53 protein-coding genes and 1 pseudogene (1 of these 54 running past the window's edge) are annotated in these 56,387 nt (G+C 74.6%); 30 read left to right on the forward strand and 24 right to left on the reverse strand.

Annotation, left to right across the window (positions count from 1 at the left end; all coding sequences use genetic code 11):
- Window positions 1-358: pseudogene (locus AB0G08_RS07870) on the reverse strand (hypothetical protein); the annotation flags it as partial.
- A gap of 140 nt (window positions 359-498) precedes the next feature.
- Entirely contained in the window at window positions 499-1,281 is a 783-nt protein-coding gene (lexA, locus tag AB0G08_RS07875) for a transcriptional repressor LexA (RefSeq protein ID WP_132232962.1), read from the reverse strand.
- 566 nt (window positions 1,282-1,847) lie between these two features.
- On the opposite strand from lexA, the gene nrdR reads away from it, so the two are divergent.
- The 3 genes from nrdR to AB0G08_RS07890 all read left to right on the forward strand — a co-directional run bounded on the left by nrdR (window position 1,848) and on the right by AB0G08_RS07890 (window position 6,389).
- Complete coding sequence (nrdR, locus tag AB0G08_RS07880) at window positions 1,848-2,348, forward strand: transcriptional regulator NrdR (RefSeq protein WP_358084714.1); 501 nt, start codon at window positions 1,848-1,850, stop codon at window positions 2,346-2,348.
- A 66-nt stretch (window positions 2,349-2,414) separates the two neighbouring features.
- Window positions 2,415-5,288: a vitamin B12-dependent ribonucleotide reductase gene (locus tag AB0G08_RS07885; RefSeq protein ID WP_358084717.1), complete on the forward strand. Its 2,874-nt coding sequence runs from the start codon at window positions 2,415-2,417 to the stop codon at window positions 5,286-5,288.
- Between the two features lie 165 nt (window positions 5,289-5,453).
- Window positions 5,454-6,389, forward strand: coding sequence for a DUF2332 domain-containing protein (locus AB0G08_RS07890; protein ID WP_358084720.1), 936 nt, complete (start codon window positions 5,454-5,456; stop codon window positions 6,387-6,389).
- Between the two features lie 47 nt (window positions 6,390-6,436).
- Here the strand turns inward: AB0G08_RS07890 and AB0G08_RS07895 are convergent, their stop codons facing one another.
- Both AB0G08_RS07895 and AB0G08_RS07900 read right to left on the reverse strand, forming a co-directional pair.
- On the reverse strand, window positions 6,437-6,754 hold the full coding sequence (locus AB0G08_RS07895) for a TraR/DksA C4-type zinc finger protein (protein ID WP_358084723.1): 318 nt from the start codon (window positions 6,752-6,754) through the stop codon (window positions 6,437-6,439).
- Between the two features lie 349 nt (window positions 6,755-7,103).
- Entirely contained in the window at window positions 7,104-8,375 is a 1,272-nt protein-coding gene (locus AB0G08_RS07900; protein WP_358084726.1) for an MFS transporter, read from the reverse strand.
- Window positions 8,376-8,583: 208 nt separating this feature from the next.
- Here AB0G08_RS07900 and AB0G08_RS07905 point away from each other — a divergent pair, with 208 nt between their 5' ends.
- Both AB0G08_RS07905 and AB0G08_RS07910 read left to right on the forward strand, forming a co-directional pair.
- Window positions 8,584-8,826 (forward strand): DUF5522 domain-containing protein, encoded by a 243-nt coding sequence (locus AB0G08_RS07905; protein ID WP_358084729.1) that lies wholly within the window; start codon window positions 8,584-8,586, stop codon window positions 8,824-8,826.
- An 88-nt stretch (window positions 8,827-8,914) separates the two neighbouring features.
- Complete coding sequence (locus AB0G08_RS07910) at window positions 8,915-9,463, forward strand: hypothetical protein (RefSeq protein WP_358084732.1); 549 nt, start codon at window positions 8,915-8,917, stop codon at window positions 9,461-9,463.
- A 22-nt stretch (window positions 9,464-9,485) separates the two neighbouring features.
- Here AB0G08_RS07910 and AB0G08_RS07915 read toward each other — a convergent pair whose 3' ends face one another.
- Window positions 9,486-10,172, reverse strand: coding sequence for a metal-dependent transcriptional regulator (locus tag AB0G08_RS07915; protein WP_358084734.1), 687 nt, complete (start codon window positions 10,170-10,172; stop codon window positions 9,486-9,488).
- A 97-nt stretch (window positions 10,173-10,269) separates the two neighbouring features.
- Here AB0G08_RS07915 and AB0G08_RS07920 point away from each other — a divergent pair, with 97 nt between their 5' ends.
- The 3 genes from AB0G08_RS07920 (at window position 10,270) to AB0G08_RS07930 (ending at window position 15,007) form a co-directional block, all read left to right on the forward strand.
- Window positions 10,270-11,127 (forward strand): sulfurtransferase, encoded by an 858-nt coding sequence (locus AB0G08_RS07920; protein ID WP_358084737.1) that lies wholly within the window; start codon window positions 10,270-10,272, stop codon window positions 11,125-11,127.
- A 120-nt stretch (window positions 11,128-11,247) separates the two neighbouring features.
- A complete protein-coding gene (locus AB0G08_RS07925) occupies window positions 11,248-12,429 on the forward strand; it encodes an acetoin utilization protein AcuC (protein ID WP_358084740.1) in 1,182 nt (393 codons plus the stop codon).
- A gap of 25 nt (window positions 12,430-12,454) precedes the next feature.
- Window positions 12,455-15,007, forward strand: coding sequence for a GNAT family N-acetyltransferase (locus tag AB0G08_RS07930; RefSeq protein ID WP_358084743.1), 2,553 nt, complete (start codon window positions 12,455-12,457; stop codon window positions 15,005-15,007).
- Window positions 15,008-15,011: 4 nt separating this feature from the next.
- On the opposite strand, the gene AB0G08_RS07935 is transcribed toward AB0G08_RS07930, so the two are convergent.
- The 4 genes from AB0G08_RS07935 to sigB all read right to left on the reverse strand — a co-directional run bounded on the left by AB0G08_RS07935 (window position 15,012) and on the right by sigB (window position 17,442).
- Window positions 15,012-15,419 carry a VOC family protein gene (locus AB0G08_RS07935; protein ID WP_358084746.1) on the reverse strand — a complete coding sequence of 136 codons (408 nt, stop codon included), beginning with the start codon at window positions 15,417-15,419 and terminating at the stop codon, window positions 15,012-15,014.
- Complete coding sequence (locus tag AB0G08_RS07940; RefSeq protein ID WP_358084749.1) at window positions 15,416-15,922, reverse strand: SRPBCC family protein; 507 nt, start codon at window positions 15,920-15,922, stop codon at window positions 15,416-15,418. Before AB0G08_RS07940 ends, AB0G08_RS07935 begins: the two co-directional genes overlap by 4 nt.
- Window positions 15,919-16,305, reverse strand: a complete 387-nt coding sequence (locus AB0G08_RS07945; protein WP_358084751.1) for a metalloregulator ArsR/SmtB family transcription factor — start codon at window positions 16,303-16,305, stop codon at window positions 15,919-15,921. The genes AB0G08_RS07940 and AB0G08_RS07945 overlap by 4 nt, the downstream gene beginning before the upstream one ends.
- Window positions 16,306-16,437: 132 nt before the next feature.
- Entirely contained in the window at window positions 16,438-17,442 is a 1,005-nt protein-coding gene (gene sigB / locus AB0G08_RS07950; protein ID WP_358085118.1) for an RNA polymerase sigma factor SigB, read from the reverse strand.
- Window positions 17,443-17,713: 271 nt separating this feature from the next.
- Here sigB and AB0G08_RS07955 point away from each other — a divergent pair, with 271 nt between their 5' ends.
- Window positions 17,714-18,502, forward strand: a complete 789-nt coding sequence (locus tag AB0G08_RS07955) for a sporulation protein (RefSeq protein WP_358084753.1) — start codon at window positions 17,714-17,716, stop codon at window positions 18,500-18,502.
- Window positions 18,503-18,599: 97 nt separating this feature from the next.
- On the opposite strand, the gene dtd is transcribed toward AB0G08_RS07955, so the two are convergent.
- Together dtd and AB0G08_RS07965 are read right to left on the reverse strand one after the other, a co-directional pair.
- Window positions 18,600-19,022, reverse strand: a complete 423-nt coding sequence (gene dtd, locus AB0G08_RS07960; RefSeq protein WP_357871444.1) for a D-aminoacyl-tRNA deacylase — start codon at window positions 19,020-19,022, stop codon at window positions 18,600-18,602.
- Complete coding sequence (locus AB0G08_RS07965; protein ID WP_358084755.1) at window positions 19,022-20,506, reverse strand: methyltransferase; 1,485 nt, start codon at window positions 20,504-20,506, stop codon at window positions 19,022-19,024. Before AB0G08_RS07965 ends, dtd begins: the two co-directional genes overlap by 1 nt.
- Window positions 20,507-20,650: 144 nt before the next feature.
- Between AB0G08_RS07965 and AB0G08_RS07970 the strand changes: the two genes are divergently transcribed.
- Window positions 20,651-21,232 (forward strand): HhH-GPD-type base excision DNA repair protein, encoded by a 582-nt coding sequence (locus AB0G08_RS07970; protein WP_358084758.1) that lies wholly within the window; start codon window positions 20,651-20,653, stop codon window positions 21,230-21,232.
- A gap of 55 nt (window positions 21,233-21,287) precedes the next feature.
- On the forward strand, window positions 21,288-22,526 hold the full coding sequence (locus AB0G08_RS07975; protein ID WP_358084760.1) for a low temperature requirement protein A: 1,239 nt from the start codon (window positions 21,288-21,290) through the stop codon (window positions 22,524-22,526).
- Window positions 22,527-22,536: 10 nt separating this feature from the next.
- Here the strand turns inward: AB0G08_RS07975 and AB0G08_RS07980 are convergent, their stop codons facing one another.
- Both AB0G08_RS07980 and AB0G08_RS07985 read right to left on the reverse strand, forming a co-directional pair.
- The gene (locus AB0G08_RS07980; protein WP_311413457.1) at window positions 22,537-22,848 is read right to left on the reverse strand and encodes a hypothetical protein; all 312 of its coding nucleotides are present in this window, start codon (window positions 22,846-22,848) and stop codon (window positions 22,537-22,539) included.
- 13 nt (window positions 22,849-22,861) lie between these two features.
- On the reverse strand, window positions 22,862-23,149 hold the full coding sequence (locus AB0G08_RS07985; RefSeq protein WP_225851882.1) for a hypothetical protein: 288 nt from the start codon (window positions 23,147-23,149) through the stop codon (window positions 22,862-22,864).
- A gap of 106 nt (window positions 23,150-23,255) precedes the next feature.
- Here AB0G08_RS07985 and AB0G08_RS07990 point away from each other — a divergent pair, with 106 nt between their 5' ends.
- Complete coding sequence (locus AB0G08_RS07990) at window positions 23,256-23,612, forward strand: DUF3099 domain-containing protein (protein WP_357871467.1); 357 nt, start codon at window positions 23,256-23,258, stop codon at window positions 23,610-23,612.
- A gap of 16 nt (window positions 23,613-23,628) precedes the next feature.
- Here AB0G08_RS07990 and AB0G08_RS07995 read toward each other — a convergent pair whose 3' ends face one another.
- Both AB0G08_RS07995 and AB0G08_RS08000 read right to left on the reverse strand, forming a co-directional pair.
- Window positions 23,629-24,519, reverse strand: coding sequence for a PfkB family carbohydrate kinase (locus AB0G08_RS07995; RefSeq protein WP_358084763.1), 891 nt, complete (start codon window positions 24,517-24,519; stop codon window positions 23,629-23,631).
- Window positions 24,516-25,445, reverse strand: coding sequence for a pseudouridine-5'-phosphate glycosidase (locus tag AB0G08_RS08000; protein ID WP_358084766.1), 930 nt, complete (start codon window positions 25,443-25,445; stop codon window positions 24,516-24,518). Before AB0G08_RS08000 ends, AB0G08_RS07995 begins: the two co-directional genes overlap by 4 nt.
- Before the next feature lie 87 nt (window positions 25,446-25,532).
- Here AB0G08_RS08000 and AB0G08_RS08005 point away from each other — a divergent pair, with 87 nt between their 5' ends.
- The 3 genes from AB0G08_RS08005 to AB0G08_RS08015 all read left to right on the forward strand — a co-directional run bounded on the left by AB0G08_RS08005 (window position 25,533) and on the right by AB0G08_RS08015 (window position 28,341).
- Window positions 25,533-25,751 (forward strand): DUF3039 domain-containing protein, encoded by a 219-nt coding sequence (locus AB0G08_RS08005; RefSeq protein ID WP_089001394.1) that lies wholly within the window; start codon window positions 25,533-25,535, stop codon window positions 25,749-25,751.
- Window positions 25,752-25,791: 40 nt separating this feature from the next.
- Entirely contained in the window at window positions 25,792-26,442 is a 651-nt protein-coding gene (locus AB0G08_RS08010) for a TRIC cation channel family protein (protein ID WP_358084768.1), read from the forward strand.
- Window positions 26,443-26,610: 168 nt separating this feature from the next.
- Complete coding sequence (locus AB0G08_RS08015; RefSeq protein ID WP_358084771.1) at window positions 26,611-28,341, forward strand: DEAD/DEAH box helicase; 1,731 nt, start codon at window positions 26,611-26,613, stop codon at window positions 28,339-28,341.
- 220 nt (window positions 28,342-28,561) lie between these two features.
- Here AB0G08_RS08015 and AB0G08_RS08020 read toward each other — a convergent pair whose 3' ends face one another.
- Complete coding sequence (locus AB0G08_RS08020) at window positions 28,562-28,795, reverse strand: hypothetical protein (protein ID WP_074474066.1); 234 nt, start codon at window positions 28,793-28,795, stop codon at window positions 28,562-28,564.
- A gap of 244 nt (window positions 28,796-29,039) precedes the next feature.
- Complete coding sequence (locus AB0G08_RS08025) at window positions 29,040-30,650, reverse strand: RNA polymerase sigma factor (protein WP_358084774.1); 1,611 nt, start codon at window positions 30,648-30,650, stop codon at window positions 29,040-29,042.
- Window positions 30,651-30,937: 287 nt separating this feature from the next.
- Between AB0G08_RS08025 and AB0G08_RS08030 the strand changes: the two genes are divergently transcribed.
- The gene (locus tag AB0G08_RS08030) at window positions 30,938-31,753 is read left to right on the forward strand and encodes an inositol monophosphatase family protein (RefSeq protein WP_358084777.1); all 816 of its coding nucleotides are present in this window, start codon (window positions 30,938-30,940) and stop codon (window positions 31,751-31,753) included.
- A 49-nt stretch (window positions 31,754-31,802) separates the two neighbouring features.
- On the opposite strand, the gene AB0G08_RS08035 is transcribed toward AB0G08_RS08030, so the two are convergent.
- Entirely contained in the window at window positions 31,803-32,318 is a 516-nt protein-coding gene (locus tag AB0G08_RS08035; RefSeq protein WP_358084779.1) for a LytR C-terminal domain-containing protein, read from the reverse strand.
- Between the two features lie 435 nt (window positions 32,319-32,753).
- On the opposite strand from AB0G08_RS08035, the gene AB0G08_RS08040 reads away from it, so the two are divergent.
- Window positions 32,754-33,050, forward strand: a complete 297-nt coding sequence (locus AB0G08_RS08040; protein ID WP_007075406.1) for a DUF4193 domain-containing protein — start codon at window positions 32,754-32,756, stop codon at window positions 33,048-33,050.
- A gap of 139 nt (window positions 33,051-33,189) precedes the next feature.
- On the forward strand, window positions 33,190-34,059 hold the full coding sequence (locus tag AB0G08_RS08045) for a hypothetical protein (protein WP_358084782.1): 870 nt from the start codon (window positions 33,190-33,192) through the stop codon (window positions 34,057-34,059).
- Window positions 34,060-34,123: 64 nt separating this feature from the next.
- Here the strand turns inward: AB0G08_RS08045 and AB0G08_RS08050 are convergent, their stop codons facing one another.
- Window positions 34,124-34,624 (reverse strand): DUF3093 domain-containing protein, encoded by a 501-nt coding sequence (locus AB0G08_RS08050; RefSeq protein ID WP_358085121.1) that lies wholly within the window; start codon window positions 34,622-34,624, stop codon window positions 34,124-34,126.
- A gap of 91 nt (window positions 34,625-34,715) precedes the next feature.
- Between AB0G08_RS08050 and dut the strand changes: the two genes are divergently transcribed.
- The 4 genes from dut to AB0G08_RS08070 all read left to right on the forward strand — a co-directional run bounded on the left by dut (window position 34,716) and on the right by AB0G08_RS08070 (window position 37,218).
- Window positions 34,716-35,306: a dUTP diphosphatase gene (dut, locus tag AB0G08_RS08055; protein WP_358084785.1), complete on the forward strand. Its 591-nt coding sequence runs from the start codon at window positions 34,716-34,718 to the stop codon at window positions 35,304-35,306.
- Window positions 35,307-35,331: 25 nt separating this feature from the next.
- Window positions 35,332-36,000, forward strand: a complete 669-nt coding sequence (locus AB0G08_RS08060; protein WP_358084788.1) for a DUF3710 domain-containing protein — start codon at window positions 35,332-35,334, stop codon at window positions 35,998-36,000.
- Window positions 36,001-36,122: 122 nt separating this feature from the next.
- A complete protein-coding gene (locus AB0G08_RS08065; protein ID WP_089001387.1) occupies window positions 36,123-36,503 on the forward strand; it encodes an OB-fold nucleic acid binding domain-containing protein in 381 nt (126 codons plus the stop codon).
- Between the two features lie 31 nt (window positions 36,504-36,534).
- Window positions 36,535-37,218 (forward strand): DUF3159 domain-containing protein, encoded by a 684-nt coding sequence (locus tag AB0G08_RS08070; RefSeq protein WP_358084791.1) that lies wholly within the window; start codon window positions 36,535-36,537, stop codon window positions 37,216-37,218.
- 10 nt (window positions 37,219-37,228) lie between these two features.
- Here the strand turns inward: AB0G08_RS08070 and AB0G08_RS08075 are convergent, their stop codons facing one another.
- Together AB0G08_RS08075 and AB0G08_RS08080 are read right to left on the reverse strand one after the other, a co-directional pair.
- A complete protein-coding gene (locus tag AB0G08_RS08075) occupies window positions 37,229-37,918 on the reverse strand; it encodes a TrkA family potassium uptake protein (protein ID WP_358084794.1) in 690 nt (229 codons plus the stop codon).
- Window positions 37,919-37,920: 2 nt separating this feature from the next.
- A complete protein-coding gene (locus tag AB0G08_RS08080; protein WP_358084797.1) occupies window positions 37,921-38,586 on the reverse strand; it encodes a TrkA family potassium uptake protein in 666 nt (221 codons plus the stop codon).
- A gap of 162 nt (window positions 38,587-38,748) precedes the next feature.
- Between AB0G08_RS08080 and AB0G08_RS08085 the strand changes: the two genes are divergently transcribed.
- The 4 genes from AB0G08_RS08085 to dxs all read left to right on the forward strand — a co-directional run bounded on the left by AB0G08_RS08085 (window position 38,749) and on the right by dxs (window position 45,329).
- Window positions 38,749-40,824 carry an APC family permease gene (locus tag AB0G08_RS08085; RefSeq protein WP_358084799.1) on the forward strand — a complete coding sequence of 692 codons (2,076 nt, stop codon included), beginning with the start codon at window positions 38,749-38,751 and terminating at the stop codon, window positions 40,822-40,824.
- The gene (locus AB0G08_RS08090; protein ID WP_358084802.1) at window positions 40,821-42,074 is read left to right on the forward strand and encodes a TRAM domain-containing protein; all 1,254 of its coding nucleotides are present in this window, start codon (window positions 40,821-40,823) and stop codon (window positions 42,072-42,074) included. The genes AB0G08_RS08085 and AB0G08_RS08090 overlap by 4 nt, the downstream gene beginning before the upstream one ends.
- A 9-nt stretch (window positions 42,075-42,083) precedes the next feature.
- Window positions 42,084-43,253 carry an anhydro-N-acetylmuramic acid kinase gene (locus AB0G08_RS08095; protein ID WP_358084805.1) on the forward strand — a complete coding sequence of 390 codons (1,170 nt, stop codon included), beginning with the start codon at window positions 42,084-42,086 and terminating at the stop codon, window positions 43,251-43,253.
- 126 nt (window positions 43,254-43,379) lie between these two features.
- Entirely contained in the window at window positions 43,380-45,329 is a 1,950-nt protein-coding gene (gene dxs, locus AB0G08_RS08100; protein ID WP_358084807.1) for a 1-deoxy-D-xylulose-5-phosphate synthase, read from the forward strand.
- A gap of 63 nt (window positions 45,330-45,392) precedes the next feature.
- Here the strand turns inward: dxs and AB0G08_RS08105 are convergent, their stop codons facing one another.
- On the reverse strand, window positions 45,393-46,586 hold the full coding sequence (locus tag AB0G08_RS08105; RefSeq protein ID WP_358084810.1) for a hypothetical protein: 1,194 nt from the start codon (window positions 46,584-46,586) through the stop codon (window positions 45,393-45,395).
- 186 nt (window positions 46,587-46,772) lie between these two features.
- Between AB0G08_RS08105 and AB0G08_RS08110 the strand changes: the two genes are divergently transcribed.
- Window positions 46,773-48,767 carry a hypothetical protein gene (locus AB0G08_RS08110; protein ID WP_358084814.1) on the forward strand — a complete coding sequence of 665 codons (1,995 nt, stop codon included), beginning with the start codon at window positions 46,773-46,775 and terminating at the stop codon, window positions 48,765-48,767.
- The gene (locus tag AB0G08_RS08115) at window positions 48,767-50,557 is read left to right on the forward strand and encodes a hypothetical protein (RefSeq protein WP_358084817.1); all 1,791 of its coding nucleotides are present in this window, start codon (window positions 48,767-48,769) and stop codon (window positions 50,555-50,557) included. Before AB0G08_RS08110 ends, AB0G08_RS08115 begins: the two co-directional genes overlap by 1 nt.
- Window positions 50,558-50,674: 117 nt before the next feature.
- On the opposite strand, the gene AB0G08_RS08120 is transcribed toward AB0G08_RS08115, so the two are convergent.
- Window positions 50,675-52,501 carry a hypothetical protein gene (locus tag AB0G08_RS08120; RefSeq protein WP_358085125.1) on the reverse strand — a complete coding sequence of 609 codons (1,827 nt, stop codon included), beginning with the start codon at window positions 52,499-52,501 and terminating at the stop codon, window positions 50,675-50,677.
- A gap of 136 nt (window positions 52,502-52,637) precedes the next feature.
- On the opposite strand from AB0G08_RS08120, the gene AB0G08_RS08125 reads away from it, so the two are divergent.
- Together AB0G08_RS08125 and AB0G08_RS08130 are read left to right on the forward strand one after the other, a co-directional pair.
- Window positions 52,638-53,936 carry a PQQ-binding-like beta-propeller repeat protein gene (locus AB0G08_RS08125; RefSeq protein WP_358084820.1) on the forward strand — a complete coding sequence of 433 codons (1,299 nt, stop codon included), beginning with the start codon at window positions 52,638-52,640 and terminating at the stop codon, window positions 53,934-53,936.
- Window positions 53,933-55,225 carry a PQQ-binding-like beta-propeller repeat protein gene (locus AB0G08_RS08130; protein WP_358084823.1) on the forward strand — a complete coding sequence of 431 codons (1,293 nt, stop codon included), beginning with the start codon at window positions 53,933-53,935 and terminating at the stop codon, window positions 55,223-55,225. Before AB0G08_RS08125 ends, AB0G08_RS08130 begins: the two co-directional genes overlap by 4 nt.
- Before the next feature lie 40 nt (window positions 55,226-55,265).
- On the opposite strand, the gene AB0G08_RS08135 is transcribed toward AB0G08_RS08130, so the two are convergent.
- Window positions 55,266-56,387 carry the 3' portion of a C39 family peptidase gene (locus AB0G08_RS08135; protein WP_358084826.1) on the reverse strand. 171 nt of this gene lie beyond the right edge of the window, so only the last 1,122 of its 1,293 coding nucleotides appear in the window; its start codon lies off the right edge, out of view; the stop codon is at window positions 55,266-55,268.

Raw genomic sequence — 56,387 nt, forward strand, 5'->3', positions numbered from 1 at the left:
CGCCCGCCCGGCTGCCGGCGGCGGCGGTGTCTACGGCGGCGGTCGCCCGCCCGTCGACGGGCCGCCCGGCCTGGGTGGGCCGCCGCCCGGTGGACGCCAGGGTGGCGGTGGCCGCCAGGGCGGCGGGCGTCAGGGCGGCGGTGCGGGTGGCCGTCAGGGCGGCGGTGGCGGCGGCGGACGCCAGGGTGGCGGTCGCCCCGGGGGCGGCGTCTACGGCGGTGGGGGGCAGCCGGGCGGCGGCGTCTACGGCGGTGGCCGGGCCGAGCCGCCGCGCCGGGGCGACGAACCGGACCCCCGGGGCCAGCGGCCGGTGCGCCGGCGTGACGACGGCCCCGAGGACGGTCGCGGCTACGGTCACGTGCCCGGTGGCGGCCGGGGCTACCGGGGTGACCGTTACTGACGGGGTGACCGTTACTGATCTCCGTGCCGGGCCGTCACTGCTCCTGCGGAGCGTGCCCGAGGTGACCGCCGACGGCGGCCACCCGGCGCGGTGGCGGATCAGATGCGGCGCAGCACCGCCACGACCCGGCCCATGATCGTGGCGTCGTCGCCGGGGATCGGGTCGAAGGCCGGGTTCTGCGGCATGAGCCAGACGTGCCCGTCGCGGCGGCGGTAGGTCTTCACGGTCGCCTCGCCGTCGAGCATGGCGGCGACGATGTCGCCGGCCTCGGCGGTCGGCTGCTGCCGGACCACGACCCAGTCGCCGTCGCAGATCGCCGCGTCGAGCATCGAGTCGCCCTTGACCTGGAGCATGAAGACCTCGCCCTCACCCACCAGCTCGCGGGGAAGGGGGAAGATGTCCTCCACCGCCTGCTCGGCCAGGATCGGGCCACCGGCCGCGATCCGGCCCAGCATCGGCACGTAGGCCGGGGCGGGGCGCTGCGAGCGGGCCAGCTCGTCGTCGACCTCGGCGGGTGCCCGGACGTCCACGGCGCGCGGCCGGTTGGGGTCGCGGCGCAGGAAGCCCTTCTTCTCCAGCTCCTTGAGCTGGTAGGCGACGCTGGACGGGGAGACCAGGCCGACGGCCTCGCCGATCTCCCGCACGCTCGGCGGGTAGCCGTGCCGCTCGACCCAGGTGCGGATGAACTCCAGGATGCGGCGCTGCCGGGCGGTGAGATCCACCGTCGCGGGGTCGGGGAAGGCGCTGACCACCGGGGTGACCGGGCGCACGGCCGGCTGCCCGGTCCGGCTGCGCGCGGCGCCCCGGCGTCGGGTGGCCGGCGGGCCCGCCTCGGTGATCTGCTGCGGGCTCTTCGGCCGGCTGGCCCGATCCTCGGTCACGTCCGTCCTCCCTGGTCGGCGCTGGGTGCCTTGGCGGCTCGTGGTGCGTGCGGTGGTGCGCGGTGACCGGGGAACGGAGGATTCCGCGCCCGGTTGTTCACGACCGTATAGGTGAGATCGGTCATTTTCAAACATCTGTACGACCTTGCTCGGCGTGTCGGGGTGAAAACCGCCTCGCTCGTACTCACGTTCTGATAAATGGTACGTCGGGTCGAACGGGTGTTCGACTTTCGTCCGATCGTCGGCCGTTTCGCCCCGGCCGGACCGGTAACCCGCGGGGGCGTCGGACGGTTGGTCCTCCGGCGGGCGGCGGTGCCGGCCGACCCCGGAGTCGGGTGACGCGCCGGACACGCCGGCCAACTTGACCTCGGATCCGCAGCGGCCTACGGTCGACCCCTAGATGTAGTAGTCACACGGGCGTAAGTCGCCTACAGGTTGGGTTCGACTACCGACCGCACTCCGGCACCGTCGACACGGCGAAGACCATCGACAGATGGCTCCGTCGCGCTGACGCGTGCCCGGGAAGCGGTCGGCGGGCCCGCGATCGACGAAGGAGGTCGGGTGCGATGCGGTGTCCGTACTGCCGACACGCCGACTCCCGGGTCGTCGACTCGCGGGAGGCCGACGACGGCCAGTTGATCCGGCGGCGGCGCTCCTGCCCGGAGTGCGGCAAGCGGTTCACCACCGTGGAGGAGGCGGTCCTCGCGGTCGTCAAGCGCAGCGGGGTCACCGAGCCGTTCAGCCGCATCAAGATCATCGGCGGGGTGCGCAAGGCGTGCCAGGGCCGGCCCGTGGACGACGACTCGATCGCGCTGCTCGCGCAGAAGGTCGAGGAGACCGTCCGGGCCAAGGGGGCCGCCGAGATCCCCAGCCACGAGGTGGGGCTGGCCATCCTGGGCCCGCTGCGGGACCTGGACGAGGTCGCCTACATGCGGTTCGCCAGCGTCTACCGGTCGTTCGACTCGCTCGCCGACTTCGAGCGCGAGATCGAGACGCTGCGGGCCGCCGCGCGCGCCCGGGAGGGCGCCGGGGCCGACGCGGCCGAGGCCGCCGGCCGTACCAGTTGATTTTTTTCAAGGTGATGACAGTCGGATCGGGCGGCGGGTGGCCGTGCGGACGAGGGGGCGGATGAGATGTCGGGGGACGGTGTGACAACCAGCAGGGCACGCAACAAGGCCGGCGCGGGGCTCAAGATCGAGCGGGTCTGGACGACCGAGGGGGTGCACCCCTACGACGAGGTCGCCTGGGAGCGCCGCGACATCGTTATGACGAACTGGCGCGACGGCTCGGTGAACTTCGAGCAGCGCGGCGTCGAGTTCCCGGAGTCGTGGAGCGTCAACGCGGCGAACATCGTGACCACCAAGTACTTCCGGGGCGCCGTGGGCACCCCGGAGCGGGAGTGGTCGCTGCGGCAGCTGATCGACCGGGTGGTCACCACCTACCGCACCGCGGGTGAGGAGTACGGCTACTTCGCCGGCCCGGCCGACGCCGAGATCTTCGCCCACGAGCTGACCTGGATGCTGCTGCACCAGGTGTTCAGCTTCAACTCGCCGGTCTGGTTCAACGTCGGCACGCCGTCGCCCCAGCAGGTCAGCGCCTGCTTCATCCTGGCCGTCGACGACTCGATGGACTCCATCCTGGACTGGTACAAGGAGGAGGGGCTGATCTTCAAGGGCGGCTCCGGCTCCGGCGTGAACCTGTCCCGGATCCGTTCCTCCCGCGAGCTGCTCTCCTCCGGCGGCAACGCCTCCGGCCCGGTCAGCTTCATGCGCGGCGCGGACGCCTCCGCCGGCACCATCAAGTCCGGCGGCGCCACCCGGCGCGCGGCCAAGATGGTCATCCTCGACGTGGACCACCCGGACATCCAGGAGTTCGTGGTCACCAAGGCGCGCGAGGAGGACAAGATCCGCGCGCTGCGCGACGCCGGGTTCGACATGGACCTCGGCGGCGCCGACATCGTCAGCGTTCAGTACCAGAACGCCAACAACTCCGTCCGGGTCTCCGACGAGTTCATGACGGCGGTGGAGAACGGCGGCGGCTTCGACCTGCGCGGCCGGCTCGACGGCGCGGTGATCGAGACCATCGACGCCAAGAACCTGTTCCGCGCCATCTCCCAGGCCGCCTGGGAGTGCGCCGACCCCGGCCTGCAGTACGACGACACCATCAACGACTGGCACACCTGCCCGGAGACCGGGCGGATCACCGCGTCGAACCCGTGCTCGGAGTACCTGCACCTGGACAACTCCTCGTGCAACCTGGCCTCGCTCAACCTGATGAAGTTCCTCCGCGCCGACGGCGGCTTCGAGGTGGAGAAGTTCGTCCGCTCCGTCGAGTTCGTCATCACCGCGATGGACATCTCGATCTGCTTCGCCGACTTCCCGACCGAGAAGATCGGCGAGACGTCCCGCGCCTACCGGCAGCTGGGCATCGGCTACGCCAACCTCGGCGCCCTGCTGATGGCCTCCGGCCTGCCCTACGACTCGGAGCAGGGCCGCTCGGTCGCCGCGGCGATCACCTCGCTGATGACCGGCACCGCCTACCGCCGCTCGGCCGAGCTGGCCGGCGTCGTCGGCCCGTACGACGGCTACGCCCGCAACGCCGAGCCGCACAAGCGGGTCATGCGCAAGCACGCCGCCGCCAACGACGAGATCAAGCCCTCGGGCACCGTGGCCACCGCGATCGTCCGCGAGGCGACGAAGCAGTGGACCCAGGGCAACAAGCTCGGTGACAAGTTCGGCTGGCGCAACGCGCAGGCGAGCGTCCTCGCGCCGACCGGCACCATCGGCTTCATGATGGACTGCGACACGACCGGCGTGGAGCCTGACCTGGCCCTGGTCAAGTTCAAGAAGCTGGTCGGCGGCGGCTCGATGCAGATCGTCAACCAGACCGTGCCGCGCGCCCTGCGCAGCCTCGGCTACCCCGAGGAGCAGGTCGAGGCGATCGTCGAGCACATCGCCGACCAGGGCCACGTGGTCGACGCCCCGGGCCTGAAGCCGGAGCACTACCCGGTCTTCGACTGCGCGATGGGCGAGCGGTCCATCGCCCCGATGGGCCACGTGCGGATGATGGCGGCCGTCCAGCCGTTCGTCTCCGGCGCCATCTCCAAGACGGTCAACATGCCGGAGCAGGCGACCGTCGAGGACGTCGAGAAGATCTACTTCGAGGGCTGGAAGCTGGGCCTCAAGGCGCTGGCGATCTACCGCGACAACTGCAAGGTCGGCCAGCCGCTGTCGGTGGCGAAGTCCAACAAGGCCATCGAGGCCGCCCCCGCCGAGGTGGAGAAGGTCGTCGAGAAGGTCGTCGAGTACCGCCCGGTGCGCAAGCGGCTGCCGAAGAAGCGCCCGTCGGAGACGGTCAGCTTCTCCGTCGGCGGCGCCGAGGGCTACCTCACCGCCTCGTCCTACCCGGACGACGGCCTCGGCGAGGTCTTCCTCAAGATGTCGAAGCAGGGCTCGACCCTGGCCGGCGTGATGGACGCCTTCTCGGTGGCCATCTCCATCGGTCTCCAGTACGGCGTCCCGCTGGAGACGTACGTCAGCAAGTTCACCAACATGCGCTTCGAGCCGGCCGGCATGACCGACGACCCGGACGTGCGGATGGCCGCCTCGGTGATGGACTACATCTTCCGTCGCCTGGCGCTGGACTTCCTGCCGTACGAGCGCCGCGCGGAGCTGGGCATCTTCACCGCCAGCGAGCGGGCCGCCCAGCTCCGGGCCGAGGCGGAGGCGGAGGCGAGCGGTGCGGACCTCACCGCGATGGCCGCCTCCGCCCCGGTCGAAGCGCCGGTCGAGCCGAAGACCGGCCCGATCGCCCAGCCGGCGCGGGAGACCGCCGACGTCGCCGCCGCGAAGCCGGCGCCGTCCGTGGGTTCCAGCACCGAGCTGCTGGAGGCCGTGATCGGCAAGGCCGCCGACGCGCCGCTCTGCTTCACCTGCGGCACGAAGATGCGCCCGGCCGGCAGCTGCTACGTCTGCGAGGGCTGCGGCTCCACCAGCGGCTGCAGCTGACGTACGACCGCGATGAGCCCCGGGCGTTCCGACGCCCGGGGCTCGTCGCGTTTCCGTCACGGGACGCGGGCCGACGCCGGTCCGGGGCGCAGGACGCCATTCCCGGCGCGCACGAAGCCGCGTCGCGGGCAGACATCGTGAGCGGTCGACTGCGATCATCGGAGGATGACGACCGCCGAGAGGTACGCCGAGTTCGGCACCCGTGAGGCGCGCGCCGTGTCGCCGGCGTACGAGCGCCTGTCCCTCGCCGTCTCCCGCGACGACGAGCTGCTCGCCCTGCTCGACCCGCTCCCGCCGGCCCGGCGGCAACCGAACCTGCTGTTCGGCGTCGTACGGCTGCTCGGCGGGCCGGTCGACGATCCGGCGGCCTTCCGCGACTTCGCGCTGGCGAACTGGCCGGCGATCGAGGCGGAACTGCGCACCCGCGCGACCCAGACGAACGAGCCCGGGCGGTGCGCTGTGCTGCTGCCGGTGCTCGCCGCGCTGCCGCAGCCGCTGGCGCTGCTGGAGGTCGGCGCGTCCGCCGGGCTCTGCCTCCACCCCGACCGGTACGCCTACCGCTACGGCGACCACACGCTCGGCACGGGCGAACCGGTCCTCGAATGCGCGGCCACCGGCCTGGCCCCGCCAAAGCGGCTACCGGAGGTGGTGTGGCGGGCCGGCCTCGATCTGAATCCGCTGCGGGTGACCGATCCGGCGGACGTCGCCTGGCTCGACGCTCTCATCTGGCCGGAGCACGCGCACCGCCGTGCGCGGCTGCGGGCCGCCGTGGCCGTCGCCGCCTCCGACCCGCCGCTGCTCGCGCGCGGCGATCTGGTGGACGACCTGCCCGCGCTGGCCGCGCGGGCGCCGGCCGGCGCGACGTTGGTGGTGTTCCACACCTCCGTGCTCTACCAGGTGCCGGCGCCGCGCCGGGAGGCGTTCGCCGACGTGGTACGCCGGCTGCCCGGCCACTGGATCTCCAACGAGTCCCCGGACGTGCTGCCCCACGACGCGCTGCCGGAGCCGCCGGACGAGGCGCTGCACAACGTGCTCGCGCTGGACGGGCGGCCCCTGGCCTGGACCCGCCCGCACGGCCAGGCGATGAGCTGGTTCGGCTGACCCGACGGGCTGCCGCGCCGGAGGACGGCACGGCAGCCCGCGTACGGTCAGTGCTGCTTCTGCTGGCAGGGCACGCAGAAGCGGGCGTGCGGCAGCACCTCCAGGCGCTCCCGGGGGATCGGGGCGGAGCACCGCTCGCAGATGCCGTACCGGCCCTCGGCGAGGCGGCGCAGCGCTCCGCTGATCTGGTCGATGCTCTGCCGGGTGGCGGCGATCAGCGCGCTCTGGGTGTGCGCCTCGCCCGGGTCGCCGGTGTCGGCCGTGAGCTGGGTCAGCCGGACGGTCTGCGCCTCGAAGTCGTTCGTCAGGGTCGTCCGCAGGTCGTCGAACCACTTCTGCTCGCTGGACTGGGTGGGCGTGGTCATGGCGTAGCTCCTCTGGGGAAAAAGAAAAAGGGCCGAAGCTGGATAGCTTCGCCCTGGTGGCCGTTCGCAAGAGTTGCAACCGGTCCACGGAGGGCTACGTCCGGCGGGGCTCGGCAGTCGGGAGGCGACCGAGCCGGCGCACGACGGTGCGACCGCGGATCGCACCACCCGGGTCGCCACGGTCACCCGCAGGGCACACCGGCAGGCAGCAGCGGACGCCGCCGTCACCATGACGGCGGTGCTGCTGCGCTGACCGGTCGAACACATGCAGCCACCATAGGCCGGGCGGATCGGAAAGCCAACGTGCTTCCGTGCGCACGAGGGCCGGCCGGTGCCCGGGGTCACCCGGTCACGCCGCCGGCATGTCCCGCATCCGCCGCAGCGGGGAGAAGACGACGAAGAGCGCGGCGCTCCAGGTGCCGAGCACGCAGATCCACAGCGCCGGCCGCAGCCCGAGCTGGCTGGCGAGCGTGCCGCCGGTGAGCGCGCCGAGGGGGATCACCCCGAAGCAGACCCAGAGGAACGCCGCGTTCACCCGGCCCAGCAGGGCGGGCGGGGTGATCCGCTGCCGGTACGTCAGGGTGGCCACGTTGTAGAGCACCACGTTGGCGGAGAACGCGGCCAGGCCGACGCCGTAGAGCAGCACCCCCCAGCCGGGCCGGGCCAGGGGCATGAGTAGGTAGAGCGGGCCGGGGGCGGCCATCGCCACCCAGATCACCCGGGCCGAGCCGAGCCACGTGGTCAACCGGTCGGCGAACGCGCCGACCACGAGGCCGCCCACGGCGCTCACCGAGAAGACCAGCCCGACCAGCGCGGGCGTGGCGTGCAACTCCTCGAGGAGGAAGACCACCTCGATGGAGCCGGACGCCATGACGAAGAAGTTCGAGGTGGTGGTGCAGGCCAGGATGCGGCGCAGGATCGGCTGGCGCCAGATGAAGCCCAGCCCCTCGGTCATCTCCACCCGCAGCGGCACCCGGTCGCGGCGGGGCGCGGGCGCGGCCGGCGCCTCCCGGATCAGCAGCAGGGTCAATCCGCTCACGGCGAAGGCGAGGCCGGTGACGACGAAGGTCCGCGCGGCGCCGACGAGCCCGACCAGCACGCCGCCGATCGTCGGGCCGACGAGCTCGGCGGAGTCCTGGCTGACGGTGAGCTTCGCGTTGGCGTCCACGAGCCGGTCCGGCGGCACCAGCCTCGGCATCATGCTCTTGTGGGCCACGGTGAACAGGACGGTGAGCACGCCGGAGAGCCCGACCACCGCGTACAGGAAACCGAGGGTGAGCCGGCCGGCCAGGGCGACCACCGGCACCGACAGCAGCAGCGCCGCCCGGCCCAGGTCGCAGGCGACCATCAACCGCCGCTGGTCGACCCGGTCGGCGAGGATCCCGGCGGGCAGGGAGAAGATCAGGTACGGCAGCCAGGCGAGCGCGGTCAGCAGCGCGACCTGGAAGACGCTGGCGTCGAGCGTGCCGACGGCGAGCAGCGGCACCGCCACGCCGGAGACCCGGGTGCCCAGCTCGCTGACCGTCTGCCCGGCCAGGAGCAGCCCGAAGTTGCGGCTGCGCAGCAGCGAGGGCCGTTTCGGGGCCACACCTCCGGTGGGCCTGGCCGCCTGCTGCGTCACGTCGGGTCCCCGGCCCGCGCCGGTGAGCGCCGTGCGGAGGCCGCCGACACCCGGAGGGCCGACGCGCGTCGCGGGCGCCCGGCCCGTCCATGGTCCATCGGGTCAGCCTGCCGGCCCCGCCCGGATCGACGCCACTGGTTATTCCCCACCCCGCAGATCGGCGCGCGCCCCGGGCGGGACACGACGGACGCGTCTCTAGACTGCGCCGGTGACCGGAGAGCGACGACCGCTGGCGGACCGGCCGCTGACCGAGCCGCACCCGTCCCGGCTGCCGCCGGAGCACCCGGAGCGGGAGCGGATCCTGGCCGCGCACGCCGCCGCCCTGACCGCCGGTGAGGCCGGCTACCTCGACCCGGGCACCGGTCTCTTCGTGCTCAGCGCGGGCTTCCTTGCCCGGCGCGGCACCTGCTGCGGGCGCGGCTGCCGGCACTGCCCGTACGTCGACGACTGAGCGACCCGCCGACGGAGGGCTACCGCGCGGGCGGGCGACATCGTACGGTTTCCGGCGGCACGTCGGGGCGGACAGCGGAGGAGTGATCGTGCGCGGGCGGATGGTGGGTGCCGGGGTGACCGTGCTGCTGGTGACGGGCTGCGGCGCGCAGGCGGAACCGGTGGCCGTACCGCCGCCGGCGCCGGTCGCGGTCGAGGTGGCCGCCGCCTCCTCCGGCGGGGCGTGCCGGCTGCTGGACTTCGGCGTGATCGAGCAGCACGCGGGCGTCCGCTTCGATGTCGCCGCGGCCAGCGCGACGGGCGACAGCCACACCTGCGTGGTGCGCGCCGGGCGGGCCACCCTGCCGGAGCTGACGCTGACCGTCACCGAGACGTCGATCGACGCGGCGACCTTCGCCTCGGACGTGGTGCCGGAGAAGGCGGCCAAGGTCTCCGGGCTCGGCCAGCGGGCGTACCGGCGGACCACCTCGGCCAAGGGCGCCCTCGGGCCGGTCGTGGAGGTGGGCTGGCTGGCCGCCGAGGGCCGCCTCGCCACCCTGCGCTACGCCACCCCGGGCGACGCCGGCAAGGCCGAGGCCGAGAAGCTGACGACCGCCCTCGTCGCCCTGGCCGGACAGCTGGACACCCGCGCCATCTGACCCCGAGGGGCGACGGGGCGGGTCAGTGGGCGGCGACGAAGACGCGGGAGGCGATCTCGCGGGGCAGCCTGATCCGCTCGCCCGAACGGTCGATCGAGACCCCGTCGCGCTCCTGCGCCACCAGCACGGTCGCGCCCGGGTCGACGCCGGCGGCGTGCAGCTGCCGGAGGACGTCCGAGTCGGTCTGCACGCTCTCGCAGATGCGTCGCACCACGACCTGCCCCGACAGCCCGGGGAACGCCAGGTTGCGCTCACCCTCGATGGGGGCGGCGGCCGTCTGCTCCGGCTTGCCCAGCTCCTCCAGCCCCGGGATCGGGTTGCCGTAGGGGGAGCGGGTCGGCCGGTTGAGCAGGTCGTAGACCCGCTTCTCGACGGCGTCGCTCATCACGTGCTCCCACCGGCAGGCCTCCTCGTGGGCCTCCTCGTAGGGCATCCCGATGACGTTGACCAGCAGCAACTCGGCGAGCCGGTGCTTGCGCATCACGGAGACCGCGTTGCTGCGGCCGTGCGCGGTGAGCGCCAGGTGGCGGTCGCCCTCGACGGTCAACAGGCCGTCGCGCTCCATCCGGGCGACGGTCTGGCTGACGGTCGGCCCGCTCTGCCCCAACCGCTCGGCGATGCGGGCACGCAGGGGCGGCACCCCCTCCTCCTCCAGCTCGAGGATGGTCTTGAGGTACATCTCGGTCGTGTCGACCAGATCATGCTTCACGTCAGCGGACCTCCGGCCAACGATGCTACCTCGGCGTTCACCGAACGCCCCACGGCGAACCGCCAGGTCGGTGCCGGGATGGTGTTGACTGGACGCCATGTCCGCAACCGAGGATCTGTTGGTGGAGGCCGACCGGCTCGCGGTCGAACTCGGCCAGGCCGACCCGCCGACGCTGCTCGACGTCCGCTGGCGGCTCGCCGGGCCGCCCGGCCGGGACGACTACGCCACCGGCCACCTGCCCGGCGCGGTCTTCGTCGACCTGGACACCGCGCTCTGCGGGCCGCCCGGCCCCGCCGGCCGACACCCGCTGCCCGACCCCGCCGCGCTCCAGGCCGCGCTGCGGGCCGCCGGCGTGCGCGCCGGTCGTCCCGTCGTGGTGTACGACGGCGGCGACGGCATGGCCGCCGCCCGCGCCTGGTGGACCCTGCGCTGGGCGGGCCACCGGCCGGTACGGCTGCTGCACGGCGGCTTCCCGGCGTGGCTGGCCGCCGGGCTGCCCACCAGCACGGCGGCGCCGGACCCGCAACCGGGCGACGTCGAGGTGCGCCCCGGCGCGCTGCCGGTGCTCGACGCGGGGGAGGCGGCCCGGCTGGCCGCGGCCGGCGAGGGGGTCCTGCTCGACGTGCGGGCCGCGCCGCGCTACCGGGGCGAGACCGAGCCGATCGACCCGGTCGCCGGGCACGTCCCCGGCGCGGTGAACCTGCCCGCCGGCGAGTACGTCGCCGAGGGCCGGTTCCCCGCCGCCGAGGCGCTGCGCGAGCGGTTCGCCGCCGCCGGGGTGGGCGACGACCGGCCGGTCGGGGCGTACTGCGGGTCGGGGGTGACCGCCGCGCAGGCCGTGTTCGCGCTGCACCTGGCCGGCCGGCCGGACGCGGCGCTCTACGTCGGGTCGTGGAGCAACTGGGTCGCCGACCCGGCCCGCCCGGTCGCCACCGGGCCGACCCCGGGCGGCTGAGCGGCACCGCGCGCCGGGCCGACCCGGGCGGCCGGGCGGAACGGCGCGAACCGGGGCGACACCGGGCGGCTGAGCAGCGCGTGCGCTGGCGCGCCGGGGTGCGCGTGCGACGATGAGGCCATGTCCGACGACACGGTGGTGGTGTGGGACGAGTCGCTGCTCGCCTACGACATGGGGGACCATCCCCTCGACCCGGTACGGGTGGAGCTGACCTTCGCCCTGGCCCGGGAGTTGGGTGTCCTCGCGCGCCCCGGGGTGCGGCTGGTGAAGCCGGAGCCGGCCGACGACGCGCTGCTGAGCCGGGTGCACGACCCGCGCTACCTGGCCGCCGTGAAGGTCGCCCCCCGCGACCCGCTCTTCGCCGGCTTCGGCCTCGGCACTTCGGACAATCCGGTCTTCGAGGGGATGCACGAGTCCAGCGCGCTGGTCGCCGGCGCCACGGTGGCGGCGGCCGAGGCGGTCTGGCGGGGCGAGGCCCGGCGGGCGGTCAACGTGGCCGGGGGCCTGCACCACGCCATGCCGGCCCGGGCCGCCGGGTTCTGCGTCTACAACGACCCGGCGGTGGCCATCGCCCGCCTGCTCGACCTGGGCGCCGAGCGGGTCGCCTACGTCGACGTGGACGTGCACCACGGCGACGGGGTGCAGCAGGTCTTCTGGAACGACCCGCGGGTGCTCACGGTCAGCGTGCACGAGACGCCGCTGGCGCTCTTCCCGGGCACCGGCTTCCCCGACGAGACGGGTGGGCCGGGCGCCGAGGGCAGCGCCGTCAACCTCCCGCTGCCGCCCGGCGTGGACGACGCCGGCTGGCAGCGCGCCTTCCACGCGGTCGTGCCGTCGGTGCTGCGCGCGTTCCGGCCGCAGGTGCTGGTGACCCAGTGCGGCGCCGACGGGCACCGGCTCGACCCGCTCGCCGACCTGAACCTCTCCGTGGACGGGCAGCGCGCCACCTACCTGGCCCTGCGCGCGCTCGCCGACGAGCTCTGCGAGGGCCGCTGGGTGGCCACCGGCGGCGGCGGGTACGCGCTGGTCGAGGTGGTGCCCCGGGCCTGGACGCACCTGCTCGCGGTGGCCACCGGAGAGCCGATCGACCCGGCGACGCTGACCCCGCCGCCGTGGCGGGAGCTGGCCGCCGCGCGCCGGCCGGGCCGGCAGATCCCGCTGCGGATGACCGACGACGTCGACCCGGCGTACGAGCCGTGGCAGCCGACCGGCGAGCCGACCGCGGTGGACCGGGCGATCGCGGCGGCCCGCAAGACCGCCTTCCCGCTGTTCGGGCTCGACCCGCACGACCCACGCGACTGATCCGCTGCCGGAGGGGACCGCACAGGTGACCACGGTGGAACCGGTGGACGTGCTGCTCAGCGACGGCACCACGGTGCAGCTGCGGCCGATCCGCCCGTCGGACGGGCCGGGCATCGTGGCGATGCACTCGCGCTTCTCCGAGCGCACCCGCTACCTGCGCTACTTCTCGCCGTACCCGCGCATCCCCGAGCGGGACCTGCACCGCTTCGTCAACGTCGACCACCGCGACCGGGAGGCGTTCGTGGTGCTGGTCGGCGACCGGATCGTCGCCGTCGGCCGCTACGAGCGGCTCGGCCCGGAGGCGCCCGAGGCCGAGGTGGCGTTCGTGGTGGAGGACGCCTACCAGGGCCGGGGCATCGGTTCGGTGCTGCTGGAGCACCTGGCCGACGCGGCCCGCCGCAACGACATCGCCAACTTCGTGGCGGAGGTGCTGCCGGCCAACGGCGCGATGCTGCGGGTCTTCTCCGACTTCGGCTACCAGGTCCAGCGGCAGTTCGCCGACGGCGTGGTGCACCTGACCTTCCCGATCGCCCCCACCGACGCGACGCTGGAGGTGCAGCGCGGGCGGGAGCACCGCACCGAGGCCCGCTCCGTCGCCCGGCTGCTCGCCCCGCGCGGCGTCGCCGTCTACGGTGCCAGCGCCACCGGGCGGGGCGTCGGCGCGGCGGTGCTCGGGCACCTGCACGACGGCGGCTACCCGGGCGCGGTGGTGCCGGTGCACCCGAGCGCGGCGACGGTCGCCGGGCTGCCCGCGTACCCCTCGGCGGCCGATGCCGGCGTGCCGGTCGACCTGGCCGTGGTGGCGGTCCCGCCGGAGGCGGCGACGCGGGTGGTCGCCGACGCGGCCGCCGCGGGCGCGCACGGCCTGGTGGTCATCTCGGCGGGCTTCGCCGAGGCCGGCGGCGAGGGCGCGGCCGCGCAGCGCGCGCTGGTCCGCGCGGCGCACGCGGCGGGCATGCGCGTGGTCGGCCCGAACTGCCTGGGGGTGGCCAACACCGACCCGGCGGTACGCCTCAACGCCACCCTCGCCCCGCGGCTGCCGGTGCCCGGCCGGGTGGGCATCTTCAGCCAGTCCGGCGCGTTCGGGGTGGCGCTGCTGGCCGAGGCGGACCGGCGCGGGCTGGGCCTGTCCAGCTTCGTCTCGGCCGGCAACCGGGCCGACGTCTCCGGCAACGACCTGCTCCAGTACTGGCAGGACGACCCCGGCACCGACGTGATCATGTTGTACCTGGAGACGTTCGGCAACCCGCGCAAGTTCGCCCGGCTGGCCCGGCGGATCGGCCGGGACAAGCCCGTCGTGGCGCTCGCCTCGCCGGCCCGGCCGCCCGGGGTGGGCGACTCCGCCGGCCCGGACGAGGTGGCGGTCGCCGCGCTGTTCGCCCACTCCGGCGTGATCCGGGTGGACACCGTCGCCGAGCTGCTCGACGTCGGGGTGCTGCTGGCCCACCAGCCGCTGCCCGCCGGGTCGCGCGTCGGCGTGGTCGGCAACTCCTCGGCGCTGACGGGGCTGGCGGCCACCGCCTGCGCCGGGCAGGGCCTCACCGTCGCCCGGGGCTACCCGCGCGACGTCGGCCCGCGCGCCGGCGTGGCCGAGTTCGCCGCCGCGCTCGCCGGGACGGGCGCCGACGACGAGGTGGACGCGCTGGTGGTGGTGTTCGCCCCGCCGCTGCCCGGCCAGCTCACCGACACGGAGGCGGACTTCACGGCCGCGCTGCCGAGCGCGTCCGCCGCCGGCAAGCCGACCGTGGCGACGTTCCTGGCCGGCCGGGCGCCCGCCGGGGTGCCCGCCTACCCGAGCGTGGAGGAGGCCGTCCGCGCCCTCGCCCGGGTCACCGCGTACGCCGACTGGCTGCGCCGGCCCGCCGGGGTGCCGCCGGAGCTGCCCCGGGTGGACCGGGCGGCGGCGCACGCCGCCCTGCACCCGGAGGCCCTCGACCCGGTGGGACTGCTCGCGGCGTACGGCATCGACGTGGTCGGGTCCGTGCCGGCGCGCTCCGCCGAGGCGGCCGTCGACGCGGCGGCCCGCCTGGGTTTCCCGGTGGCCCTCAAGGCCGCCGCCCCCGGCCTGCGGCACCGGCTCGACCTCGGCGCGGTCCGGCTCGACCTGCCCGACGCGGCCACGGTCCACCGCGCGTACGCGGAGATGTCGGCGGTCTTCGGCGCGGACGTCCTGGTCCAGCCGATGGTCCCACCCGGCGTGGCCTGCGTGGTCGAGCTGGTGGAGGACCCGGCGTTCGGCCCGGTGGTCGGCTTCGGGCTCGGCGGCGTCGCCACCGAACTGCTCGGCGACCGGGCCTGGCGGGCGGTGCCGCTGACCGACCTGGACGCGGCCGAGCTGGTCGACGAGCCCCGGGCGGCGCCGCTGCTGCGCGGGCACCGGGGCGCGGCGCCGGTCGACCGGGCGGCCCTGGCGGACCTGCTGCTGCGGGTCGGCCGGCTCGCCGACGAGCAGCCCCGGGTGCGCGCGCTGACCCTCAATCCGGTGCTCGCCCGCTCCGACGGCATCTCGGTGCTGCACGCCACCGTCCGGGTCGGTTCCGCCGTGGCCCGCCCCGACACCGGGCCCCGCCGGCTGTAGGGCGTCAGGCCCGTTCGGAGATCTGCTGCACGGCCCAGGCGTTACCGTCCGGGTCGGTGAAGTAGACGAAGCCGACGTTGTCCAGCGGATCCGGCACCGGGCGCGGGTTCTCGCCCACCACCTGGATCTCGCTGACCTGCACGCCCCGCTCGGCCAGCTCGGCGCGGGCCCTGGGCAGGTCCGGCACGACCAGTTGGAGGCCCTTGAGGGAACCGGGCGGCATGTCCGGCACGACGCCCTTGCCGATCACGATCGAGCAGCCCGAGCCGGGCGGGGTGAGCTGCACGATCCGCGCGTCGTCGTCGATCACGGTGTCGTGGTCCACGACGAAGCCGAGCTGGTCGGCGTAGAACGCCTTGGCCCGGTCCACGTCGGAGACCGGGACGATCACCACTTCCAGGGTCCAGTTCACGGTGCCTCTCCTCGTGTCGTCGATGTCGGGGACAGCAGGGCGGCCAGGCGGGTGAAGCTCTCCCCGACGCCGCGGGCCATCGGGTAGCGCAGCACGGTCTCCCGGCCCTCGGCGGTGGCGTAGCGCAGCGTGGTGGTGACCGTGGTCCGCCCGACGAGCTCGGTGAACTCGTGGGCGACCAGGGTCTCGCCCGGGTAGGACTGGTCGTCGAAGAGCTCGGTGCAGACCAGCCGCCTGGGCGGCTCGACCTGCCGGTACACCCCGCCCTGGCCCATCCGCTCGCCGCCCGGCCCCGCCGAGACGAAGCGCCACCGCCCGCCGACCCGGAGGTCCACCTCGCATTCGACCAGCCGCCAGCCGCGTGCGCCGTACCAACGGACGAGCAGCTCCGGCCGGGTGAAGGCGGCGAAGACCAGGTGCGCGGGGCCGTCGAACATCCGGCTCAGCACGATTTCGCGGTCGCCCGGGGCGTGCACCACCAGCGGATCGTCGGGGCCGGTCATCGCCCGGCGCCCGGGGCCCCGCCCTGCCCGGCCGCGTCGGGGGCGGTGGCGGTCCGGTCGGCGGCCCGGAGCTCGTCGAGCAGGGCGTCGAGGCGCTGGTAGCTCTCGGCCCAGTAGCCGCGGTAGTCGGCCAGCCAGGCGGTGGCCTCCCGCAGGGGGCGAGCCTCCAGGCGGCACGGTCGCCGCTGCGCGTCGCGTCCCCGGCTGACCAGCCCGGCCCGTTCCAGCACCCGCAGGTGCTTGGAGACGGCCGGCTGGCTCATCGCGAACGGCGCGGCCAGCTCGGTGACCGTCGCCTCGCCGGCCGCCAGCCGGGCCAGGATGGCCCGCCGGGTCGGGTCGGCCAACGCCGCGAAGGTGGCGTCCAATCCGTCGCTGTCCACAGCAGATAACCTCCTGGTTTTATAACCAGGAGGTTTCTATCGCGTACGCGGGCCCCGGTCAAGCACCCCCTCGGCGCGCCGACGGACGTGAGGCCCCGGCGAACCGCCGGGGCCTCACGTGGTCGAGGGGGGTCAGCAGGCGTACGCCTCCAGGCGCTGCGCCCGCTCCGGGTCGCGCAACTTCAGCAGGGTCACCTTCTCGATCTGCCGGATCCGCTCCCGGGACAGGCCGAACTCCCGGCCGACCTCGTCGAGGGTGCGCTGCCGGCCGTCGTCGAGGCCGAACCGGAGCCGGATCACGGCCTGCTCGCGCTGGGAGAGGGTGGAGAGCACGATGCTGACCTCGTTGCGCAGCTCGCCCTGCGCGGCGGCGTCGCCCGGCTCGGCGCTCGGGTCGACGGCGGCGACGAAGTCGCCGAGCGCGCTCTCGCCGTCCTCACCGACGGCCTGGTCGAGGCTCACCGGCTCCCGGTCGTACGAGATCAGCTCGATCACCTGGAACTCCGGGATGTCCATGGCCCGGGCCACCTCGGCGACGGTGGGCTCGCGGCCCAGCGAGACGGAGAGCTCGCGGCGGGCGCGGACCATGCGGTTGACCTGCTCGACCATGTGCACCGGGATGCGGATGGTGCGGGCCTGGTCGGCCATCGCCCGGGTGATCGCCTGCCGGATCCACCAGGTGGCGTACGTGGAGAACTTGTAGCCCTTGGCGTAGTCGAACTTCTCGACCGCGCGGATCAGGCCGAGGTTGCCCTCCTGGATCAGGTCGAGGAAGGCCATGCCGCGACCCGTGTAGCGCTTGGCGATGCTGACCACGAGGCGCAGGTTCGCCTCCAGCAGGTGGTCCTTCGCGGCCCGGCCCTGCGCGACGATCAGCTCCAGGTCGGCCCGCAGCTCCGGCGAGACGGGGGTGCAGGTCGCCAGCTTCTCCTCGGCGAACAGGCCGGCCTCGATCCGCTTGGCGAGGTCGACCTCCTGGGCGGCGGTCAGCAGCTTCGTCCGACCGATCCCGTTCAGGTACGCCCGGACCAGGTCCGTGGAGACGCCGCGCTCGTCGGTGGCGTCGAGGTCGGTCAGGGTGTCGGTGGCGCTCGCGGCCTCGGTGGTGCCGGCCGGGCGCGTCCGGTGCTCCGTCATCTGCAGGGCCATCTCAGTTTCTCCCCGTGTCCACGTCTGTGCCGTTGGATCCGGCCCAGTGGTGCCGGTGTGACACACAGCTTGGCGGGCGGGGCGTGAAACGGGAGTGAGGCGATCGGGGACCCGACACGAATTGTGTCGATGGCCTGCTCAGCGTGGGCGCTTCGTCGCCGAGCGCTTGTTGCCGCAGGCGGTTACCGTGCCATCGGTCGGCCGGCATGGCCGGCGCCGCCGGCGACGTCGGCGCACCGAACAGGTTATGGAGGGTGTCGTGGTCTTCAAGCGGCTCATGCAGGCGATGGGTGTGGGTGGCCCGTCCGTGGAAACCGTGCTGACGAACCCGAACTGCCGCCCTGGCGGCCAGCTGGAGGGCGTCGTCCACGTGGCCGGCGGCGACCACCTCGTCGACGTGTCGTACGTCGCCCTGGGCCTGGTCACCCGGGTCGAGGTCGAGAGCGGCGACAACGACTACGAGACCACGCAGGAGTTCCACCGGCAGGCCGTCACCGGCGCGTTCCGGCTCGGCCCGGGGCAGCGCCATGACATCCCGTTCCGCTTCGCCGTGCCGTGGGAGACGCCGCTCACCGAGCTGTACGGGCAGCACCTGCACGGGATGACGATGGGGCTGCGTACGGAGCTGGAGGTGGCCCGCTCGGTCGACAAGGGCGACCTGGACGCGGTGGCGGTGCACCCGCTGCCGTCGCAGCAGAAGATCCTTGAGGCGTTCCTGCGGCTGGGCTTCCGGTTCGCCCGGGCCGACGTGGAGCGGGGCCACATCTACGGCGTGCGGCAGACCCTGCCCTTCTACCAGGAGATCGAGTTCTACCCGGCGCCGCAGTACGCCGGGGCGATCAACCAGCTGGAGGTCACCCTCGTCACCGACCCCCAGCAGATCCAGGTGGTGCTGGAGCTGGACAAGCGCGGCGGCCTGTTCACCGAGGGCCGGGACGCCTTCGGCCGCTTCACCGTCGACCACGCCACCGCCGAGCGCACCGACTTCACCCCCCAGCTCGACGGCTGGATCCGCCAGTCGCTCCAGCGCCGCGGCCTCTTCTCCTGACGCCTCCTCCCGGCCTCTCCTGCCGCGCCCGGGGGTGACGGGACGGGATACCCCGTCATCCCCCGTGACCGGCGAGGAGAGGCGGGAGTGGGGACGTTCAGAGTTCGAGCAGCACCGTGCGGGGGCCGACGTTGACGCTCTCGACCAGCATGTGGGCGCGGAAGCGGCCGGTCTCCACCTTCGCGCCCCGGGCGCGCAGCGCCTCCACGACCGCCGTCACCAGGGGCTCCGCCACCTCGGCCGGGGCGGCCGCCGTCCAGCTCGGGCGGCGGCCCTTGCGGGCGTCGCCGTAGAGGGTGAACTGGCTGACCACCAGGATCGGCGCGCCGGTGTCCGCCGCGGACCGTTCGTCGTCGAGGATCCGCAGCTCGTGCACCTTGCGGGCCATCGTGCCGGCGGTCTCGACGGTGTCGGTGTGGGTGACGCCGAGCAGCACCAGCAGCCCGTCGTCGATCGCGCCGACCACCTCGCCGTCGACCGTCACGCCGGCCCGGCCGACGGTCTGCACCACGGCCCGCATCAGTCGGCCGCCGGCTCGATGAAGCCGCGCTCGACGAGGTGCGCGACGATCGGCCCCGCCGCCTCGGCCAGCTCCTCGGGGGCGACGTCGTGCGCGGCGGCGAGCAGGGCGAGCTGGTCGCGCAGCGGCAGCCGCCCGTCGGCCCCGCCGACCAGGGCCAGGACGAGAGGGTCGATCTCCTCGGTCCAGCGCAGGCCGTGCGGCATGGCCAGCACCTGCCGGTCCACCGCCCAGCCCTCGTCGCCCATGGTGGCCTCCTGCCGCAGCTGGAGGCCCTCGGCGGCCCGGAAACGGGCGTCGAGCAGCCCGTCGGTGTCGCGGGCGCGGAGCCAGTCCTGGCGGTCGAACCACGCGCCGACGCGGTCGCCGAGCGGCGCCTCGACCCGCTGGCGCAGGTCCTCCACCCGGACGACCGGGTCGTCGTGCCCGGAGCGGCGCAGCGAGACGATGCCGAAGCCGACGGCCTCCACCTTGTGCGCGTCGAACCAGTCCAGCCAGTCCGCCATCCGGCGCGGGTCGGCCGCCTCGCCGACGTCGGTGAGCCAGAGGTTGACGTACGCCATCGGATCGGCCACCTCGCGCTGGATGACCCAGGCGTCCAGCCCCGTGCCGGCGAACCAGCCGGTCACCCGCTCGCCCCAGTCCTCCCCGGCGACGTGCACCCAGTTGGCCAGGTACTGCATGGTGCCGCCCTCGGTGAGCAGGCCGGGCGCGGCGGCGGCCAGCTCCGCGCCGATCGCGTCGCCGACCCGCCCCGAGTCGCGGTAGACGTGCGTGGTGGTGCCGGGGCCGACCACGAACGGCGGGTTGCTCACCACCAGGTCGAAGCGCCGCCCGGCGACGGGGGCGACCAGGTCGCCGCGGAGCAGCTCCCAGTCCTGGCCGTTGAGCGCGGCGGTGGTGGCGGCGAAGCGCAGCGCCCGCGCCGAGAGGTCGGTGGCGGTGACCCGCCGCGCGTGGGTGGCCAGGTGCAGGGCCTGCACGCCGGAGCCGGTGCCCAGGTCCAGCGCGGCCTCGACGGGCCGGCGGACGGTCGCGCCGATCAGCGTCTGCGTCGCCCCGCCGATGCCGAGGACGTGCTCGGCGTGCAGCGGGCGGCCGGGCCGGGCGCTGGCGGGCACGTCGGCGAGCACCCACCAGTCGTCCCCGTACGGCTCCAGGTCCACGCCCATCCGCAGCCCGTCGCCGTGCCGCTCGACCAGGCCCCCGGCGAGCGCCTCGGCCAGCGACAGCGGCGCCAGCGCGGCGGCCACGGCGGCCTCCGGCTCTGTCTGCTCGCAGACGAACACCCGGATCAGGGTGTCGAGCGGGTCCCCGTCCCCGGTGGCGCGCAGCGCCGCCCGGAAGTCGTTGCGGGCCACCCCGCCGGTGGCCTGCGGGCCGAGGCGGGTGGCGATGCCGTTCGAGGTGAACCCGGCCCGGGTCAGCGCGGTCCGCAGCGCCTCGACCCCGGCGGGGGAGAGCAACATGTCGTGTTCGTCCACGTCGCCATCCTGCCTGGTGCCCGGCGCCGGCACGCGGCGGCCCGGCCGATCCTCCGGCGCGGTGGTCACCGTCCGGGACCGATGTGCGCACCCGACGCGCGTGTCCGGGTACCGGCCGCCGCGGGTGGTGACAGCATTGTCGCCATGACGCTCGCACTGCCCATCGACCCCGAGGCCAACCGGCTGCTGGCGCGCAGCCCGCTGGCGCTGCTGCTCGGCATGGTCCTCGACCAGCAGGTGCCGATGGAGAAGGCGTTCTCCTCGCCGTACGTGCTGGCGGAGCGGCTCGGACGCGACCTGGACGCCCGGGAGCTGGCCGAGCACGACCCGGAGGCGCTTCTCGCCCTCTTCGCCCGGCCGCCGGCGCTGCACCGGTTCCCGAAGGCGATGGCGGCCCGGGTCCAGGAGGTGTGCCGGGTCCTCGTCGACCGGTACGACGGCGACGCCGCCCGGCTCTGGTCCGACGCCGCCGACGGCCGGGAGCTGCTGCGCCGCATCGGCGAGCTGCCCGGCTTCGGCGCGCAGAAGGCGCAGATCTTCCTCGCGCTGCTCGGCAAGCGGTTCGGGGTCACGCCGGAGGGCTGGCGGGAGGCGGCCGGCGGCTACGGCGAGCCGGACGCCCACCGGTCGGTGGCCGACGTCACCGACGCGGACTCGCTGCGCCGGGTGCGCGAGTACAAGCAGCAGATGAAGGCGGCGGCGAAGGCGAAGACCGCCGGGGCCTGACGCAACCGCGACGTCGCGGCGTCGTTGTAGCCAGGATGGTGACGACGGGCAGCCGATGACGGACGTACGCGGCGGGCGGTTGCTGCGGCCGGAGGACAGCTCGCCCCGGGCCACCTTCCTGGAGCTCTTCTTCGACCTGGTCTTCGTCTTCGCGCTGACCCGGGTCTCGCTGCGCCTGATCGACGGCACCGGGGCCTCCGTCGGGATCCTGCTCGCCGAGATCGGGCGCACGGGCGTGCTCTTCCTGGCCCTGTGGCTGCTCTGGTCGATCACCACCTGGGTCACCAGCCGGTACGAGCCGGAGCAGCCGGTGATCCAGTTCGTCGTGGTCGGGACGATGTTCGGCGCCATGGTGATGGCCGTGGCGCTGCCCCGGGCGTTCGAGGACCGGGCACCCTCGTTCGCGCTGGCGTACCTGGCGGTGATGCTCGTCCGTCCGTTGGTCATCGCCACGGCCCTGCGCCACCATCCGCGCCGCACCGTGCCGTGGCGACTCTTCGCCTGGGCGGTCGCGGGCAGCGTGCCGTGGCTGGCCGGGGTGTTCGGGCCGGAGCAGTTGCGTCTGCCGCTCTGGACGCTCGCCGTGGTCGTCGACTACACCGGCCTGCTGCTCGGCTGGCCGTTGCCCCGGCTGGGTCGGGCGCGCACCGCCGGCTGGCTGATCGCCGGCGAGCACCTGGCCGACCGGTACCAGCAGATCTTCCTCATCTCGCTGGGGGAGACCATCCTGGTCATCGGGCTGACCTACACCGGCGCGGAGTTCACCACCGACCGGGCCGGCGCCTTCGCGACCGCCTTCGCCACCACGGCGCTGCTCTGGCGGATCTACTTCCACCGGGCGGGCCACCTGCTCGCCGAGGCGCTGCGGGTGGCCCGCTCGCCCGGGCGGCTCGGCGCCTCCGCCAGCAGCACCCACCTGGTCATCGTGATCGGCGTGCTGAGCACCGCCGTGGGCTACGAGCTGGTGATCACGCACCCGCACGGGCGGACCGACCCGACCTGGCTGGTCTTCGTCGTCGGCGGCCCGGCGATCTTCCTGGCGGCCCGGGCCCGCTTCGAGTACGAGATCTTCGGTCGGGTGTCCCGGTCGCGGGTCGTGGGCCTGCTGGTGCTGCTCCTGCTGTCGCCGGCGCTCACCCTGGGGCCGCCCATGCTGGCGCTGGCGCTGGTCGCCCTGGTGCTGGCGGGGGTGGCGTCCGCCGACGCGTGGCGCAGCAGAGGTCGCCCGCCCGAGCAGGCCGCGTCGCCGCTCGGGACCGGCGGGACCGGCGGGGGCGAGTTCCCCGCGCCGTGATCGGGGGAGGTCAGGCGGCGGTCGGCCGGGAGAGGGCGGCCAGCGCCCGCCGGACGTCGGCGAGGGAGACCGTGGCCGAGTCGTCCAGGTCGGCCAGGCCGGCCTCGATCCACTGCCGCATGAGCGTGGTGACCCCGATGCCGCGCGCGTCGGCGGCGGCGCGGACCCGTTCGTACGTCTCGAGTGGCAGGCGTACCGAGCGGCTGACCATGGGGGTGTCGGTGTCGGGGGTGGGCAGCTCCACCTGCTGGCTCCCGTCGATCAGCTCCGCGAGCCGGTCACCGCCGCTGTGGAACTGCTTCGTCGCGTCGTTACGGTTCATCGTCACCGCCTCCTCATCGGCGAGATCTCCGCACGGCCTCGTCGTAGCGCTTCGCCTCGACGTCGCTCAGCTCGCGGGCGGAGAGGATGTCCCAGTCGTTGTCGGTGCCGTCGGCCTCGGCGAGCAGCACGGCCAACCGGCGCCCCCGGCGGGCGGCGGCGTAGACGACCATCACGTCGTCGCCGAGGTGCCGGATCACCCGGCGGGTGCTGTGCAGCGCCTCCCAGACTTCCCCGGGCGTGACGTCGTAGACCCTCAGGTTGGCCAACGCCTCGTCGGTGAAGCTGAACCTGCTGCCCACGGCGCGAGCGTACCACGCAGGTAACACGAGGCCGGGTCGAGCGATTTTCGCTGATCACGCGTCGCAGGTGACAGGATGGGGCGTAACCCCCTCGAGGAGGTCCGTGGTGAAGCGTCAGGCGTACCAGCCGATCCTGATCACCGACGCCTCGCGCAGCCAGGACGACCAGCTCACCAGCCGTCAGAAGCGCTACGTGCTGATGATGGGCATCCGGGTGGCCTGCGTGATCGTCGGTGCCGTCCTGGTCGGCGTGCAGGCCCCGCTGCTCTGGCTCTGGCTGCCGATGGTGGCCCTGGGCATGGTGCTGATCCCGTGGCTGGCGGTCCTGCTGGCCAACGACCGCCCGCCCAAGGAGCAGCACCGGCTGGCCAACCGGTTCCAGCCGCGACACCGGGACGAGACCCCGCCGATGAGCCTCACCGCCGAGGAACGCCCTCACAAGATCATCGACGTCGAGCCCTGACCCACCGGCGAGGGGGTCAGGGGCGGGCGCCCACCTGGGAGACGGCGAGGGCCCCGAGGTCGCCGGCCCGGCCCAGCGCCACCGCCGGCTCCGCGCCGTCGAGCCAGGCGGCCAGCAGCCCGGCCGCGAACGCGTCCCCGGCCCCGGTGACGTCGACCACCGCCACCCGGCGAGCCGGCGCGACGGTGGCCGAGGAGTCCCGGTCCACCCAGACCGCCCCGGCCGCGCCCTGCTTGACGACGACCCGCCGGGCGGAGGCCGACAGCGCCCGCCCCTGCGCCGCCGGGTCCATCCCTCCGGCCAGCACCGTCGCCTCGTCGGCGTTGACCAGGAGCAGGTCGACCCCGCGTACCCAGGACAGGAAGGCCGCCGCGCCGACCCGCCGCAGCGGGGCCGCGGAGGCCGCGTCGACGCTGGTGGTGAGCCCGCGCTCGCGGGCGGCGGCCAGCGCGCGCAGCCCCGCCGGTCGTGACTCGGCGTCCAGCAGGGTGTACCCGGACAGGTGCAGGTGCCGCGCGTCCGGCGCCGCGGCCAGCGCCGCGTCGACGTCGGCCGGGGCCAGCAACAGGTTCGCGCCCCGCTCCGTGACCATCGACCGCTCCCCGGCCGTGGCCAGCACGATGACCGTCCCGGTGGCGCGGTCGGGGCACACGGTCGTCGCGCAGTCGACCCCGGCGCGTTCCAGCTCGGCCACCCGGTCCCGCCCGGCGTCGTCGTCGCCGACGGCACCGACGAGCGTGACCGGCACGCCCTGGGCGGCGAGCCAGGCCGCCGTGTTGGCGGCCTGCCCGCCGCCGCTGAACCGGATCGCCGCGGGCGTGTCCGATCCGGTGGCCATCGGCCCGGCCAGCACCGCCACCACGTCGGTGATCAGGTCACCGACGACGAGGACGCGCCCTGCGGTCATGCCCCGGCGCGGCGGGCGGCCGCGGCGACGGCGATCCGGGCCGCGAGGTCGGCGTTGCGCAGGATGATCCGGACGTTCACCGCCAGGCTCGCCCCCTCGGTCGCCGAGTGGAAGTGCGCGAGCAGGTAGGGCGTCACGGCCTTGCCGGTCACCCCGTCGCGCTCCAGCAGGGCCAGCCCGTCGGCGAGGGTCCGGTCGTGCAGCTCCGGGTCGAGCTGCTCGTCGGTCGGCAGCGGGTTGGCCACGATCAGGCCGCCGTGGTGCACGCGGTGCTGCTCCCGGGCCGCCAGCACGTCCGCGACCTGCTCGGCCGAGTCCAGCGACCAGTCCAGGTCGAAGCCGCCGTCGGTGATGAAGAAGCCGGGGAAGCGCCGGCTCCGGAAGCCGACCACGCCGACGCCGAGGGTCTCCAGCCGCTCCAGGGTGGCGCCGACGTCGAGGATCGACTTGACCCCGGCGCAGACCACCGCGATCGGCGTCCGGGCCAGGGTGACCAGGTCGGCCGACTCGTCGAAGGTCTGCGCCGCCTCCCGGTGCACCCCGCCGAGGCCGCCGGTGGCGAACACCCCGATGCCGGCGGCGGCGGCCACCGCACTGGTCGCGGCCACGGTGGTGGCGCCGTCCGCGCCGGTCGCGGCGGCGAGGGCGAGATCGCGTACGGAGAGCTTGGCGACCCCGTCGACGGTGGCGAGCCGGGTCAGCTCCGCGTCGTCCAGGCCCACCACGAGCCGGCCGCCGACCATGCCGATGGTCGCCGGGACCGCACCCGCGTCGCGGACGGCCTGCTCGATCTCGCGGGCCACCCGGAGGTTGTCCGGCCGGGGAAGGCCGTGCGAGACGATGGTGCTCTCCAGGGCGACGACGGGACGCCCGTCGCGCAGGGCGTCGGCAACCTCGCTGCCGTAGCGGATGTGAAAGTCGGTCACGTCACCACCGTACGGCCCCCGTCCGGGCTACCTGCAGTGGACCGGATCGGGGGTGACCTGCCAGACTTGACGGTCGGAGGTGCAGAAGTGAGCACAGAGGTTCTCGAGCGTCCGGAGCTGAAGGACGCCGACACCGGTCCCGAGATGTTCCACTACGTGCGTAAGGAGAAGATCGCCGAGAGTGCCGTCATGGGCACCTTCGTCGTCGCGCTGTGCGGGGAGACCTTCCCGGTCACCAAAGCCGCCAAGCCCGGCTCGCCGGTCTGCCCGAAGTGCAAGGAGATCTACGACTCCTGGGGCGAGTGACCGTGGGCGGCCTCCCCGGTCGCGCACGTAACCTTCGCCGGTGACCACCTCCACCGCCCTGCTCCTCGCCGACCTCACCGGAGTGGCGGTCTTCGCCGCCTCCGGGGCCTCCGCGGCGGTGGCCAAACGGCTCGACCTCTTCGGCGTCGTCTTCGTCGGCTTCGTGGCCGCGCTCGGCGGCGGGATCTTCCGGGACCTGGCGATCGACGAGGCGCCCCCGCTGGCCTTCGGCGACTGGCGGTACGCCACCACGGCCGCCGTCACCGCCGCCGCCGTCTTCTGGCTGCATCCCCAGTTCGCCCGGCTGCGCACCACCGTGCTGGTGCTGGACGCGGCCGGGCTGGGGCTGTTCACCGTCACCGGCACGGTCAAGGCCCTCGACGCCCAGGTGCCGCCGGTGGGCGCCTGCGTGATCGGCATGCTCACCGCGATCGGCGGCGGTCTCGGGCGGGACCTGCTCACCGCCGAGATCCCGGTGGTGCTGCGGCGGGAGATCTACGCCGTGGCCGCGCTCGCCGGCTCGATCCTCGTGGCGCTGCTGGACGCCCTCGGGCACGCCAACGCCGGCTGGCTGACCGCGGCGGCCGCGGTGGTCTTCCTGCTCCGCCTGGTGGCGCTGCGGCGGCGCTGGTCGGCGCCGGTGGCCACCCTGCGTCCCCCGCGTACGGGAACCCACGGCAGCCACCCCTGACCCGGGTGGCGGATGTGACCAGCGTGGCGTCGGCTGGGTCCGGCGGCCCGTGCTGGTTATGCTGAGTCGGCCTTCGCGGCACCATCTGCGCGGAGGCGTTTTCATGGGCGGCGGTACCCGTGGCCCTCGCCCGGGGTCCGCCGTCAGGCGGTCGGAGAGGAGCTTCCCGTGGCGGCCCGGTTGCCGGCGATCGAGACGTTTCCGGCACTGCGCGCGTGGCAGCGCAAGGCACTCGTGGAGTACCTGCGCCGGCGGGACCCCGACTTCACGGCGGTCGCCACCCCGGGCGCCGGAAAGACCACCTTCGCCCTGCGGATCGCCGCCGAGCTGCTCGCCGACGGCACCGTCGAGGCGGTGACCGTGGTGGCCCCGACCGAGCACCTGAAGACCCAGTGGGCGCAGGCGGCGGCCCGGGTCGGCATCCAGCTCGACGCCGCGTTCCGCAACGCCGACCTGCACTCCTCCGCCGACTTCCACGGCGCGGTGGTGACGTACGCGCAGGTGGGCATGGCGCCCCAGGTGCACAAGCGGCGCACCCTCACCCGGCGCACCCTGGTCGTCCTCGACGAGATCCACCACGCGGGCGACAGCCGCTCCTGGGGCGACGGGGTGAAGGCCGCCTTCGAGGGCGCCGAGCGCCGGTTGATGCTCACCGGGACCCCGTTCCGCTCCGACGACAACCCGATCCCGTTCGTCAGCTACGAGCGGGGCGGCGACGGCCTGCTGCGCTCCCGCGCCGACTCGGTCTACGGCTACGCCGACGCGCTGCGCGACGGCGTCGTCCGGCCGGTGCTCTTCCTGGCGTACTCGGGGGAGACCCGGTGGCGCACCAACGCGGGGGAGGAACTGGCGGCGCGGCTCGGCGAGCCGATGACCCAGGACCTCGTCGCGCAGGCGTGGCGCACCGCGCTGGACCCGGCGGGCGACTGGATGCCCCAGGTGCTGCGGGCCGCCGACGCCCGGCTGACCGTGCTGCGCAACGCGGGGATGCCCGACGCCGGCGGGCTGATCATCGCCAGCGACCAGCAGGCGGCCCGCTCGTACGCGAAGCTCATCGCGCAGGTGACCGGCGAGCGCGCGGCGGTGGTGCTCTCCGACGACGTGGGCGCCTCGGCGCGGATCGCCACGTTCGCGGCGTCCGAGCAGCGTTGGCTGGTGGCGGTCCGGATGGTCTCCGAGGGCGTCGACATCCCCCGGCTGGCCGTCGGCGTCTACGCGACCAGCGCCAGCACCCCGCTCTACTTCGCGCAGGCGATCGGCCGGTTCGTCCGCGCCCGCCGCCCCGGCGAGACCGCCTCGGTCTTCCTGCCCAGCGTGCCGCACCTGCTCGGGCTGGCCAGCGAGATGGAGGTCGAGCGGGACCACGTGCTCGGCAAGCCGAAGGACCGCGAGGGCTTCGACGACGACCTGCTGGAGCGTGCCCAGCGCGCCGACCAGGCCAGCGGCGAGCTGGAGAAGCGGTTCGCCGCGCTCTCCGCGACGGCCGAGCTGGACCAGGTGATCTTCGACGGCGCCTCGTTCGGCACCGCCGCGCAGGCCGGGACGCCCGAGGAGGAGGAGTACCTGGGCCTGCCCGGGCTGCTCACCGCCGACCAGGTGGCCCTGCTGCTGACCAAGCGGCAGCAGGAGCAGCTCGCGGCCCAGCGCCGCCGGGCCGCCAGGCCCGCTGAGGCGGCCGCTGAGGCGCCCACGGCCCCGCCGGCACCAATGAGTGCCGCCCAGCGTCGCGTCGCCCTACGCCGCCAACTGAACGCCCTCGTGGCCGCCCGGCACCACCGCACGGGGCAGCCGCACGGGAAGATCCACGCGGAGCTGCGCCGCCTCTGCGGCGGGCCGCCGAGCGCGCAGGCGACCATCGAGCAGCTCGAGGAACGCATCGCCACCGTGCAGACCCTCTGACGGGCGGGCCGGTCGACGACCGGCCGCGGCGGGCGACCGGCCGGTGCGTGGCCGCCGGGAGGTGCGTGGCCGCCCGTGGCGGGACCGCGCGATCCGTTCCGCCCGTGCCCCCTCGGGCGGGGCGTGCCGTCGGCGCGACGGGGCTGGGCGGGTGGAGACGAAAAGCCGGCCGGAGGCCCCTCGGGGGCCTCCGGCCGGCTATGTCGTGGGTTGCGGTCTCTCAGTTCGCCATCAGATCGGCGCCACGCCAGCTGAACTCCGGGTCCGTCGCGAACCGCACGGTGATCTTCACGAGATCCTCCGCGTACTTGTTCGCGTGGTGCCCACAGAACACCAGCTCGCTCCCACCCGCCAGAGTGATCCGGAGCTTGCCGGCAGCATTGCAGCGGTCGCACCGTTCATCGGCGGCTGGGGGAGCCACCGTCTCGGGCGGCGGCGTGAGGGTCGGGGTCATCGCCTTCCTCCTCTGGTCGTCACCGATGAACAATCTCTTCGGTCGTTGCTCACCTATCGTGCAACACCCTGTCCCGGCGCTGCCTTCCCTGTGTGCCCGCGGGGGACCGAGGTCACACATGGCAGGGACAGTGTGCCGTGCACCAAGGGTGCCACGTCAACGATCACAATCGTGCAACCGGACGATCACCTTCCGACGTTGCACGCCAGGTGGTCAAAACGACACGTTCGGTTGACGATCGCGATCAGTCCAGGTAGTCCCGGAGCACCTGCGAACGCGACGGGTGACGCAGCTTCGACATCGTCTTGGACTCGATCTGCCGGATGCGCTCCCGGGTCACCCCGTAGACCTGCCCGATCTCGTCCAGCGTGCGCGGCTGGCCGTCGGTCAGGCCGAAGCGCAGGCGTACCACGCCCGCCTCACGCTCGGACAACGTCTGCAGCACCTGCTGGAGCTGGTCCTGCAGGAGCGAGAACGAGACCGCGTCGACCGCGACCACGGCCTCCGAGTCCTCGATGAAGTCGCCGAGCTGGCTGTCGCCCTCGTCGCCGATCGTCTGGTCCAGCGAGATGGGCTCCCGGGCGTACTGCTGGATCTCCAGCACCTTCTCGGGTGTGATGTCCATCTCCTTGGCGAGCTCCTCCGGCGTGGGCTCGCGGCCCAGGTCCTGGAGCAGCTCCCGCTGGATGCGGCCGAGCTTGTTGATGACCTCGACCATGTGCACCGGGATGCGGATGGTGCGGGCCTGGTCGGCCATCGCCCGGGTGATCGCCTGCCGGATCCACCAGGTGGCGTACGTGGAGAACTTGTAGCCCTTGGTGTAGTCGAACTTCTCGACCGCGCGGATCAGGCCGAGGTTGCCCTCCTGGATCAGGTCGAGGAAGGCCATGCCGCGGCCGGTGTAGCGCTTGGCCAGCGAGACGACCAGCCGGAGGTTGGCCTCCAGCAGGTGGTTCTTGGCGCGCTCGCCGTCCCGCGAGATCCAGCCCAGGTCCCGCTGCATCTCGCGGGTGAGCTTCTCCTCGCCCTCCTCGGCCGCCCGCAGCCGCTCCGCGGCGTAGAGCCCGGCCTCGATCCGCTTGGCCAGCTCCACCTCCTGCTCGGCGTTGAGCAGCGGGACCTTGCCGATCTGCTTGAGGTAGGCCCGGACCGAGTCGGCGGAGGCGGTCAGCTCGGCGTCGCGGCGCGCCTGCTTGAGCGCCTCGGACTCCTCGTCGTCCCACTCGAAGTCGTTGTCGCTGGCCGAGTTGGCGGCGTCGGTCTCGGCGGCCCGGGTCAGCTCCGCCGGCTCCTCGACGACCACGTCCTCGATCTCGGCGGCGAGCTCCTCCGGGTCGATGTCGCCCTCGGCGCCCTCGCCCTTGGCCTTGCCGCCGGCCTTGGCCGGCTTGGCGCCGGCCGCCGCGACCGTCGCCTTGGTGGCCCGGGTCGACTTGGTGGCCTTCGCGGGCGCGGCGGCCTTGGCGGCCACCTCGGCGGTGGTGCCGGCGGCCTTGCGGGGGGCGGCCTTGCGCGGGGCGGGCGTCGTGGCCTCGTCGGCGGCGGGCGCCTGCTTCGGGGCGGGCGCGACGGCCTTCTTGGTGGTCTTGGCGGTGGTGGCCCGGGACGCCGGGGTGGCCGACCGGGCGGCGGCGACGCGGCGGCGGGTGCTCGCCGAGCCGTCCACCACCACGGTCACTCCCGCCTCGGAGAGCGCCCGGAGGATCTTCTTGGCCTGGGCCGGAGTCACCTCGGCGGACTCGACGGTGCGCGCGAGCTGAGCCGACGTGAGCTGACCGCCGGCGCTCTGCGCGTGGGCGATCAGAGTGTCGGTGAGCGAGCGAACGTCGGCGCCGGTCTGGCGGGGTTCTGTCACGAATGACCTTCCGGAGGCGAAGAGCGAGCACGGCCGGGTCGTCCGACGCAGAGCGGGGCACCTTGCCGGGCGATGTGGTTGAGGGACCCCCGTGTCCCGGGCCGGCCGGTCGTGGCGGTCCGTCGCAGCGTGGGCAGGGGTGAATTGTAACGCCGTCTGCGGCGATCATCCGTCGCCGCACGGCGGACCGGCGGTGGGGACCGCCGATTCGACGCAGATGTGGACTTTGTAAGGATGGTACCGCGCGTGACCCGGAACACCCCGGCCGTGCGGGAAGGGGACGAACGATGGATCGCTCGGCGCCGTCGGAACTGCTGGAGATCGCGGTCGACGTGGCCCGGGACGCGGCCGCGACCGCGCACCGGATGCGGGTCGAGGGCGTGTCGGTGGCCGCCACCAAGAGCACGGTCACCGACGTGGTGACCGCCGCCGACCGGGCGGTGGAGCGGCAGGTGATCGACGCGCTGCGCCGGCTGCGGCCGGGCGACGCCGTCCTCGGCGAGGAGTACGGCGCGGGGGAGACCGGCCCGGTCAGCCCCGGCGGGGTCCGCTGGATCGTGGACCCCATCGACGGCACGGTCAACTACCTCTACGGGATCCCGCACTACGCGGTGTCGCTCGCCGCCGAGGTCGACGGCGAGGTGGTCGCCGGGGTGGTGCGCAACATCAGCACCGGCGAGGAGTGGACGGCCACCGTCGGCGGGGGCGCGTGGCGCGACGGCGAGCGGCTGCGCTGCTCCACCGAGACCGACCTCGGCCAGGCGCTGGTCGCCACGGGGTTCGGCTACGACCCGGCGCGCCGGGCGCACCAGGCCCGGGTGATCGCCGAGCTGATCCCGCACATCCGGGACATCCGCCGCTTCGGCGCCGCCGCGTTGGACCTCTGCCTGGCGGCGGAGGGGCGGGTGGACGCCTACTACGAGAAGGGGCTCGCCGCCTGGGACCAGGCGGCCGGCGCCCTGGTGGCGACCGAGGCGGGACTGCTGGTCGCCGGGCTGGGCGGGCTGCCGGCCGGCCCGGACCTGGTGATCGCCGCGCCGGCGGCGCTGTTCAAGCCGCTGCACGACCGCCTCGCCGACCTGGACGCCTCGGGCGGTCCCTGACCGGCCGGCGCCGCGCCCCCGGCGGCACCGGGGGCGCGGCGGGAGGCGGTCAGTCGTCCTGGGGCATCGGGCAGGACTCCTCCGGCGCGACCGGCGAGCCGAGGTCGCCCAGGGACTGGTTGACCTCGGTGGTGGTGGCGAGCTGCTGGAAGCCGCCGCCGAGCACCACGTCGACGACGTCGTCGGTGCGCTTGGCGTCGTAGTCGTACTCGGCGTTGTTCAGGAAGTACGCCCGCAGCAGGTGCGCCGAGCCGACTCCCTTCGGGCCGTAGCGCAGGACCGCGATGTCGTCGATCTGCTTCTTCTCGTTGCCGACCTTCTTGACCTGGAACTTGCGGTTGCGGAAGTCGTCCGCGACGGTGGTGGCTCGACCCGGTTCGTCGGTCGCGTTGTAAACGTTGATCTTGACGTCCTTGGGTTCCCGCAGGGTCACGTCGGCCAGCGGCCAGCCCTCCGGGCAACCTCCGGCGAGGCCGGCGCTGCTCTGGGTGTCGCGGACCAGCGCGACGACCACGAAGACGAGGGCCAGCACCGCCAGCAGGCCGACGACAACGAGTGCTCGCACTCGCGCAAAGCTCATCAGGGTGCTCCCCGGACAGTGGTGGGTGGTGGCGGCCGCCGGTGGTCGGGCCGCCCCGCCGGCCGTCGAGTACGCCGCTGAGGTTAACGGTTGTCCGGCCGTCGCGTGGAAACAGCCGGACATGCCGGCGCGCCATCCTGGAACCGGGTAGTACTACCCCTATCTTCGTGTCGCCTGAGTCACATTGGGAACAACTTCGCGTGCGGGGGCGTACATCTCAGCCACGAGGGCGGTATACATGCCTCGCCCAGAGGGGGGGTATGGTTCCGCGCCTCGCCGGCCGTTCCTTGGGGATGCCTCCGTCCGTGCTGTCTTCGGGTCGGGTGACCGACACAAGTGGTGGCCGGCCAGCGGAACCGAAACAGCGTCGTCCGGCGTTACAACCGGAAGCGACAACATCGATATGGGAGAGTGAAACCGATGGCCACCGACTACGACGCCCCGCGTCGCGACGAGGTCGACCTCGGCGAGGACAGCCTGGAAGAGCTCAAGGCCCGACGCGTCGACTCACAGTCGGGCGCCGTGGACGTCGACGAGGCCGAGGTGGCCGAGAGCTTCGAGCTGCCCGGCGCCGACCTGGCGGACGAGGAACTCACGGTCAAGGTGCTGCCGATGCAGCAGGACGAGTTCCGCTGCGCCCGTTGTTTCCTGGTGCACCACCGCAGCCAGTTGGCGGTCGAGCGCAACGGCGAGCTCATCTGCCGCGAGTGCGTCTGACACCGTTCGTCCGCACCAGCGGCGGCTCCCTCGTCGGGGCCGCCGCTGCCCGAGTCGCCGTGCGGTACTCCGGGGGACCTGCTTGACTCGTTGACGGGAGACCGTCATGTCGACGTCGGTCCATTCGGGAGGTCGGGCCATGAGCGAGCGGAGCGAGTCCGGCGGCACGCGTGGCGCGGACACGACCCGGGCCGACGGTGTGGGCGACCACGCCGCGCGGGACGACCACGCCGACGCCGTGCCCGCGCGCGGCGCGGACGAGCTGGGTGCCACCGTCGCGGCGTTGACCGCCGACGACATCGAGCCGGCCCGCCGGCGGCAGCTGCTCGGTCGGCTCGTCGGGCAGGCCCGCGCGCGCGGGCTGGCCGACCTGTTCAAACCGAAGAGCGCGGTGCGCTGGATGGTCGACACGGTCGCCGAGATCGCCCCGCACGTGCCCGTGCGCGACCTGGCCACCCTGCGCCAGCACTTCGACGGCCTGGACGGCGAGGCGCTGGCCGAGCGGCTGGTGCGCAACGCCGCGCGGACGACGGCCGGGATCGGCGCCGCCGGCGGGGGAGTGGCGGCGGTCGAGTGGACGGTCGCCCCGGCCCTGCTCTCCGCGCCGGTGCTGCTGGCCGCCGAGACGGTCGCCGTGGTGGCCGTCGAGCTGAAGCTGATCGGCGAACTGCACGAGGTCTACGGGGTCCCGGTGCCGAGCGGCGGCACCCAGCGGGCGGTCGCGCTGGTGCAGTCCTGGGCCGGCCAGCGGGGGATCAACCCGATGATGCCGGGCGTCGGGGTGGGCGCCGTGCTGGGCACCGCCGCGCGCAAGGAACTGCGGGACACCCTGCTCAAGCGCTTCGGCCGCAACCTGACCACCCTCGGCCCCTTCCTCACCGGGGCGGCGGTCGCCAGCTACCTCAACCGCCGGGCCACCCGGACGATGGCGGACCAGCTCCGCAGCGACCTGCGCCGCCGCACCACGGCCCTGCCGGGCACCCCGCCGGCCCTCCCCGGCGACCGCTGAGCCCCCGGCCCACGGGACGGCGGCCGAGCACGGCAGGGGGGCGGCGCGGAGGGCGCGGGACGACTCAGGGGCGGGCGGCGTCGCGGGCGGCGAGGAGCGCCTCGGCCAGCTCGACCGGGCGGCGGGTGCTGACCACCCAGAACGGGGTGGGGTCGGCGGGGTCGTCGAGGACCACCTGCACGGCGCCGGGGATCCACGGCCGCTGCACCACGAACGCCAGCGGGTCGGCGCCGACCCCGAGCACCTCACGCCGGCCGGCGGCGTCCAGCGGGACGACGTCCGCGACGAACCGGACCGGCAGCCGGGCGTCGTCCACCCGCAGCTCGCCGTCGCGTACCGCGATCCGGATCCGGCCGAGCCAGGCCAGGCCGGCGACGGTCGCCGGCAGCAGCAGCACGAACGGCAGCCAGGCGCGGACGCCGGGCGCGCCCATCCAGACCTCCACGGCGAGCAACGCGGCCGCGGCCAGCCCGCCGAGCCACAGCCACCACGGCAGACCGAGCCGCTCGGCGTGCTGCGGGGGCGCCGCGGCGGGCGGCGCCGGGGACGGCGAGGACGGTGACAGGCTCACTCCTCCGAGGGTACGGCGCACGACGCCCGGCGGAACCGGCAGGATGGCAGGGTCACCCCAGCAGGACGGACGGAAGAGGGGAACCGTGACCGACGTCGTACCCGTGCCCGTACGGCAGCTCAATCCCGAGCTGCCGCTGCCGGCGTACGCACATCCCGGCGATGCCGGGGCAGACCTGGTGGCGGCGGCGGACGTCGAGCTGCCACCCGGCGGCCGGGCCCTGGTCCCGACCGGCGTGGCGATCGCGTTGCCCGAGGGGTACGTGGGCCTCGTCCACCCCCGTTCGGGGCTCGCGGCCAGACTCGGCGTGACGGTGCTCAACGCGCCCGGTACGGTCGACGCCGGCTACCGGGGTGAGATCCTGGTCAACCTGATCAATCATGATCGGGACACACCGGCGAAGATCTCCCGTGGTGACCGGATCGCGCAGCTCGTCGTGCAGCGGGTGGCGCGGGCGGACTTCCAGCCGGTGGCCGAGCTGGCCGTGTCCCGGCGCGGGACCGGCGGGCACGGCTCCACGGGCGGCCACGCCGGCCTGGTGCCGTCCCCCGCGACCGTCGGGGCGGGTGGCGGGCAGGACGCGGCCCCGGACGGCCGGCGGGCGCCGGACGTGCCGGACGCGCGACGGGAAGAGCGGGACCGGGCAGGCGGCCGGACGGAAGAGGTGGCAGGGTGAGTGCGAACAGCGGAGGGTTGGCGCAGTGATCTTCTCCCGGAAGCGGGACAGTGCCGGACGGCACGCCCGTGACGAGCGGACGACCGAGGTCCTCGACTCTCACGAGGAGTCGGCCCCGGCCCGCGGCCCGTACGACATCTCGGAGGCGCCCGAGGGGGTGCAGCGGCTCGACCTGGGCAGCCTGCACATCCCGGCGGTGCGCGACGTCGAGGTGCGGGTGCAGGCCGACCCGGAGGGCGTGATCCAGCAGGTCGTGCTCGTGCACGGCCCCAACGCGCTCCAGCTCGGCGTCTTCGCCGCGCCGCGCTCCGAGGGCATCTGGGACGAGGTGCGCGAGGAGATCCGCCAGTCGCTGTTCAACGACGGCGCGGCGGCCCAGGAGGTCCAGGGCGAGTACGGCACCGAGCTGCACGCCCGGGTGCGCACCCCGGACGGGCTGACCGACCTGCGGTTCGTCGGCATCGACGGGCCGCGCTGGATGGTCCGCGGCGTCTACCAGGGCGAGGTGGCCACCAACCCGGCCGCCGCCGGCCCGCTCGCCGAGTGCCTCGACGGCCTGGTGGTCGACCGGGGCCAGGAGGCCAAGCCGGTGCGCGAGCCGCTGCCGCTGCGGCTGCCCCGCGAGGTGGCCGACCAGGCGGTCGAGGGAGCGCCGGCCGAGGGCAACCCCGCGCCCGCGCCCCGCGAGGCCTGACCGTCCGTCACGACGCGCCGGGACCGGCCCCGTCGGCGTACGCTGGCGGGACGGTTCCGGCGCCGCCGGGGCCCGGGTGCCGGCGTCGGGCCGGCCAGCGTGGAGAGGGTGACGCGGAGGTCATGTCGACCGACGAGGGCCGGGGTTCGCTGCGCCGCATGCTGCGACGGCTCACCGCGAGCGAGGCGGAGATCGAGGCGCAGGAACTGCGCCGGGAGAGCGCCGAGCACGGTGGTGTCCCGGCCGGGCAGTGCACGCGGGGCCAGGTGGTCTCGGTGGCCGGTCGGCTGCGCACGGTCGTCTACACCCCGCGGACCAACCTGCCCACCCTGGAGGCGGACCTCTACGACGGCAGCGACGTGGTCACCCTGGTCTGGCTGGGCCGGCGGCACATCGCCGGGATCGAGCCCGGCCGGCACCTGACCGCGCGCGGGCGGGTGGCCGTGCGCGACGACCGCAAGGTGATCTACAACCCGTACTACGAGCTGGAACCGCCGAAGTGACCCGGTGGCCGCGGCGGACGGAAGGCGTGCGATGACGACGGGACAGCACCGGGCGGCACAGCCGGAGAGCGACCCGCAGGACGAGGAAGCGCTGCCGACCCTCGCCGAGCAGATGGCCGACCAGCTCGGCGGCTGGCGGGGCCTGGTCGAGTCCAGCATCCCCGTGGTCGTCTTCGTGCTGGCCAACATCATCGGCGAGCTGCGGCCCGCCGTGATCGCCTCGGTGGCGGTGGCGCTCGTGATCGCCGGGCTCCGGCTGGCGCAGCGCCGACCGGTCCGGCACGCGGTCAACGGGCTCTTCGGCATCGCCGTCGGCGCCGCGATCGCCTGGCGCACCGGCGACGAACGCGACTTCTACCTCCCCGGCATCCTCTACGGCATCGGCTACGGGCTGGCCCTGCTGGTCTCGGCGGCCGTCCGGCAGCCGCTGGTGGGGTGGATCTGGTCGGTGCTGGTGGCCAAGGGCCGCGCCGAGTGGCGCGACGACCCGCGCCTGGTGCGGACCTTCACCGGGCTCACCGTGCTCTGGGGCGTGGTGTGGCTGGCCAAGGTGGGCGTGCAGGCCGGGCTCTACCTCGCCCACCAGGACACGGCGCTCGGCGTGGCGCGGCTGGTGCTGGGTTACCCGCCGTACGTGCTGCTGCTGCTGATCACGGTCTGGACGGTGCGGCGGGTGACCCGGGAAACGGAGCCCGAGGCGCTGCCCGGCGGCTGAGCCGCCGGCCTCAGCGCCGCTCGCGGGTGCGTTCGACGCTGTCAGCCCCGAGCACCACCGCGCGGACCGCGTCCTCGACCTCCGCGGTGCACACGAAGATCAGCTCGTCGCCCGCCTCGAGCGAGTCGTCCGGGGTGGGCACCAGCACCCGCTTGCCGCGCAGGATCGCCACCAGCGCGGAGTCGCGGGGCAGCGGGACCGCGCGCAGCGGCTCCCCGACGTACGGGGCGGTCGGCGGCAGGGTGATCTCCACCAGGTTCGCCTCGCCCTGCCGGAAGGTCATCAGCCGGACCAGGTCGCCGACGGTGACCGCCTCCTCGACCAGCGCGGCCATCACCCGCGGCTTGCTCACCGCGACGTCGACACCCCACTGCTCGGTGAAGAGCCACTCGTTCTCGGCCCGGTTCACCCGGGCCACCACCCGGGGCACCGCGAACTCGGTCTTGGCCAGCAGCGAGACCACCAGGTTGACCTTGTCGTCACCGGTGGCCGCGACCACCACGTCGCAACCGGCGATGTTGGCCTCCTCCAGGCTGGCCAGCTCGCACGCGTCGGCGAGCACCCAGTCGGCCGCCGGCACCCGGTCGGGGCGCAGCATCCGGGGCTGGCGCTCGATGAGCATCACCTGGTGGCCGTTGTCGATCAGTTCCTGGGCGATCGAGCGGCCCACGTTGCCCGCGCCGGCGATGGCGATACGCATGCTCACAGCCCTCCTTCCGGCGGCGTCCCCGCCACCGACGTGACCGTCGCCGCAATGTCGTCGGTGACCAGCATGAAGAGCTGGTCGCCCTCCTGCACGACGCTGGACGGGGTCGGCAGGGTGCCGATGCCGAAGCGGATCAGGTACGCCACCCGGGCCCCGGTCGCCTCCTCCAGGACGCGCACCGGCCGGCCGACCCAGTCCTTGTGCACCGGCACCTCGACGATCGACACCGTGCTCGTCGGGTCCCGGAAGATCTCCACGTTCCCCTCCGGCACCAGGTGCCGCAGCATCCGGTCGGCGGTCCACCGGACGGTGGCCACGGTGGGGATGCCGAGCCGCTCGTAGACCTGCGCGCGGCGCTGGTCGTAGATGCGCGCCGCCACCCGGGACACGCCGAACGTCTCCCGGGCGAGCCGGGCCGAGATGATGTTCGAGTTGTCGCCGCTGGAGACGGCCGCGAAGGCGTCCGCCCGCTCGATGCCGGCCTGCCGGAGCACCTCGCCGTCGAAGCCGGCGCCGGTGACGGTGATCCCGGCGAAGTCGGGGCCGAGCCGGCGGAAGGCGTCGGCGTCCTGGTCGATGACGGCGACCGAGTGCCCCCGGGACTCCAGGCTGTAGGCGAGGGTCGAGCCGACGCGGCCACAACCCATGATCACGACATGCACCGCGTCCCTCCTCAAGGTGCGCAACGCCCGGCCGGTGAGCGTGCCGTCTGCGAGCCTGCCACGTTCCGGGCGTGGACGCGGACCGACGGTACTCCGCCGGTCCGGCCCGCCGCGATCGACCACCCCGTGACGCCCGCCCGGGTGGTCGTACGCTTGGCGGTTGTGGCCAGACCCACCTCGCTGCTGAAGCGGCTGCTCCTCGGTCGACCGTTCCGGTCCGACCGGCTCAAGCACACCCTTCTGCCCAAGCGCATCGCGCTGCCCGTATTCGCGTCCGACGCGCTCTCCAGCGTCGCGTACGCGCCCGACGAGATCCTGCTGACCCTCTCCATCGCCGGCGCCTCGGCGTTCCTCTTCTCGCCGTGGATCGCCCTGGCCGTCGTGGTGGTGATGCTCACCGTCGTGGCCAGCTACCGGCAGAACGTGCACGCCTACCCCTCGGGCGGCGGCGACTACGAGGTGGCCACGGTGAACCTCGGTCCGCGGGCGGGGGTCGCGGTGGCGAGCGCGCTGCTGGTCGACTACGTGCTGACGGTCGCGGTCTCGGTCTCCTCCGGGGTGGCCAACCTGGGCTCGGTGGTGCCGTTCGTGGCCACCCACAAGGTGCTGATCGCGGTCACCGCGGTGGTGCTGCTCACCGCGGTGAACCTGCGCGGCCTGCGGGAGTCCGGCACCGCCTTCGCCATCCCCACGTACGGCTTCATCATCGTGATGGTCGGGATGCTGCTCACCGGCCTGGTGCGGGTCTTCGTGCTCGGCCACGACCTGCGCGCGCCCAGCGCCGGCCTGGAGATCCAGGCCGAGCACAGCGTCACCGGCTTCGCCCTGGTCTTCCTGCTGCTGCGGACCTTCTCCTCGGGCTGCGCGGCGCTGACGGGCGTGGAGGCGATCTCCAACGGGGTGCCGGCGTTCAAGGCCCCGAAGAGCCGCAACGCGGCCACCACGCTGCTGCTGCTCGGCACCATCTCGGTGGCCATGCTGGTCGGCATCATCTGGCTGTCCCGCCTCACCGGCCTGCAGTTCGTCGAGGACCCGAGGTTGCAGATCATCTCCGGCCCCGAGGGGTACGTGCAGAAGACCGTCACCACCCAGCTCGGGGAGACGGTCTTCGGCTCCGGCTCGGTGCTGCTCTACGTGCTCGCCGGGGTCACCGCGCTGATCCTCTTCCTGGCCGCGAACACCGCGTTCAACGGCTTCCCGGTGCTCGGCTCGATCCTCGCCCAGGACCGCTACCTGCCCCGGCAGCTGCACACCCGCGGCGACCGGCTGGCCTTCTCCAACGGCATCGTCTTCCTGGCCGTCGCCGCGATCGTGCTGATCGTCGGCTTCCAGGCCGAGGTGACCCGGCTCATCCAGCTCTACATCGTGGGCGTCTTCGTCTCGTTCACGCTCTCCCAGGCCGGCATGATCCGGCACTGGAACCGGCACCTGCGCACGGCGCGGGACCCGCAGGCACGTCGGCGGATGCTCCGGTCCCGGGCGATCAACACCTTCGGCATGGCGATGACCGGCACGGTGCTGGTCATCGTGCTCGTCACCAAGTTCCTGCTCGGTGCGTGGATCGCCATCGCCGCGATGGCGATGATCTACGCGCTGATGCTCGCCATCCGGCGGCACTACGACCGGGTCGCCGCGGAGCTGACCCCGCCGGACGAGGGCCGCGCCGTGCTGCCCGCCCGCAACCACGCCGTCGTGCTGGTCAGCAAGCTGCACAAGCCGACGCTGCGGGCCATCGCGTACGCCCGGGCCACCCGGCCGGACACGCTGACCGCGGTGACCGTGAACGTCGACGAGAAGGACACCCGGGAGTTGCAGGCGGAGTGGGAGCGGCGGGACCTGCCCGTCCCGCTGACCGTCGTCGACTCGCCGTACCGGGAGATCACCCGGCCCATCCTGGGCTTCGTGGCCGGCGTGCGCCGGGAGTCGCCGCGCGACGTGGTCACGGTCTTCATCCCGGAGTACGTGGTGGGGCGCTGGTGGGAGAACCTGCTGCACAACCAGAGCGCGCTGCGCCTGAAGGGCCGGCTGCTCTTCGAACCGGGGGTGATGGTGACCAGCGTGCCGTGGCAGCTCGCCTCGACGGCCGGCAAGGACCTGGACCGGCTGGACGCCACCCTGACCCGGGGACCGGCACGCGGCCCCCGGGTCGCGCCGCGCGGCACCCTGCCGCCGAGCGTCCCGCCCGTCGTGTCCGCGCCGCCCGGCGAGAGCGGCCCGAGTGGTGGAGGTGAGCGGTGACCGCGCACGGGGACGGCCGGGGGCTGGAGGAGGCCGAGCGGGTCGAGCTGACCGTCGGGGCGGTCGCGCCGGGCGGGCACTGCGTCGCGCGGGTGGACGGCCAGGTGGTCTTCGTCCGGCACGCGCTGCCCGGCGAGCGGGTGGTCGCCGAGGTGACCGAGGTGCACCGCGGCTTCGTCCGGGCCGACGCGGTGACCGTGCTCGAGGCCGCGCCGGAGCGGGTCGAGCAGCCCTGCCCGTACGCGAAGCCGGGCCGGTGCGGCGGGTGCGACCTCCAGCACGTGGCCCCGGCCGCCCAGCTCGACTGGAAAACGGCCGTGGTGCGCGAGCAGCTCACCCGCCTCGGTGGGCTCACCGACGCCGAGCTGGACGCCCTCGGCGTCCGGGTGGCGGCGCTGCCCGGCGGGTCGCTCGGCTGGCGCTCCCGGGTCCGCTACGCCGTCGACGGGGCGGGCCGGGCCGGGCTGCTCAAGCACCGCTCGCACGAGGTGGTCCCGATCGACCGCTGCCTGATCGCCCACCCGGCGATCCGGGAGCTGCCCGTGCTGGCCCCGACCGGGGCGCGCTGGCCGGACGCGGACGCGGTCGAGACGGTCGCCTCCACCGGCGGGGACGCGGCCGTGACCGCCGTCGCCGACGGGGTGCCCCGCCCGGTGAGCGGCCCGGACCGGGTCCGCGAGGTGGCTGCCGGCCGGGAGTGGACGCTGCCGGCGTCGTCGTTCTGGCAGGTCCACCCGGCCGCCGCCGACACCCTGGTCGACGCCGTGCTGGAGCTGGTCGACCCGCGCCCGGGGGAGCGGGCCTGGGACCTCTACGGCGGGGCGGGGCTCTTCGCCGCCGCGCTGGCCGGCCGGGTCGGCGACGCGGGCCGCGTCACCCTGGTCGAGTCGGCGGCGCAGGGCGTCGCCGCCGCCCGGGAGAACCTGCGCGACCTGCCCCGGGTGGAGGTCGTGCCGGCCCGGGTGGAGACCGCCCTGGCCCGCCGCCGGATCACCGGCCCGGTCGACGTGGTGGTGCTCGACCCGCCGCGCTCCGGCGCGGGCGGCCCGGTGGTGCGGGACCTGGTGGCCGCCGGTCCCCGCGCGATCGCGTACGTGGCCTGCGACCCGGCCGCCTTCGCCCGCGACGTGCGCACCTTCGCCGGGCTGGGCTGGCGGCTGGCCGCGCTGCGCGGCTTCGACCTGTTCCCGATGACCCAGCACGTCGAGCTGGTCGGTCTGCTCCTGCCGCCCGAGCGAGCCGCCCGCTAGCCTGACGCGATGAAGATCGTCGGGTTGATGTCGGGGACCTCCTACGACGGGGTGGACGTGGCCGCCGCCGAGTTCACCCTCGACGGGGACACGCTGCGGCTGCGCCCGCTGGGCCACCGGAGCCTCGACTACGACGACGAACTGCGCGCCGCGATCGGCGCGCTGCTGCCGCCCGGGAGCACCACCATCGAGGCGGTCTGCCGGCTGGACAACCGCCTCGGCGAGGTCTTCGCCGAGGCGGCGGCCCTCGGCGTCGAGCTGGCCGGCGGCGCGGTCGACGCGGTGGTCTCGCCCGGGCAGACGGTCTTCCACTGGGTCGACGGCGGGCGCGCCCGGGGCACCCTGCAACTGGGCGCCGTGGCCCGGGTGGCCGCCCGGGTCGGCGTACCCGTGCTGAACGACCTGCGCTCGGCGGACGTCGCCGCCGGCGGGCAGGGCGCGCCCCTGGTCCCGGCCTTCGACGCGCTGCTGCTCGACCCGGCGGACGGCGCGGCCCCGCGCGCCGCGCTCAACCTGGGCGGCATCGCCAACCTCACGGTCCTCGCGCCGGGCGCGCCGGTGCTCGGGTACGACGTCGGGCCCGCCAACGCGCTGCTCGACGCGGCGGCCCGGCGCCTCCTGGGCCGGCCCTGCGACCTCGACGGCGCCCGCGCGGCCGCCGGTCGGGTGCACCCCGGCCTGCTCGACGCGCTGCTCGCCGAGCCGTACTACGCGGCGCCGGCGCCCAAGTCGACCGGCAAGGAGCTGTTCCACTCCGGCTACCTGGACGCGCGGCTGGCCGCCCTCGGCGAGGCGGTGCCCGCCGACGACGTGCTCGCCACCCTGACCGAGCTGACCGCCCGGGTGGTGGCCGCCGAGTGCGACCGGCACGGCGTGGTGGAGGTGGTCGCGGCCGGCGGCGGGGTGCGCAACCCCACGCTGACCGCCCGGCTGGCCGCCCTCGGGGCGGGGCGGTGGCGGCTGCGCACCACCGACGAGCTGGGGGTGCCCGCGCAGGCCAAGGAGGCGTACGCGTTCGCGCTGCTGGGCTGGCTCTCCTGGCACGGGCTGCCCGGCGCGCTGCCCTCGGTGACCGGCGCCGCCCGGGCCGCGGTGCTGGGCTCCTGGACCCCGTCCGGGCCGGCGTACCGGGGCGCCGCGGGGGTCGTGGCGCCTCGGCGGCTGCGGATCACGGCCTGACCGCCCGGCGCCGCCCGTCCGCCGGCCGGGGATCCGGGGGCTGACCAGGCGCTCAGTGCCCCCGGCCGGTGGGCGGGCGTCCGGGCCGGCCTGCGGAGTACCAGGCGGCCGATAGACTCTTGCGTCATGAGCGTTGAAGAGGGCACGGTCCACCACACCGGGCTGCTGGCCACCGTCCGGGGTCCGCAGGACGTCAAGCGGATGTCCGCCGAGGAGTTGGACGTCCTCGCCGCCGAGATCCGTGACTTCCTGGTCGCCAAGGTCTCGCGCACCGGCGGGCACGTCGGCCCCAACCTGGGCGTGGTCGAGCTGACCCTGGCCATGCACCGCGTCTTCGACTCCCCGCGTGACCGGCTCCTGTTCGACACCGGCCACCAGGCGTACGTGCACAAGATCCTCACCGGGCGGCAGACCGGCTTCGACAAGCTGCGCCAGCGCGGCGGCCTCTCGGGCTACCCGAGCCAGGCCGAGAGCGAGCACGACCTGATCGAGAACTCGCACGCCTCCACCGCCCTGTCCTACGCCGACGGCCTGGCCAAGGCGTACGCGCTGCGGGGCGAGCAGCGCAGCGTGGTCGCCGTGGTGGGCGACGGCGCGCTCACCGGCGGCATGTGCTGGGAGGCGCTGAACAACATCGCCACCGCCGGCAACCCGCTGGTGATCGTGGTCAACGACAACGGCCGCTCCTACGCGCCGACCATCGGCGGCCTCGCCGACCACCTCTCCTCGCTGCGGCTCAACCCCGGCTACGAGAAGGTGCTCGACACCGTCAAGGAGGCGCTCGGCTCGACGCCGCTGGTCGGCAGGCCGATGTACGAGGTGCTGCACGCGGTCAAGCGGGGCATCAAGGACGCGGTCGCCCCGCAGGCGATGTTCGAGGACCTCGGCATCAAGTACGTCGGCCCGGTCGACGGGCACGACGTGGCCGCGGTCGAGTCGGCGCTGCGCGCGGCGAAGAACTTCGGCGGCCCGGTGATCGTGCACGCCGTCACCCGCAAGGGCTACGGCTACCGCCCGGCCGAGGAGGACGAGGCCGACTGCTTCCACGGCCCCGGTGCCTTCGACGTCGAGACCGGCAAGCTGGTCGCCGCCCCGTCGGTGAAGTGGACCGGCGTCTTCGCCGACGAGCTGGTCGCCATCGCCGACGAGCGGCCCGACGTGGTGGGCATCACCGCCGCGATGGCCGAGCCGACCGGCATCGCCAAGCTGGCCCGCAAGCACCCGAACCGGGTCTACGACGTGGGCATCGCCGAGCAGCACGCGGCCACCTCGGCCGCCGGCCTGGCCCTCGGCGGGCTGCACCCCGTGGTGGCGGTCTACGCGACCTTCCTCAACCGCGCCTTCGACCAGGTCCTGCTGGACGTGGCGATGCACCGGCTGCCGGTGACCTTCGTGCTGGACCGGGCCGGCATCACCGGCCCCGACGGGCCCAGCCACTACGGCATCTGGGACATGTCCGTCTTCGGGGTCGTGCCGGGCCTGCGGATCGCCGCGCCCCGCGACGCCGCCACCCTGCGCGAGGAGCTGCGCGAGGCGGTGGGCGTGGACGACGGCCCCACCATCGTCCGCTTCCCGACCGGCACCGTCGCCGCCGACCTGCCGGCCGTGCGCCGGGTCGGCACCGTCGACGTGCTGGCCGAGTCGGCGCGCAAGGACGTGCTGCTGGTCGCGGTCGGCTCCTTCGGCCACCTGGGCATGGAGGTGGCCACCCGGGTCGCCGGGCAGGGCTTCGGCGTGACCGTGGTCGACCCGCGCTGGGTCCGCCCCGTCCCGGCCGAGCTGGTCGAGCTGGCCGCCGGGCACCGGCTCGTGGTCACCGTCGAGGACGGCGTCCGGGTCGGCGGCGTCGGCGACGCCCTCGCCCAGGCGATGCGCGACGCCGACGTCCGGGTGCCGCTGCGCGACCTCGGCGTACCGGCCGAGTGGCACCCGCACGGCACCCGCGCGCAGATCCTCGCCGACCTCGGCCTGACCGCGCAGGACGTGGCCCGCGACGTCACGGGCTGGATCTCCCGGCTGGACGTCGAGCCGGTCGAGCCGGTCATCGCCGCCGACGACGCGACCGCGCAGAACTGACACCGACGACGGCGGGTGCCCCGGGCGACCGGGACACCCGCCGTCGTCGTCTGCCGCGCCGGCTCAGCGGCCGCCGAGGGAGCGGTAGTGCGTCTTCTCCGCCTCGGCGAGGCTGAACGTCTCCGAGCGGGTCGGCATCGGCACCACGACCAGCCCCGGCCGGTCCACCAGCCGGGGCGTGTCCGGCGGCGTCGACAGCGAGCTGTCGGCGGTCGGCCGCCAGCTGAGCACGGCCAGCGGCTGTCCCGGCACCGGCAGCGCGTACGTCTGCAACGGGTGGGACCGGTCGGCGGGCGAGACGACCGGCGTGCCGCCGTCGGAGGGGCGGTACACGACGGCGGTCATCGTGCCGTCGGCCGTCTCCCAGGTCAGCTGCTCCAGCTCCGCCGGCTCGCCGCCGCCGAGGGCGACCTCGCCCAGGGTGCGTACGGTCAGCTTGGTCATCGGCCACGACGACGGCACCGAGCGCGGCGCGTCCCGGTCGCCGATGCGCCGGGGGACGCTGCCGAACGGGCCCTCCTCGCCGGCGAGCACGCAGGTGTCCAGGCCGGTGAGGGCGCGCTTGCCGGAGCCGCTCTCGTCGCGCACGAGGGGGTAGCGCGGGTCGGTGGTGCCGGTGCCGAGGTCCAGCAGCCGGTCGGCGGCCCGGCCCCGGGGCAGCGCCTCGGTGGCCCGGAGCGTGGCGGTCACCGGCACCGCCCGGCAGGCCGGCACGGCCACCGGCTCGGTGAGGCCGTCGGTGTGCCGCAGGGCGCGGCCGTCCGGCCCGAGCAGCCGCTGAACCCGGCCCGACGTGAGGTAGCGCCGCCCGTCGGAGGTGTGCACGGGCAGCACGTCGGAGTAGACGAGGTAGCCGGGGTCGGTGTACTCGGCGGCGCGGGTGACCGCGTACCGGCCGCCCTCGGCGGTGACCTGGAGCAGCCAGGAGGCGCTCTCGCCGGGCACGTCCGCGGCGACCAGGGCCAGCGGCGCGCCGTCGACCTCGCCGGACCAGAGGATCCCCGACGTCGGCAGGTGCACCCGGTCGTCGGCCGGCGACCGCCAGTCGCGTACCGCCCCGGTCACGGCCGACCGGACGGCGGCGTCGCCCGCCAGGGCGCCGCGCGGCGGCCAGACGGTGAGGTCGCCGTCCAGGCTGTCGTAGCCGACCCGCAGGTCGCCCGGCTGCCGGTCCGCCACCGGCCCGCAGGCGGTCGCGGTGAGCAGCAGGGTCAGCAGTGCGGTGGCCGTGATGCCGCGCCGGCGGACTGGAGCCACCTGTACGCCCCCTCGATCGCCTCAGCCGTTCAACGGAAAGCGCCATAGTACGAGATGTCGGATCACCGGGACGCGCCACCTCGCCCACGGTCCGTGTGCAGGTCGCGGGCCGTGACCGACGTCGACCACAGAGGACACTGCCGTGGTTTCAGGGTGAATGTCCCGCTCGGGTAGACTCCGCCGACTGTGACGTCTGCCGAGACCCGCGCCGAATCCTGGTCGGAATCCGACGCCGCCACGGCCCCCGCGTCCGAACCCGTGGCGCCGCCCGTGGGCGGCGGCGCCGGCGACCGTACGCCGGGCGGAACCACCCGCGCCGACGGAGCGGACGCCCCCGGCGGAGCCGACGCCCCCGGCGTGGCAGTGGCCACCGGAGCGACCGACGCCGCCGGGCCCTCCGACGCCGCCACCCCCTCCGGCGAGGCCGGCGCGGCCCGGCCGCGGCGGTGGGCCCGGCGGCGGCAGGACCTCACGGTCCTCGGCCTGTTCCTGCTCGCCGCGGTGTGGGTGACCAGCCAGATCTGGGTGGACCCGGCCGGCCGGGTGGCCTCGCTCTACAGCAGCGACCCGGCCCAGGTGCAGTTCTTCCTCGCCCACTCGGTACGCGTGGTGCTGCACGGCGAGTTCCCGTTCTTCACCGAGCAGTTCAACTACCCCGACGGGGTCAACCTGATGGCCAACACGGCCATCCTCGCGCTGGGCATCCCGATGGTGCCGGTGACGCTGCTCTTCGGGCCGGCCGTGACCTTCGTGGTGCTGGTCACGCTCGCGCTCGCCGGCACCGCCTCGGCCTGGTACTTCGTGCTCTCCCGGCATGTCGTGCGCAGCCCGCTGGCGGCGGCGATCGGCGGCTGGTTCTGCGGGTTCTCGCCGGCGATGCTGTCGCACGCCAACTGGCACCCCAACATCATCTCCCAGTTCCTGCTGCCGTTCATCGTCTGGCGGGTGCTGGTCATCACCCGGTCCCGCCGGCCGTGGCGCGACGGCGTGCTGCTCGCCCTGATGGTGACCGCCCAGGCGTTCATCAACGAGGAGATCCTGCTCTTCACGGCGCTCGCCTGCGGGGTGTTCCTGCTCGCCGTGCTCGCCCAGCGGCCCGCGCTCTGGTCGGCGGCCTGGCGTCCGCTGGCCAAGGCGCTCGCGATCTGCACCGTGCTCGCCGGGGCGCTGCTGGCGTACCCGCTCTACATCCAGTTCGCCGGGCCGATGGCGTACCACGGCCTGAGCGACGCGGTCCGCGACTACGGCAACGACATCGCGGCCTTCTTCGCGCCCGGCTCGCCCACGATCGGCGGCGACGAGCGCGCGAACGTCAACCTCGCGCCGAACTACTCGGAGGAGAACGCCTTCTTCGGCTGGAGCCTCTCCCTGATCGCCGTCGGCATCGTGGCGTGGCTGCGGCGGGAGCTGCTCGTCCGGGCGCTCGCCGCGACCGGGGTGTTCTTCGCCGTGCTCTCCCTCGGTGAGCGGGTGTCCTGGTGGGACCGCGAGCTGTTCACCGGGCCCTGGGAGTGGCTGGTCCGGTTGCCGCTGCTCGACGCGGTGGTGCCCACCCGGTTCGGCCTGATCACCAGCGTGGTGGTCGGCATCCTGCTGGCGCTCGCCGTCGAGCGCTCCCGGACGCTGCCGGTCGAGCGGCGCACGCTGCGTACGCTCACCGTGGCCGGGCTCGTCCTCGCGCTGCTGCCGATCGCGCCGATGCCGTTGAAGGTGACCTCCCGTCCGCCGGTGCCGGACTTCATCACCGCCGACCGGTGGCGCGGCTACGTCGGTGCGGACCAGACCCTGGTGCCGATCCCGGTGCCGAACATGGGGCACACCCACGGGATGCGCTGGGCCGCCTCCACCAACCTCGACTTCAAGATCCCCGGCGGCTACTTCCTGGCGCCGCGCAACGGCAACACCGGCGACCCCGGCCGCTTCGGCGGCCGGCCCAGCGGGGTCGGGCGGCTGCTGGAGGAGGTCGCCTCGACCGGCCGCATCCCGAAGCTGGACGACCGGCAGCGCCGCCGCGCGCTCGACGAGCTGCGGCACTGGCGGGCGGCCATCCTGGTGCTCCCCGTCGCCCAGCACCACTCCGAGCAGCTGCGGCGCACCGTCGAGCAGTTGGTCGGTCCCGGCCGCCGGGAGCTGGACGTCTGGGTCTGGGACGTCCGGGCGCTGACCGACCAGCGGACCTGATGACCGCCCCGGCGGCGACCGGCACCGTCGAGGCGGCACCCGCCCGGCGGTCCCGCCGGCTGCCGGTACGCGCGCCGGACGCGCTGGTCGTCACCGGCTACCTCGCCCTGGCGGTGCTGCTGACCCTCGGCCAGTGGGGTCGCCCGGGGCGGCTGTTCCACCAGGCGGGGGACCAGATCCTCTTCGAGTGGATGCTGGCCCGCGCGGCCCGGGCGGTGGCGGGCCTGGAGAACCCGCTCCACAGCGCGGAGCTGAACGCCCCGGACGGGGTGAACCTGATGGCCAACACCTCGGTGCTCGGCCTGGGCGTGCCGCTGACGCCGGTCACCCTGCTCTTCGGCTCGCAGGTCGCGTTCCTGGTGGCCGTGGTCTGCTGCCTCGCCGGCACCGCGACCGCCTGGTACGCGCTGCTGCGCCGCCGGCTGGTCGACTCCCGGGTGGCGGCGGCCGTCGGCGGGCTCTTCTGCGGCTTCGCCCCCGGCATGGTCGCGCAGGCCGGGGCGCACCTGCACATGGCGGCGCAGTTCCTGGTGCCGGTGATCCTGGCGCTGGTGTTCCATCCGGACCCGCGCCGGGTGCGGCGGCACGGGACGCTGCTCGGGCTGCTGGTGGCATACCAGGTCTTCCTCGGCGAGGAGGTGCTGGTCTTCCTGGTCCTCGCCGCCGGCACGTTCGCGCTGGCGTACGCGGCGGCCGACCGGGAGACGGCGCGCCGGCTGGCGCCCGCGCTGCTCGGCCGGCTCGCGATCGGGGTGGCGGTCTCGCTGCCGTTGCTGGCGTACCCGCTGTGGTTCCAGTTCTTCGGCCCGGGCCACTACCGGGGGATGCCCTTCCACGCGTACGGCTACCAGCTCGACGCCGCGTCGTTCACCGCCTCGGCGCGGCAGACGGTGCTCGGCGACGACCACCTGCCCGGCCTGCTCGCGCCCAACCCCACCGAGGAGAACTCCTTCTTCGGCCCGGGGCTGCTGGTGCTCGCCGTGGTGATCGTGATCTGGCTGTGGCGCCGGCCGCTGGTCCGCGCGCTGGCCGCCTGCGGGCTGTTCTTCGCGCTGCTCTCGCTGGGCGAGCAGGTCCGCCTGGACGGCACGCCCACCGGCATCCCCGGGCCGTACCGGCTGGTCGCCGAGCTGCCGCTGCTCGACCACGCGGTGCCGGCGCGCTTTCCGCTGGTCTGCGTCCCGGTGCTGGGCATCCTGCTCGCCCTCTCCCTGGACCGGCTCCGCCCCGAGGCCGCGGCCGGGCCGCGGGCGGGCGGCGTGCCGGTGCGGCTGCTCTGGGGCGGGGCGGTGGCCGCCGCGCTGCTGCCGCTGATCCCCACCCCGATCCGGACCGTGCCGGCCTGGCCCGTGCCGGCGTTCGTGGCCGAGGGCGGCTGGCGGGCCCACGTCCCGCCGGGTCGGACCCTGGTCCCGGTGCCGCCGGTGACCGGCGCCGGGGTCAGCCCGGCGATGCTCTGGTCGGCCCGCACCGGGCTGGCCTTCCCGGCCCCGGGCGGCTACTTCATCGGCCCCCGGGCCGCCGACGACCCGGCCGCCCGGTGGGGAGCCCCGGACCGCCCCACGGCCGAGCTGCTGCGCCGGGTGGCCGAGACCGGCGAGGTGCCGGTGGTCACCGACGAGCACCGCCGCCAGGCGGTCGAGGACCTGCGCCACTGGCGCGCCGCCGTGGTGGTCCAGGGCGGACTGCACCACGGCGACCCGGTGCGCCGGACGGTCGACGCGCTGCTCGGCCCCGGCCGGGAGGTGGCCGGCGCCCACGTCTGGGACGTCCGCCCGCTGGTCGGCTGACGTCCCGGGCTTCGCGCGCCGGTCGGGCGACGGCCCGGCCTCGGCCTCCCGCCGGTCGACGGCCCAGGCCCGCCGCCGTCGGTCGACGGCCCAGCCCCGTCGCCATCGGGCGGCGGCTCAGCCGACGAGCGGCCGGACGTCCCAGAGCCACACGTCGTCGACGCGCTGGGGCGGGCCGATCAGCGCGGTCATCAGCTCGCGCAGGACCGCCTCGCGGGGATGCGCGCCGAGGACGACCACGGACGCCCGCCAGAAGCGCAGGTCCTCGACCGCCTGGCGGCGGTTCTCGTCGGTCAGCGCCGGGACCGCGTTGGAGTCCATGGTGGAGTAGATCAGGGTGCTGGTCGGCCGGTTCGGTGCGCCGAAGACGCCCTCGCCCAGCTCGTTCGGCCCGATGAAGTAGCCGCCGGGGACGGGGAACGCGTGCTGCGTCAGCGCGCTCCAGCGCAGCGTGGGCAGGCCGTGCACGTTGCTCGGAATCGGCACCGGCACCAGGGTCCGGCCCTGCGGCACGTACGGGCGCCAGCCGCCGGCGGTGATGAAGCGCGGCGGTGGGTCGACGGGCTGCGCGGGCAGCGGGCGCGGGAACAGCGGCAGCACGGCGAGCGCGACGGCCGCGTACCCGACCGGCCGGAGCCAGCGGCGGCGCGGCCCGGCGGCGTCGGCGGTGTCGTCGCCGGTGCGGGGGGCCGGCACCGGCGGGCGGCCGTAGCCGGCGACCGCGTCCCAGGCCAGGGCGAGCAGCACGCCCAGCGCCGCCGCCACCACCAGGGCCAGCCGGGTCGGCATCATCATCTCGACCAGCGGCAGGTCGTCGGAGACGTAGGCCCAGGGGCCGTCGGTCTCCGTCTCCACCCCGTTGACCCGCACCTTCGGCCCGATCGAGGCCACCGAGAAGACCACCACCAGCACCGCGAGGATCCGGGCGGCGAGCGAGCGGCGGACCAGCAGCACCAGCGCCACCACCGACAGCAGCACCAGCGGCCAGCCGAACCAGGTGTTCTGCTCGGTCAGCCCGATGGTCTTCTCCACGGCCTCGTCGCCGGCCACCGTGTCGCGGGCGAAGGTGACGAAGGCGGCCAGGTCCTCGCCCCAGCTGTGGAACACCCCGCCCTGCAAGCCGCGGTAGGACTGCGGGCCGTTGAACTGGAACCAGATCGGGTACGCCGTCAGCAGCAGCGCCAACCCGCCGCCCACGCCGAGCGCGGCGGCGAAGGTGCCGGCCACCGCCCGCGTCCGCGCCGGCCGCATGATCGCGTACGCGACCACGACGACCAGGCAGGCCAGCGCGGTGAGCAGCAGCATCTCCTCGTTGATGAAGATCTGGTACGCCACCAGCAGGCCGAGCACGAGCCCGTTGCGCCGCCACCGGCCGGGCTCGCCGAGCCGGAGCACCCGCACCACGATCAGCGGCAGCAGGAAGTTCGAGACGAAGTTGGGCTGGCCGTTGGCGTGGTGCACGATGCCCGGCGCGAAACCGAGGAACGCGCCGCCGACGAAGGCCGCCGCGCGGGAGCGCACCAGGTGCCGCGACAGCATCCAGTACGACGTGCCGGCGGTCGCGGCCAGCGCGCCGCCCAGGTAGAGCGCGTACATGACCTGCGGGCCGAGGAGCATGGTCAGCGGCGCCAGCGGCAGCGTCACCCCGAGCAGCGAGGTGTTCGCCATCATGTTCACCCCGTCCGGGGCGTTCTGCCGCTCGGTGAACAGCGGGTTCTCCAGGTGCCGCACCGAGTACGCGCCGTGCGAGAAGAGCCACTCGAACCAGCTGTGGTCGGTGGGTAGGTGCGAGGACACCCGGTTCTGCACGTCCACCCAGTAGTTCAGGCACACGAAAACGCCGAGCAGGACATAGGCTCCGATGGCCAGTATGTCGGCGCGGGACGGCCCGCGCCGGGGCCGGCGCGTCGGCTCGGCCGCGTCGGGCTCGGAGACGGAGTTCAGCGAGGGGTCTACCACCGGCACAGCCACGACGCGCCATCGTACAGGCGCGCGGGCGTCGCTTTTGCCGGGCCGCTGCGCCCACGGCCGATTTGCCGGTCCGCCGGAGGCCACGGTGTGACGGGGAGGACGGCACGCGATGGTCATCGACCTCGGCGAGCGGTGGGACATCGACACGCCCGCCGGCCCGGGCCCGGGCCGGGTCCTCCGCCGGTGGGCTCCGGCCCTGGTCGCCCTGCTCTGCCTGCTGACGCCGGCCGCCGCCGCGCCCTGGCCCACGCAGCCGCCGGGCGCCACGGTCCCGGCCGGCCCGGACGCGCACGTCCTCGTCCTCGACGAGGTGCTCCTGGTGGCCGACGCTTCGGGCCCCGACGCGGTGCCCGACGGGGACCCGGTGCGGCGACTGGCCGCCCACCGGCTGCCCTCCGGGCGTCCCCTGTGGCGGGTGCCGATACCCGCACCGGGGCGGGTGTTCCACGCCGTTCGGGTCGGCGACCTGCTGGCGGTCGGCCTGGCCGGGGACCGGACGACGCCTGAGGTCGTCGGGCTCTCCCTGGGCGACGGCGGGGTGCGCTGGCGCGTCGAGGGGCAGTTGCGCGGCGCCACCCCGGCCGGGCACCTGCTGCTCGGGGGCTCCGACAGGTCGGGCGCGTCCGTGCTGCGGTCGGTGGATCCCGCGGGCGGCACCGTCCGGTGGTCGCAGCCGCTCGCCTTCGAGGACGCGCTCCTGTCACGGCGGGACCAGCGGGTGAGCCTGCTGACGGTGGTCGCCGGCGGGCGGCTGGAGCTGCGCGACCCCGACACGGGCGCGGTGCGCGCCGCGACGGCCGTGCCCGGCCGCTCCCGCGTGCTGACGGTCACGGAGGAACTGGTGCTGCTCACCGACGACAGCGGCACCCTCAGCGGCTACGAGATCGCCACCCTGCGCCAGCGGTGGGGCGTGCCCCGTGGCGCGGCCGACCAGCCGGGCGCGTACGACTGTGGCGTCCTGATCTGCATCAACGACGGGTCGCCCGCCATCCGGCTGCTCGATCCCGCCACCGGCACCGTGCGGTGGCAGACCGAGAACGCGGCGCTGTGGCCGGTCGCCGCCGAGGGCCGGCTGCTGGCCGTCCGGCGCTCCTCGGGCGGTGCCGCGGAGCACGTGTTGCTCGACGCGGCGACCGGTCGGCCGGTGCGGCAACTGGGTCGCTGGCGGGCCGGCGCACCGGGGATGCTCTCGGCCGACGGGACGAGCGTGCACCGTCGGCAGCGCGACGGGCGGTACCTGGTCGGCCGGATCGACGAGCGCGGGGAGGGCGTCCGGGTCCTGGCGGCGCTGCGCGGCGTGGTCGGGGAGTGCGGCGTCCACGGGTCGGTCGTCGTGTGCCGGCACGAGGGTGGTGGGTTCGGCGTCTGGGAACTGCCCGGCGACCGGGACCGGAAGGGGCGGGCGTGACGCTGATCGACCTGGGCGAGCTGCGCGACGAGCCGGGCCGGGAGGCGCCGCCGCCCCGCCCGCCCCGCGCCGTCGGCAGACCGCTGCGGGTCGCGCTGGCGCTCGCGTTCCTCGTGGCCACCGTGGCGGCGGCCGCGCCGCTGCCGGCACGGGTCGCGGTCGTCGTGCCGGCCCGGCTCGGGTCGGAGGCGTTCCTGCACGACGACCGGCTCTACGTCGTCGAACCGGCCGAGGGGGAGCCCGAGGGGACCGTCGAGGTGCGCGCGTACGCCCTGCCCGAACGCGCGCCGGCCGACGCCGACCCGCCCCACCCGCTCTGGCGTACCCGGCTCGTGGCCGCCGGCAGGTTCTGGCATGTCCAGGCCGGGCCGGGGACGGTGCTGCTCGCCATCACCGGGGACCAGGACGGCGGGCAGACGGTGGCCCTCGACGCCGGGACCGGTCGCGAACGCTGGCGGCAGCCCGGCTACCCCTGGTCCGACCCGACCGGGATCCTGCTCTTGCAGACCGGCGGAGCGGAGGGCGGCGTTGTGCGGTCGGTCGATCCGGCCTCCGGGCGGGCGCTCTGGTCGGTGCCGACGACGGGCGAGGGCGCGACGTACGCCCTCCGCGACGGGCTGGTCGAGCGCATCGTGCTGGCCCCCGCGAAGGGGCGCGTCGAGGTGCGCGACCCCCGCTCCGGCGCGCTGGTGCACGCGGCGGACCTGGGCCTCGGCGAGCTGCCCGGCTACGGGCACACGGTGGTGGCGCACGATCTGCTGCTGGCCGTCCGGTCTCCCGCGGGTCTGGTGACCGCCTACGAGCTGGACGGGCTGCGGCGGCGGTGGGAGGCGCGCGTGCCCATGGTGGAGCACGTCGACGAGTGCGGCGAGCTGCTCTGCGCGCCCGGAGGGAACAGGATCGTCGCGCTCGATCCGGCGACCGGCGCGCGCCGGTGGGACGGCGGACGATGGTTCGGGGTGCTGTCCGCACAGGGCGGCCGGCTCCTGGCGCTGGCGCCCGGGGGCGGCGGTGAACGGTTCGGCGTGCTCGACGCGGCGACCGGTCGGGAGATCGCCGACCTGGGCACCTGGCAGCTGATGCCCTGGCACGCCGACGGACGGCTCCTGGTCGTGCGGCCGGCCGCCGCCGGCGGTGGGCTGGTGGTGGCCGAGATGGACGTCGGCGCGGGCCGGGCCCGGGTGCTGGACGTGCTCCGCGACGCCTCCGGGGACTGCCGCAGCCGGGGGGACACGGTGACGTGCCGGCTGCGCACCGGCGAGTTCGGCGTCTGGCGCTACCCCGGCTGAGCCCGCCGCGCGGCCGCCGGGGCGGCACGTGCCGCCGGGGTCACCAGTTGGGCTGCTGCGGCGCCGGGGGGAGTGGAACGCCGGGCGGCCGGAGCACGTACGCCACCCCGCCGCTGCCGCCCTGCCAGGCGGCCTCGAACCGGTCCCGGTCGACGGTCCGGCGCACCGCGTCGTCGTCCGGGGCGTACGGGTCGTTGAGCACCGGAGCGCCCGTGTCGGTGAAGCCGACGAGCACCATCAGGTGCCCGGCCGTGTCGTAGTCCAGGCCGGGTACCTCGCCGGCGGTGAACGCGGCGGAGACGATCAGCGGGATGCCGGCGGCCACGAACGCCTCCGCCTCGGCCAGCGAGCGCAGCCGGGTGACGAAGGCGTCCACGCCGTGCAGGCCCGCGTACGCGGTGTTGAACGGCCAGTTCCCGGCCCCGGCGTAGGCGTGGTCGTAGCAGTGCCGCGCGGCGTGCACCACCACCGGGCGGGGACCGGCGGGGGCAACCCAGGCGTACCGGGCCGGGGCCGGGGCGGCGTCGAAGAAGGCCAGCACCATGGAGGTGCAGGTGGGGCTGCACCAGGAGTCCCCGCCGCCGCCCCACTGCGGGTGCGTGCCGGCGTGCAGCCGCTGCGAGTAGCGCGGCACGTCCAGCACGGTGCCCCAGCCGGCCGGGGTCGGGGCGGACCCGCCGGCAGGCGTCGGGCCCGGGGCGGAGGGCTCGGTCCCGGCGACCAGGTCGGGCCCGGCCGCCACCGGCGCGGAGCCGGCCCCGGTCGGCCGGGCCGGCCCGGCCGACGCCGTCGGGCGCGGGCCCGCGGCGACCGCCCCGACCGCGCGCAGCACCGGCGTCTCTTCGGCGTCCTCCGGCCGGAGCAGGGTCACCCGGGCCTGCCAGCCGGTGACCGTCGCGCCCGTCACCACCAGGGTGTCCGTGTCCACCCGGGCGTCGGCGTCGTGCTGCCCGGGCACGGACGTCCGGCGGATCGCGTGGTCGTCGGCCGCCCAGTCGGCGAGGACGTACCACCCGGTGGCGGGGGCGTCGTCGTGCCAGCCCCGCAGCTCCACGCGCAGCCAGCAGTCGCCGGGGGTGTCGCCGGTCCACGAGGGCACCACGTCGCGCACGGCGAAGCCGACCGGCACGGGCGGGGACGTCCAGCTGCCGACCGCGTACCG

This window comes from Micromonospora sp. NPDC023644 (assembly GCF_040640115.1).
Taxonomy (GTDB): domain Bacteria; phylum Actinomycetota; class Actinomycetes; order Mycobacteriales; family Micromonosporaceae; genus Micromonospora.

Bases quoted from the DNA above. Each gene is read 5' to 3' on its own strand.
- nrdR (WP_358084714.1), top strand. From the start codon at position 1,848: ATGCGGTGTCCGTACTGCCGACACGCCGACTCCCGGGTCGTCGACTCG.
- AB0G08_RS07885 (WP_358084717.1), top strand. From the start codon at position 2,415: ATGTCGGGGGACGGTGTGACAACCAGCAGGGCACGCAACAAGGCCGGC.
- AB0G08_RS07890 (WP_358084720.1), top strand. From the start codon at position 5,454: ATGACGACCGCCGAGAGGTACGCCGAGTTCGGCACCCGTGAGGCGCGC.
- AB0G08_RS07895 (WP_358084723.1), bottom strand. From the start codon at position 6,754: ATGACCACGCCCACCCAGTCCAGCGAGCAGAAGTGGTTCGACGACCTG.
- AB0G08_RS07920 (WP_358084737.1), top strand. From the start codon at position 10,270: ATGTCCGCAACCGAGGATCTGTTGGTGGAGGCCGACCGGCTCGCGGTC.
- AB0G08_RS07925 (WP_358084740.1), top strand. From the start codon at position 11,248: ATGTCCGACGACACGGTGGTGGTGTGGGACGAGTCGCTGCTCGCCTAC.
- AB0G08_RS07940 (WP_358084749.1), bottom strand. From the start codon at position 15,922: ATGACCGGCCCCGACGATCCGCTGGTGGTGCACGCCCCGGGCGACCGC.
- sigB (WP_358085118.1), bottom strand. From the start codon at position 17,442: ATGACGGAGCACCGGACGCGCCCGGCCGGCACCACCGAGGCCGCGAGC.
- dtd (WP_357871444.1), bottom strand. From the start codon at position 19,022: ATGCGGGCCGTGGTGCAGACCGTCGGCCGGGCCGGCGTGACGGTCGAC.
- AB0G08_RS07970 (WP_358084758.1), top strand. From the start codon at position 20,651: ATGACGCTCGCACTGCCCATCGACCCCGAGGCCAACCGGCTGCTGGCG.
- AB0G08_RS07975 (WP_358084760.1), top strand. From the start codon at position 21,288: ATGACGGACGTACGCGGCGGGCGGTTGCTGCGGCCGGAGGACAGCTCG.
- AB0G08_RS07980 (WP_311413457.1), bottom strand. From the start codon at position 22,848: ATGAACCGTAACGACGCGACGAAGCAGTTCCACAGCGGCGGTGACCGG.
- AB0G08_RS07995 (WP_358084763.1), bottom strand. From the start codon at position 24,519: ATGACCGCAGGGCGCGTCCTCGTCGTCGGTGACCTGATCACCGACGTG.
- AB0G08_RS08020 (WP_074474066.1), bottom strand. From the start codon at position 28,795: ATGACCCCGACCCTCACGCCGCCGCCCGAGACGGTGGCTCCCCCAGCC.
- AB0G08_RS08030 (WP_358084777.1), top strand. From the start codon at position 30,938: ATGGATCGCTCGGCGCCGTCGGAACTGCTGGAGATCGCGGTCGACGTG.
- AB0G08_RS08040 (WP_007075406.1), top strand. From the start codon at position 32,754: ATGGCCACCGACTACGACGCCCCGCGTCGCGACGAGGTCGACCTCGGC.
- AB0G08_RS08045 (WP_358084782.1), top strand. From the start codon at position 33,190: ATGAGCGAGCGGAGCGAGTCCGGCGGCACGCGTGGCGCGGACACGACC.
- AB0G08_RS08065 (WP_089001387.1), top strand. From the start codon at position 36,123: ATGTCGACCGACGAGGGCCGGGGTTCGCTGCGCCGCATGCTGCGACGG.
- AB0G08_RS08070 (WP_358084791.1), top strand. From the start codon at position 36,535: ATGACGACGGGACAGCACCGGGCGGCACAGCCGGAGAGCGACCCGCAG.
- AB0G08_RS08075 (WP_358084794.1), bottom strand. From the start codon at position 37,918: ATGCGTATCGCCATCGCCGGCGCGGGCAACGTGGGCCGCTCGATCGCC.
- AB0G08_RS08095 (WP_358084805.1), top strand. From the start codon at position 42,084: ATGAAGATCGTCGGGTTGATGTCGGGGACCTCCTACGACGGGGTGGAC.
- dxs (WP_358084807.1), top strand. From the start codon at position 43,380: ATGAGCGTTGAAGAGGGCACGGTCCACCACACCGGGCTGCTGGCCACC.
- AB0G08_RS08115 (WP_358084817.1), top strand. From the start codon at position 48,767: ATGACCGCCCCGGCGGCGACCGGCACCGTCGAGGCGGCACCCGCCCGG.
- AB0G08_RS08125 (WP_358084820.1), top strand. From the start codon at position 52,638: ATGGTCATCGACCTCGGCGAGCGGTGGGACATCGACACGCCCGCCGGC.